50 protein-coding genes (1 of these 50 running past the window's edge) are annotated in these 57,671 nt (G+C 60.8%); 20 read left to right on the top strand and 30 right to left on the bottom strand.

The genetic code is table 11. The annotated features are described in order from the left end of the window. From IP76_RS13895 to IP76_RS13870, 6 genes are all read right to left on the bottom strand, one after another. A protein-coding gene (locus tag IP76_RS13895; RefSeq protein WP_054158831.1) for a phytoene/squalene synthase family protein crosses the window boundary here: on the bottom strand, nt 1–971 show its 5' portion. 205 nt of this gene lie to the left of the window's left edge; 971 of the gene's 1,176 nt are visible here — the first part of the coding sequence; it begins with the start codon at nt 969–971; the stop codon falls past the left edge of the window. Further along, nucleotides 968–2,527 (bottom strand): phytoene desaturase, encoded by a 1,560-nt coding sequence (locus IP76_RS13890; RefSeq protein WP_197278348.1) that lies wholly within the window; start codon nt 2,525–2,527, stop codon nt 968–970. Before IP76_RS13890 ends, IP76_RS13895 begins: the two co-directional genes overlap by 4 nt. A 2-nt stretch (nt 2,528–2,529) precedes the next feature. Continuing rightward, on the bottom strand, nt 2,530–3,450 hold the full coding sequence (gene bchO, locus IP76_RS13885) for an alpha/beta fold hydrolase BchO (RefSeq protein ID WP_054158829.1): 921 nt from the start codon (nt 3,448–3,450) through the stop codon (nt 2,530–2,532). Next, nucleotides 3,447–5,276 carry a VWA domain-containing protein gene (locus tag IP76_RS13880; protein WP_054158828.1) on the bottom strand — a complete coding sequence of 610 codons (1,830 nt, stop codon included), beginning with the start codon at nt 5,274–5,276 and terminating at the stop codon, nt 3,447–3,449. The genes bchO and IP76_RS13880 overlap by 4 nt, the downstream gene beginning before the upstream one ends. After that, nucleotides 5,269–6,321, bottom strand: coding sequence for a magnesium chelatase ATPase subunit I (gene bchI, locus IP76_RS13875; RefSeq protein WP_054158827.1), 1,053 nt, complete (start codon nt 6,319–6,321; stop codon nt 5,269–5,271). Before bchI ends, IP76_RS13880 begins: the two co-directional genes overlap by 8 nt. Nucleotides 6,322–6,424: 103 nt before the next feature. Beyond that, the gene (locus IP76_RS13870; protein WP_054158826.1) at nt 6,425–8,242 is read right to left on the bottom strand and encodes a sensor histidine kinase; all 1,818 of its coding nucleotides are present in this window, start codon (nt 8,240–8,242) and stop codon (nt 6,425–6,427) included. A gap of 245 nt (nt 8,243–8,487) precedes the next feature. Between IP76_RS13870 and IP76_RS13865 the strand changes: the two genes are divergently transcribed. Together IP76_RS13865 and IP76_RS13860 are read left to right on the top strand one after the other, a co-directional pair. Continuing rightward, nucleotides 8,488–9,606, top strand: coding sequence for a PAS domain-containing protein (locus tag IP76_RS13865; RefSeq protein ID WP_054158825.1), 1,119 nt, complete (start codon nt 8,488–8,490; stop codon nt 9,604–9,606). 5 nt (nt 9,607–9,611) lie between these two features. Then, complete coding sequence (locus tag IP76_RS13860) at nt 9,612–10,010, top strand: response regulator (protein WP_054158824.1); 399 nt, start codon at nt 9,612–9,614, stop codon at nt 10,008–10,010. A 6-nt stretch (nt 10,011–10,016) separates the two neighbouring features. Here the strand turns inward: IP76_RS13860 and IP76_RS13855 are convergent, their stop codons facing one another. The 4 genes from IP76_RS13855 to denD all read right to left on the bottom strand — a co-directional run bounded on the left by IP76_RS13855 (nt 10,017) and on the right by denD (nt 14,484). Beyond that, the gene (locus IP76_RS13855) at nt 10,017–10,697 is read right to left on the bottom strand and encodes a BA14K family protein (RefSeq protein ID WP_054158823.1); all 681 of its coding nucleotides are present in this window, start codon (nt 10,695–10,697) and stop codon (nt 10,017–10,019) included. A 126-nt stretch (nt 10,698–10,823) separates the two neighbouring features. Continuing rightward, nucleotides 10,824–12,608, bottom strand: coding sequence for an IlvD/Edd family dehydratase (locus IP76_RS13850; protein ID WP_054158822.1), 1,785 nt, complete (start codon nt 12,606–12,608; stop codon nt 10,824–10,826). Beyond that, entirely contained in the window at nt 12,605–13,504 is a 900-nt protein-coding gene (locus IP76_RS13845) for an NAD(P)-dependent oxidoreductase (RefSeq protein WP_082352539.1), read from the bottom strand. Before IP76_RS13845 ends, IP76_RS13850 begins: the two co-directional genes overlap by 4 nt. Further along, entirely contained in the window at nt 13,501–14,484 is a 984-nt protein-coding gene (gene denD / locus IP76_RS13840; protein ID WP_054158906.1) for a D-erythronate dehydrogenase, read from the bottom strand. Before denD ends, IP76_RS13845 begins: the two co-directional genes overlap by 4 nt. 187 nt (nt 14,485–14,671) lie before the next feature. Here denD and IP76_RS13835 point away from each other — a divergent pair, with 187 nt between their 5' ends. The 6 genes from IP76_RS13835 (at nt 14,672) to IP76_RS13810 (ending at nt 21,078) form a co-directional block, all read left to right on the top strand. Continuing rightward, the gene (locus IP76_RS13835; protein WP_054158821.1) at nt 14,672–16,105 is read left to right on the top strand and encodes an FAD-binding oxidoreductase; all 1,434 of its coding nucleotides are present in this window, start codon (nt 14,672–14,674) and stop codon (nt 16,103–16,105) included. Nucleotides 16,106–16,142: 37 nt separating this feature from the next. After that, nucleotides 16,143–16,865, top strand: coding sequence for a FadR/GntR family transcriptional regulator (locus IP76_RS13830; RefSeq protein ID WP_054158820.1), 723 nt, complete (start codon nt 16,143–16,145; stop codon nt 16,863–16,865). A gap of 173 nt (nt 16,866–17,038) precedes the next feature. Further along, nucleotides 17,039–18,208 (top strand): fumarylacetoacetate hydrolase family protein, encoded by a 1,170-nt coding sequence (locus IP76_RS13825; protein WP_082352538.1) that lies wholly within the window; start codon nt 17,039–17,041, stop codon nt 18,206–18,208. Between the two features lie 5 nt (nt 18,209–18,213). Then, a complete protein-coding gene (locus IP76_RS13820; protein ID WP_054158818.1) occupies nt 18,214–18,747 on the top strand; it encodes a TRAP transporter small permease in 534 nt (177 codons plus the stop codon). Beyond that, nucleotides 18,747–20,024: a TRAP transporter large permease gene (locus IP76_RS13815; protein ID WP_054158817.1), complete on the top strand. Its 1,278-nt coding sequence runs from the start codon at nt 18,747–18,749 to the stop codon at nt 20,022–20,024. The genes IP76_RS13820 and IP76_RS13815 overlap by 1 nt, the downstream gene beginning before the upstream one ends. Before the next feature lie 49 nt (nt 20,025–20,073). Continuing rightward, nucleotides 20,074–21,078, top strand: a complete 1,005-nt coding sequence (locus IP76_RS13810; RefSeq protein ID WP_054158816.1) for a TRAP transporter substrate-binding protein — start codon at nt 20,074–20,076, stop codon at nt 21,076–21,078. A gap of 109 nt (nt 21,079–21,187) precedes the next feature. Here the strand turns inward: IP76_RS13810 and IP76_RS13805 are convergent, their stop codons facing one another. Continuing rightward, the gene (locus IP76_RS13805) at nt 21,188–22,045 is read right to left on the bottom strand and encodes a DMT family transporter (protein WP_082352537.1); all 858 of its coding nucleotides are present in this window, start codon (nt 22,043–22,045) and stop codon (nt 21,188–21,190) included. A 550-nt stretch (nt 22,046–22,595) separates the two neighbouring features. On the opposite strand from IP76_RS13805, the gene IP76_RS23635 reads away from it, so the two are divergent. Then, nucleotides 22,596–22,730: a hypothetical protein gene (locus tag IP76_RS23635; protein WP_306765484.1), complete on the top strand. Its 135-nt coding sequence runs from the start codon at nt 22,596–22,598 to the stop codon at nt 22,728–22,730. A gap of 99 nt (nt 22,731–22,829) precedes the next feature. Here the strand turns inward: IP76_RS23635 and IP76_RS13800 are convergent, their stop codons facing one another. The 3 genes from IP76_RS13800 to IP76_RS13790 are packed head-to-tail and all read right to left on the bottom strand — an operon-like array spanning nt 22,830 to nt 24,881. After that, on the bottom strand, nt 22,830–23,552 hold the full coding sequence (locus IP76_RS13800) for a Bax inhibitor-1/YccA family protein (RefSeq protein WP_054158814.1): 723 nt from the start codon (nt 23,550–23,552) through the stop codon (nt 22,830–22,832). 23 nt (nt 23,553–23,575) lie between these two features. Beyond that, nucleotides 23,576–24,349, bottom strand: a complete 774-nt coding sequence (locus IP76_RS13795) for an anti-sigma factor (RefSeq protein ID WP_054158813.1) — start codon at nt 24,347–24,349, stop codon at nt 23,576–23,578. After that, on the bottom strand, nt 24,336–24,881 hold the full coding sequence (locus IP76_RS13790; RefSeq protein WP_054158812.1) for a sigma-70 family RNA polymerase sigma factor: 546 nt from the start codon (nt 24,879–24,881) through the stop codon (nt 24,336–24,338). Before IP76_RS13790 ends, IP76_RS13795 begins: the two co-directional genes overlap by 14 nt. Before the next feature lie 161 nt (nt 24,882–25,042). Between IP76_RS13790 and IP76_RS23300 the strand changes: the two genes are divergently transcribed. Further along, nucleotides 25,043–25,210: a hypothetical protein gene (locus IP76_RS23300; RefSeq protein ID WP_197278346.1), complete on the top strand. Its 168-nt coding sequence runs from the start codon at nt 25,043–25,045 to the stop codon at nt 25,208–25,210. Between the two features lie 71 nt (nt 25,211–25,281). Here the strand turns inward: IP76_RS23300 and IP76_RS13785 are convergent, their stop codons facing one another. The 6 genes from IP76_RS13785 to IP76_RS13760 form a co-directional block, all read right to left on the bottom strand. Next, the gene (locus tag IP76_RS13785) at nt 25,282–26,385 is read right to left on the bottom strand and encodes a DUF475 domain-containing protein (protein WP_054158811.1); all 1,104 of its coding nucleotides are present in this window, start codon (nt 26,383–26,385) and stop codon (nt 25,282–25,284) included. Between the two features lie 363 nt (nt 26,386–26,748). Beyond that, nucleotides 26,749–27,165, bottom strand: a complete 417-nt coding sequence (locus tag IP76_RS13780) for an OsmC family protein (RefSeq protein ID WP_054158810.1) — start codon at nt 27,163–27,165, stop codon at nt 26,749–26,751. Nucleotides 27,166–27,228: 63 nt separating this feature from the next. Beyond that, complete coding sequence (locus IP76_RS13775; RefSeq protein WP_054158809.1) at nt 27,229–27,630, bottom strand: hypothetical protein; 402 nt, start codon at nt 27,628–27,630, stop codon at nt 27,229–27,231. Between the two features lie 87 nt (nt 27,631–27,717). Further along, nucleotides 27,718–29,805: a penicillin-binding protein 1C gene (gene pbpC, locus IP76_RS13770; protein WP_054158808.1), complete on the bottom strand. Its 2,088-nt coding sequence runs from the start codon at nt 29,803–29,805 to the stop codon at nt 27,718–27,720. Continuing rightward, on the bottom strand, nt 29,805–35,249 hold the full coding sequence (locus tag IP76_RS13765) for an alpha-2-macroglobulin family protein (protein ID WP_054158807.1): 5,445 nt from the start codon (nt 35,247–35,249) through the stop codon (nt 29,805–29,807). The genes pbpC and IP76_RS13765 overlap by 1 nt, the downstream gene beginning before the upstream one ends. A 108-nt stretch (nt 35,250–35,357) precedes the next feature. Then, on the bottom strand, nt 35,358–36,278 hold the full coding sequence (locus IP76_RS13760; protein WP_054158806.1) for a LysR family transcriptional regulator: 921 nt from the start codon (nt 36,276–36,278) through the stop codon (nt 35,358–35,360). A gap of 96 nt (nt 36,279–36,374) precedes the next feature. On the opposite strand from IP76_RS13760, the gene IP76_RS13755 reads away from it, so the two are divergent. Together IP76_RS13755 and IP76_RS13750 are read left to right on the top strand one after the other, a co-directional pair. Then, nucleotides 36,375–37,562 carry an acyl-CoA dehydrogenase gene (locus IP76_RS13755; protein WP_054158805.1) on the top strand — a complete coding sequence of 396 codons (1,188 nt, stop codon included), beginning with the start codon at nt 36,375–36,377 and terminating at the stop codon, nt 37,560–37,562. Nucleotides 37,563–37,739: 177 nt separating this feature from the next. Then, nucleotides 37,740–38,747 (top strand): hypothetical protein, encoded by a 1,008-nt coding sequence (locus IP76_RS13750; protein ID WP_054158804.1) that lies wholly within the window; start codon nt 37,740–37,742, stop codon nt 38,745–38,747. Between the two features lie 15 nt (nt 38,748–38,762). Here the strand turns inward: IP76_RS13750 and glgX are convergent, their stop codons facing one another. Further along, a complete protein-coding gene (gene glgX / locus IP76_RS13745; RefSeq protein WP_245281465.1) occupies nt 38,763–40,841 on the bottom strand; it encodes a glycogen debranching protein GlgX in 2,079 nt (692 codons plus the stop codon). 128 nt (nt 40,842–40,969) lie between these two features. Between glgX and IP76_RS13740 the strand changes: the two genes are divergently transcribed. Then, nucleotides 40,970–41,167, top strand: a complete 198-nt coding sequence (locus IP76_RS13740) for a DUF3008 family protein (RefSeq protein ID WP_054158803.1) — start codon at nt 40,970–40,972, stop codon at nt 41,165–41,167. After that, the gene (locus tag IP76_RS13735) at nt 41,164–41,952 is read left to right on the top strand and encodes an SDR family NAD(P)-dependent oxidoreductase (protein WP_054158802.1); all 789 of its coding nucleotides are present in this window, start codon (nt 41,164–41,166) and stop codon (nt 41,950–41,952) included. The genes IP76_RS13740 and IP76_RS13735 overlap by 4 nt, the downstream gene beginning before the upstream one ends. Nucleotides 41,953–41,958: 6 nt before the next feature. Here IP76_RS13735 and IP76_RS13730 read toward each other — a convergent pair whose 3' ends face one another. After that, a complete protein-coding gene (locus tag IP76_RS13730) occupies nt 41,959–42,432 on the bottom strand; it encodes an MgtC/SapB family protein (RefSeq protein ID WP_245281464.1) in 474 nt (157 codons plus the stop codon). Between the two features lie 32 nt (nt 42,433–42,464). After that, nucleotides 42,465–42,821, bottom strand: a complete 357-nt coding sequence (locus IP76_RS13725) for a hypothetical protein (protein ID WP_054158800.1) — start codon at nt 42,819–42,821, stop codon at nt 42,465–42,467. A 221-nt stretch (nt 42,822–43,042) separates the two neighbouring features. Here IP76_RS13725 and IP76_RS13720 point away from each other — a divergent pair, with 221 nt between their 5' ends. After that, a complete protein-coding gene (locus tag IP76_RS13720) occupies nt 43,043–43,435 on the top strand; it encodes a response regulator (protein ID WP_054158799.1) in 393 nt (130 codons plus the stop codon). A 3-nt stretch (nt 43,436–43,438) separates the two neighbouring features. Here the strand turns inward: IP76_RS13720 and IP76_RS13715 are convergent, their stop codons facing one another. Beyond that, the gene (locus IP76_RS13715; RefSeq protein ID WP_054158798.1) at nt 43,439–44,059 is read right to left on the bottom strand and encodes a riboflavin synthase; all 621 of its coding nucleotides are present in this window, start codon (nt 44,057–44,059) and stop codon (nt 43,439–43,441) included. 218 nt (nt 44,060–44,277) lie between these two features. Here IP76_RS13715 and IP76_RS13710 point away from each other — a divergent pair, with 218 nt between their 5' ends. The 4 genes from IP76_RS13710 to IP76_RS13695 all read left to right on the top strand — a co-directional run bounded on the left by IP76_RS13710 (nt 44,278) and on the right by IP76_RS13695 (nt 47,947). After that, nucleotides 44,278–45,222 (top strand): 1-phosphofructokinase family hexose kinase, encoded by a 945-nt coding sequence (locus IP76_RS13710; protein ID WP_054158797.1) that lies wholly within the window; start codon nt 44,278–44,280, stop codon nt 45,220–45,222. 127 nt (nt 45,223–45,349) lie between these two features. Then, nucleotides 45,350–46,516 carry a tonB-system energizer ExbB gene (gene exbB / locus IP76_RS13705; RefSeq protein ID WP_054158796.1) on the top strand — a complete coding sequence of 389 codons (1,167 nt, stop codon included), beginning with the start codon at nt 45,350–45,352 and terminating at the stop codon, nt 46,514–46,516. Between the two features lie 4 nt (nt 46,517–46,520). Continuing rightward, nucleotides 46,521–46,994, top strand: coding sequence for a TonB system transport protein ExbD (gene exbD, locus IP76_RS13700; RefSeq protein ID WP_054158795.1), 474 nt, complete (start codon nt 46,521–46,523; stop codon nt 46,992–46,994). Then, complete coding sequence (locus tag IP76_RS13695; protein WP_054158794.1) at nt 46,991–47,947, top strand: energy transducer TonB; 957 nt, start codon at nt 46,991–46,993, stop codon at nt 47,945–47,947. The genes exbD and IP76_RS13695 overlap by 4 nt, the downstream gene beginning before the upstream one ends. Here the strand turns inward: IP76_RS13695 and IP76_RS13690 are convergent. From IP76_RS13690 to IP76_RS13680, 3 genes are all read right to left on the bottom strand, one after another. Next, complete coding sequence (locus IP76_RS13690; RefSeq protein ID WP_054158793.1) at nt 47,934–49,487, bottom strand: bifunctional aminoglycoside phosphotransferase/ATP-binding protein; 1,554 nt, start codon at nt 49,485–49,487, stop codon at nt 47,934–47,936. The genes IP76_RS13695 and IP76_RS13690 overlap by 14 nt on opposite strands. 125 nt (nt 49,488–49,612) lie before the next feature. Next, the gene (locus IP76_RS13685) at nt 49,613–51,154 is read right to left on the bottom strand and encodes an aldehyde dehydrogenase family protein (RefSeq protein WP_054158792.1); all 1,542 of its coding nucleotides are present in this window, start codon (nt 51,152–51,154) and stop codon (nt 49,613–49,615) included. 38 nt (nt 51,155–51,192) lie between these two features. Continuing rightward, nucleotides 51,193–52,476, bottom strand: coding sequence for an FAD-binding oxidoreductase (locus tag IP76_RS13680; protein WP_054158791.1), 1,284 nt, complete (start codon nt 52,474–52,476; stop codon nt 51,193–51,195). Between the two features lie 167 nt (nt 52,477–52,643). On the opposite strand from IP76_RS13680, the gene IP76_RS13675 reads away from it, so the two are divergent. Beyond that, nucleotides 52,644–53,546, top strand: a complete 903-nt coding sequence (locus IP76_RS13675; protein WP_197278345.1) for a LysR family transcriptional regulator — start codon at nt 52,644–52,646, stop codon at nt 53,544–53,546. Between the two features lie 2 nt (nt 53,547–53,548). Here the strand turns inward: IP76_RS13675 and IP76_RS13670 are convergent, their stop codons facing one another. From IP76_RS13670 to IP76_RS13660, 3 genes are all read right to left on the bottom strand, one after another. After that, nucleotides 53,549–53,962, bottom strand: coding sequence for a DUF3307 domain-containing protein (locus tag IP76_RS13670; RefSeq protein ID WP_054158790.1), 414 nt, complete (start codon nt 53,960–53,962; stop codon nt 53,549–53,551). A 173-nt stretch (nt 53,963–54,135) separates the two neighbouring features. Next, on the bottom strand, nt 54,136–57,063 hold the full coding sequence (locus IP76_RS13665; RefSeq protein ID WP_054158789.1) for an aminotransferase: 2,928 nt from the start codon (nt 57,061–57,063) through the stop codon (nt 54,136–54,138). 98 nt (nt 57,064–57,161) lie between these two features. Beyond that, a partial coding sequence (locus tag IP76_RS13660; RefSeq protein ID WP_156318574.1) for a formyltetrahydrofolate deformylase occupies nt 57,162–57,671 on the bottom strand: 510 nt, incomplete at its 5' end.

The raw sequence follows: 57,671 nt of genomic DNA, 5'->3' as shown, positions 1-57,671 counted from the left end.
GGGACTGTCATGTCACGAGCTGTCGTTTCCGCCCAACGGGGCTCGGCCCTGCCTGCCCTGACCAGCAAGCGCAGCTTGGTCGGCAGTGATGTCTTGGCTCTGCGGGTGACCGTGTCGAAATCAGCTGCGGCAATCTCGTGTCCGATTGCTTCATAAATCAGAGCGGCGGCGCGTATAGCGCGGCGGCACTCAGGCGGTAGCGCTGCGACACCGGCATGGCCGAGGCGGTAATGGCGTTCTGCCTCTTGCAGGAGCCTTTCGACCAGATGGCCGAGGCCAGGGCTAAAGCTAGGCCTCTTCAGGAAGATGCCGGGATCGATCCCGGCTTCTGCCAGCCAGTCAAGCGGAAGGTAGAGCCTGCCATTGCGGGCATCCTCGCCAACGTCCCGGGCAATGTTTGTCAGTTGCATGGCAATGCCGAGGTCGGCGGCGCGTGCCAGTGCCGCCTGATCTTGGACACCCATGACCATCGCCATCATCACGCCGACGCTGGACGCCACATTTGTTGCATAGACCTTTAGATCATCGATGCTGCGATAGCGGCATCCAGACAGGTCCATCTCAAAACCTTCAAGGAGCGCACTCACCACCGGTTTGGGGATGCAATGGCTCTCGACGACGCGGGCAAAAGCGCGGTCGCAGGCATAGGCTTCGGGTGTGCCGCTATAGATGCGCGCCAATCGATGGCGTAGGCGCATCAGGGCCGGCAAGCCGCTATTTGGCTCATCTATGAGGTCGTCGGAATGCCGGCAGAACGCGTAGAGCGCGCGGGCGGCGCGACGTGTTGAACGTGGCAGGAGAAGCGAGGCAAGGTGAAACGACCGGGAGCCGTGGCGAATGGCTGTGTTGCAAGCCCGTTCGTCTTCAGCCTCACCTGAAAAGCCGTGGTTGAGGGCAAGTGGCCTTGAAATCAGGGGGCGGGCCAGAAGAGGCTCGATCTCGGCAGAGGAAATGGCGGGCGGTGGGCTCATGTGACGCTCCCTGATCCTGCGTGTCCGTGTGTGGCAAACTCTCTTGGATGGGGGACGAGATCCGCCACGATACGGGCGGAACATATGACGCCGGGCAAGCCGGCACCCGGATGTGTGCCCGCGCCACAAAGGAAGAGATTGTCCAGTTCCTCGCTGCGATTGTGTGGGCGGAACCAGGCGCTCTGAAAGAGTTTGGGCTCCAGCGCAAAGGCGGCACCCTGCCAGGACAAGAGCCGATCGCGAAAATCAAGCGGGGTCGCGATGCGGGATGTAACGATATGGCGGGAGAGGTCGGGGAGAACCGTTTCCTCCAGCCGCTTTTCAATGCGGGTTCGGTAGACTTCCGCCTCGGCGAGCCAGTCTGTGCTGCTCGCTAGGTGTGGAACGGGGCTCAGCACATAAAAGCTGTCGCAGCCTTCGGGCGCAAGGGACGGATCGCTTGCGGTTGGTCGGTGCAAATAGAGGCTGAAATCATCCGCCAGTTTGCGATTGCGGAAGATGTCGTCGAGAAGTCCGCGGTAGCGCGGGCCGAAGATCATGGTGTGGTGATCGACGGTCTCGTAGCGACGGTCGGTACCGAAGTACCAGACGAAGAGGCCCATCGAATAATCACCGCGCTTTATCTTGGCATCCGTCCACCGCTTACGCGGGAAGGCACGCAGGAGTTTTCCATAAGTGGTGGCCGGATCGGCATTTGAGACGATGATATCGGCGGCGATCCGCTCTCCGGACATCAGGCGAACGCCTATTGCCCGGCGGCCTTCGGTTTCGATGGCGGCAACGGTTTCGCCAAGGCGAACCTGGCCGCCATTGCGGGTGACGAGCAATGCGATGCCTCGCACGAGCGCATGTGTGCCACCAACAGCATGATGAACGCCATATTTCCCCTCGAGATGCGCGATGAGGCAATAGAAGGATGTGGCGGAGAATGGATTGCCGCCGATCAGGAGAGGGTGAAACGAAAACAGGGTGCGAAGCTTGTCGTTGCGGAAGTGCCGCGAAACGACGGAATAGACGGAACGATAGCCGCCGAGCCGCACAAGACGGGCGAGGGTCTTTGCGGTAAAGGCCAGGCTGTGGAAGGGTTTCGCCGCCAGTTGCTCGAAGGCGACCTCATAGATGCGGCGGCTTTCGTCGAGGAAACTGCGATAACCCTTGACGTCCCGGGGTTCAATGCGAGCGATCTGGTCTTCCATAGACTGCCGGTCGCCGGAGTAGTCGAAGATGGTGCCATCGTTGAAACGCACGCGATAGAACGGTGTGTTGGGGCGAAGTTCGACGTCTTCGCGGAGTTCCCCACCGCAATCGCGCCAGAGTTCTTCGAATAGCCAGGGCGCAGTGATGATCGTTGGCCCGGCGTCGAAGGTGTAGCCATCCTGATGATAGGCGTAGGCGCGACCACCCGGCAGGTCGAGAGGGTCGATGATCGTGACGCGATACCCCTTTGCGCCTAGCAGGGCGCCAGTTGCAAGGCCACCGACGCCAGCGCCAATGATCACAGCATGCGGGCGTCCGTCGGGCGCTGCCGGGTGGGCTCGGGAGAAGCGTTCGGACATGTTCATGCAGCGTCCGCTCCCTCCGGCTGTTTGTCCTTGATCACCTCGGCAATCCAGCCGGCGACCTGTTCCGCCCGGCATTCATGCAGGAGGTGTCCGCCGGTTTCGCTGGTGATCAATCGGCTGCCAGTCGCGATCCGGGCGGCGTGATAGGCGTTCCGAGGTGGCACCATCGGATCGTCTTTGGCGACGATCAGCGTCATCGGAAAGGCTAGCCGCTGTAGCCGTGTGTCGAAACGGGCGAGATCCCAGTTTGCCATCATGCCTAGCGCGCCACGCACGTGATCCGGTGTGCCGAGCAGCAGCCGGTATACTGCCTTGCCTGCCTCGTCGATCGGCGAGCCGGTGGCCGTCAGCAGGTTTCCGCCAAGCGGTGTCGCGCGTGCCAGAAGCGAAAACAGGGCTGGGGTGAAGGGATTGACGAACATGGCCTTTGCCATGGGCGAAAACAGCGCATTGCCGCGGATTGGCAGGAAAGCGCCGTTGATGCCGACCACGTGTCGCGGCACGGTCTGGGCACTGGCGGAGGTCCGTCCGGCCGCCAGAGCAACAGCGATCGCTGCCCCGGCCGAGTGACCAATGATCATGGCTGGCGCACGGCCCAGATGGCGTTGCAATTCGGAAATGGCCTGCACCATGCCGGGCAGCGAAAGATCGGCGCGGCTGATCGCGCGGGTAAAGCCGTGACATGGCAAGTCGGGAACCACGACGCGAAAGTCCCGTGCGAGGAGTGGTGCAAGGTTGCGCCAGGAGTGTGAGGCTGCGCCGGTACCGTGCAGCAGAAGTGCCAAGGGCGCGTCGTCCCGGCCGAAGATCTGCACATGCCAGAGATGGTTTTCCGTGCGCAGGAACTGGCTGGCTTCGCGATGCGGCCAGATGGAACCGTCTCTCTGCCAGTCCAGGCGGTCGCCGATGGGTCTCATGGCCGGGCCTCCCGCAGGGAAGTGTCGACCAGCGTCGATATCCGTTCGGCATCAGCCTGACGGAGACGGTGCAGGTCGGCATTCAAGTCACGGGCGAGCACAGCAACGCTTTCGCGCGGTCGTCTTGCCACGTCGATGCAGACCGTCTTGATGCTCTCTACCCTGTAGGCCCGTGTCATTTTCACGAGGTCGTCGGCAGCCTTGGCGCGGTCCGCCGTGCCGTCCAGCGCAATATTGCCGCTGCCATCGGTCAGCAGCACAATCACCGGGGTCGTGCCCCTGCGCCTGAGCGAGAGTGCAAGTTCCAGTCCCCGTTGCAGGCCGGAGGCGAGCGGTGTTGCGCCCCCACCGGGCAGGGCGCCGAGTTTGCGCTTCGCAGCAACCAGAGAGCGGGTGGGAGGCAGTAGCGTTTCGGCCGTGGTGCCACGGAAGGCGATGAGCGCCACTTCGTCGCGACGCGCATAACACCGGGACAAAAGATGTTCGATGGCGCCCTTGGCCTCGCCCAGACGGTCGAGCGCGGTGGAACCCGAGGCGTCAACGATGAAGATTGCGGCCGAGGGTGTGGCATGGCGCAGCCGCAGATAGCGAAAGTCATCACGGATGATGAAGGCTTTTGGTTTCCAGGAAGGGGGCTGCGATCCGTCGTTTTCAACCAGTGCCGCTTCAACCTGTCCCGCATGGCTTTGTGCCAGTCGCAGTTTTTGCCAGGGCGCTGCGGCCCTGAGTGTCGCAATCACGTCCGGGCGGGCGTCTGGCTGCGGTGCAGACAGGCTTGTGCCGATGGGCCGGCCGCGCCTTGCGTGTTTCATGGCATGACCGGATTTCCCCGATCGTCTGGCTTGGTTTCGTGGTCGTGTCGATGCGTCAACAAGCAGATCGCCTGAAATGGTTGCCGCCTGGACTGCGGCCAGCATATCTTTCAGTGTGTCGGTGCCGGGTTGGCTATCATCGTGCGGGGAAAGCGGCGGATCATCGGCGCGATTGGCGCTGCTCTGCCCAGGGTGGGTACCCGGTGTCTTCTCCTCTTCGACGACCATGCACTCGGTGGATGGAGGCGATAGCCTCAGTCCGAGGCAAAGTCTAAGGGCCGTGATGGCGTCCTGATCCTCAACGCCGGTCCGAGCGTTGAGATGGGCCAGCATCCGGGCAATCCTTGCCAGATGGTGCAGGATACGGATCGACTTGTGTCCGCTCGTGAGGGCCATTGTCGCCAAAAAGCTGAGCCGCCCGTCGTCGATGGAGACCTGGTGCCATCGTCTGTCGAACGCTGGGGGCTGGTCAGTCACGATGTTCTGTGTCTGATGCCAGGCTACTGCGTGCAGATTGAGCCGAAGCCCCAGCCGATCACCGAGGGCTACCGGAAGCCCTTCGTCGTCATCGACAGATTCGTCCAGCGCGACGAGAACGGTCGGCTGTTCTTTGTCGTCGTCATTCGCTGCAGTAATCATGGCGGTGACGGTTCGGTCCATGCGCTCCGCCATCGGAAGAACGAGGACGCCACCCCTGGATGCCTCGATCAATCCGGCGCGCTCGACACGTCTTCCGCTCTCAGCCGTCGCTGCGATATCGATTGCCGCGGATAGGTGATGGGCCGTCGTTCCGGCTGGTAGGCGCAGCCAGGCAAGATCCGGGGGAGCACATTGCCGGAGATGGGCCAAATAGACATCGCGAACGCCGCTGGCTCTTGCCCGAAGCCAGATGCCTCCGGTGGCAGCGCCGCCGAGACGGAGAAGGTCGGCGACAAGAAGCGCGTCGTCCCACTGCTCGCGGCCGTGGTCCCGAAGAGCCTGCTCAAAGGCTTCATGTGGCGCCCGCTCAACCATGTCCGTAGGTGGCGCTGACGGTTGCCAGAGCCCTTTCTATCCTCGGCGCGGAGCCTGCTTCTTCCAGAGGATCGCGCCGCAGGCGGTGACACAGCACCATTGGGGCGATCTCGCCGACATCGTTCCAGGTCACTTCTGTGCGTCCGGCAAGGGCAGCTGCCGCGCGGCTTGCGCGCATCAGGGTCAGTTCGCCCCGCATGCCGTCGATGCCGAGCCGCAGGCACAGTTGCGACATGCGTGTAACCACGGTGTCGGAAATCTCGACCTGTCGCAGGATCTTTCGGGCGGCAATCACCCGCTTGCCAATGGCTGCGTCACGTTTCGCCCAGGCCGCGCAAAAGGCGTCCCGGTCCGTTTCATAGGCGTCGCGGCGGCGGATGACTTCGACACGCTCGGCGATGTCGTCGATGGTTCGGACCTCGACGGAGAGGCCGAAGCGATCAAGGAGCTGCGGCCGTAGGTCGCCTTCTTCCGGGTTACCGCTGCCAACCAGAACGAACCGGGCATCATGACGGATGCTGAGGCCCTCGCGTTCCACCAGGTTGACACCTGATGCCGCTGCATCAAGCAGGAGATCAACGAGATGGTCCTCCAAGAGGTTCACTTCGTCGATGTAGAGAAAGCCCCGGTTCGCGGCGGCGAGCAAGCCGGGTTCAAAACGCTTCTCGCCGGCAATCAGAGCTTTTTCGATGTCGAGCGCCCCGCAGACCCGATCCTCAGTCGCGCCTAAGGGCAAGTCGATCATCGGCGAGCGGATCTTCACAACCGGCGCCAAAGAACCCTGTTTTCCTTGCATTTTCGAAGCGGCATTGCAGACGGGGCAAGAGGGTTGCGGTTCTGCCGGCAGGCAGTTGTAACGACAGCCGGTCCTGACCTCGATCTTCGGCAGAAGTTCTGCCAGCGCCCGAACTGCGGTCGATTTGCCCGTTCCACGGTCCCCGAAAATCAGCACTCCACCAAGTAGCGGCTCGACAGCCGCCATCAGGAGGGCCTTCTTCATATCCTCCTGGGCAACGATTGCGGCGAATGGGAATGGATGGGCCATGGATCCCGCCTCAGCTCTACGTGTAAAATAAAGTTTACACTTTTCTGAGGTGGTTTGAAGAGGGCCCGCGTATTATTTCACGCGGGTCAGGCTGTGGGTCTTCTCACTGTTCCAAATGGGCTGCCGATAGGATCAGTGCGATCGTCAGCCCAGTCGGCTGCCAGTCAAACGCGATGCTACCACCGAGTTGGTGGGTCGCGCTCATTCTGGCAAGCTTGCTGCCGAAGCCTTCCGAGTTCGGCGCCTTCATGGCCGCATGCCCCAAATCCTCGACCCAGCTGACCCGCAGCTCCGCGCCGTCTTCTGCCCAGCGGACGTCGAGCCGGCCGTCTGGTTCGCGGAAGGCGCCATATTTCGAGGCGTTGGTTGCCAGTTCATGAAAGATGAGTGCAAGGCTCGCCGAGGCTTTCGGCCCGACAAGGATGTCTGGACCTGCCATCGAGACGCGATCCGATGCCGGGTCGATATGCGGACTGATGAGCTCCTGGAGGAGCGCTGCGAGGTGCAGTGCTTCGCGGCTCGTCGTATCGTTCGAAATGACTGGCTGAACCAGTTCGTGGGCCTTCGCCAAGGCCTGTAGTCGCCCCTGTAGAGAGGTTGCCATACCGGCGACTGTCGCGGAGTTCCTGGCGGTCATGCTGACCATGCCGGATGTCACTGCGAAAAGGTTCTTCACGCGGTGATTGAGTTCCTTGAGCAACAGCTGGCGGGCTTCCTCCGCAACCTTAAGATCGTGAATGTCGGTGCAGGTTCCGTACCAGCGCGTGATGTCACCGTCGTCATCGCGCACGCACTGGGCTCGGCCGATCACCCAACGGTAAGCGCCGGTGTGATGGCGTAGCCGATATTCGACCTCATAGGGGGCGCCCGTCTCCAGACTTTTTCGCCAGGTATTCCATGTGCGTGGCTGATCTTCCGGATGGAAGACATTGGCCCAGTCTGCACCGTCTGTGGAGCCGCGCGGAACACCGGTAAACTCATACCAACGCTCGTTGAAGTAGTCATGATAACCATTGGCGGTGGTCGACCAGATCATCTGGTCGATCGAATTGACGATCGCTTCGAAGCGTTGCTCGCTCTCCCGGAGTGCAACCAGAGCCGTCGTGGCGTCGGTGACGTCCGTCGCCTGAACGAAGATGCCGCGAGAGCCGCCTTCCGCATTGCTGATCGGCTGGTAGACAAAGTCGACATAGCGCAATTCCGGGGCCGTTCCCTCGCGGGCCAGGCGAATGGGGACAGCTCGGCCAATATGAGGTTTTCCAGTCTCGAAGACCTGATCCAGAAGCTCGATAAAGCCTTGGCCGACCAGTTCGGGGAGGGTCTCGGCCACCGTTCTCTGCAGAACCTCATCACGGCCGATGAGGTCGAGGTAGGCAGGATTGGCCAGAGTAAAGACGTGATCCTTGCCTTCCGTAATGGCAATCGCTGCCGGAGCCTCGGCGAACATGCGTCCAAGACGGGCATTTTCCTCCTGCGCTTTGCGCCTTGCGATGACGGCAGCCGTGGTTTCGTTGCCCTGGTTGAACACGCCGACGATGCGATCGCTCTCATCGCGAATGGCGGTAAAGCTATAGTTCCAGTAGGTTTCTTCCACCACACCGTTGCGCAGCATCGGCAGAAGCTCATCGAAGCGCGATACGCCCTGACCGGTTTGCTGGACCTGTTCGAATTGGGGTCCGACAACTTCCCAGATATCGAACCAGACTTCGCTTGCGGGCCGCCCAAGTGCCCAGGGGTGACGTTCGCCCGGAATGGGGGCCCAGGCATCGTTGTAGATCAGAATTAAGTCGGGGCCCCAATAGATCGCCGTCGGAAAACTTGAGCTCAGACAAATGGACAAGGCAGCCTTCAAGGCCGCCGGCCAGGCATCCGGCGGGCCGAGGGTTGTAGACCAGTCATGGCTGCGGATGAGATCAGCCATTCCGCCCCCGTGCCTCAGAAAGCCGGGCTTACTTTCGTTCGTCATGAATGGTCGGTTCTCGTGATTTTCACGCTAAAGTTACGGAGAGGGGGTAGGCGGGTCAAGTCGTTCGGGTGCCGCACAGATTGCAATTATCCTTGGCACGTTGCCTCTTGCGGATGCCACACAATTTTTTTCCGGATCGGTGGGAACCATTTCCTCACTGGCTCATTTGCTGTCCACACAAGTGTCAGGATAGTTTTTGCATGAGTGACTTAAATTCCTCGCGACGTGGTGCGCGAGATGCGGCACAGCGCCTCCTGGCGGCGCATCCTTCCGAAGATCCCTTTGCCGCGGCCTTCAAGGCGACGCGCATGCCGATGCTGATTACCGATCCTCGGCAGGACGACAATCCAATCATCTTCTGCAATCAAGCCTTCCTGAAGCTCACGGGTTACACCGAAGATGAAATGTACGGACGGAACTGCCGGCTTCTGCAGGGGCCCGAGACGGATCCTGACGCCGTGCGTCGCCTTCGCGAAGCAGTGGACAACGCGCATGACGTGTCTCTCGATATCCTCAACTATCGCAAGGACGGATCGACGTTCTGGAATGCGCTCTTTGTCAGTCCCGTGCGCGACGAGAGCGGCGAGGTCATCTATTTCTTTGCCTCCCAGCTTGATTTCACCAACATCAAGAGCAAGGAAACCGAACTGGCCGAAGCGCGCCGTTCAGCCGAGGAAGAGGTAACCAGGCGGACCAAGGATCTCAGCGATGCCTTGCAGGCCAAGACCATGCTGGTGCATGAGGTCGATCACCGGGTCAAAAATAACCTCTTGACCATCGCCTCGATCGTCAAGTTGCAGGCCCGCCTTTCGGAAGACGAAGTGGTGAAGAGGACGCTGTTTTCGGTGCTCAATCGTGTCGAGGCGCTCAGCACCGTACAGCGCAAGCTATTCACCAGCAGCGATCTCGGTCGCTTTGATGTGGCCGACTTTGCCAAGGATCTGATCCAGGATCTGGTCGGCGCCCTGCATCGTGACGATATCCGCGTGACGACAGATCTCGCGCCAGTGCTTGTGCCGTCCGTCAAGGCGTCGGCGCTGGCATTGATCGTCAACGAGCTCGTCGTTGATGCGGTGCGCCGTGGGTTGAGTGACGGTGGTGGTGAAATCCACCTGCAGGTGAAGCGCAAGAACGGCCACTTCATCATCAGGGTAACCGACACAACCACGCCCGTTTCGGTCAATCCGGAAGAAGAGGCCTTTGGCCGGCTGATGCTCGACACCTGTGCCAAGCAACTCAATGCGTCGATCGAGCGTTACGAGGACGGCCCCCGGACGGACGTGCTCGTGACCATGCCTGTCGAGATTATGAAGGACTGAGTAAAGTGAAGATCATGATTGTCGAAGACGAGGCGCTGCTTGCACTCGAGCTGGAGTTTGAGGTGGAGGCGGCCGGCCATTCAGTGGTTGGGACTGCCCCGTCGCGCAACGCGGCCTTTGATCTGATCGAGCAGGGGCAGCCGGATTTCGCTTTCGTCGACGTCCATCTGAATGATGGGCCGACAGGCATCGAAATCGGGGAGCGGCTCAGTGAGCGTGGCATTCCCTTCATCTTTGTCACGGGCAATGTGAAGCGCATTCCGGAGGGATTTGTCGGTGCGATCGGGGTGATCGAGAAGCCCTACACGATGCATGGCTTGAAGAATGCGCTGACCTATATCGGCGAACGCGTCATGTCCGGTACGGAAGTTCGGCCGCCTGCTGGGCTTATTCTGGCCGACTGAAAACTCTCAGAAGCTTCGGATTTCGCAGGCTCTCCGCGGGCCTCCGCCAAACGGCTGATACGTGTTGTCACTGGCGCTATAGGAGTGATAGCGCTCTGCGCATCGCTGGATGCCGACTGGATCGGCATGGAGCCTGGCCTCGCTGCTTTGGCTCACTGCATAGACGGCCACGGACGAACCTGTGGTGTCTGCCTGTACCTGCTCCAGTCTCACCGATGTCGATGTGCTGTGAAATTCCGCTGTCTCGAAGGGCGATGCACAGGCCCGTCTCTCGCCGCTGAAGGACAGGTAGGTGTTGTCCTCCACTCGATAGGAGCGGTATTTCCCACGGCACCAGTCAAGGTGCTCCGGCGCATAGCCGATGCTTACCTCGCCTTTCAGTGCGGACGTGACGACATAGTCGAGGCCCGGCGCTGGATTCTGTGTTGTGAGGTCAGGCTTGGTTTCAGGTGGGAGGGAGGCCACCATGATTGTGTCTGCCGGCAAGCGTGCGGCCAGGCGCTGATAATCCTGCGCATCTCGGTTGGCAATTGTGACCGGCTCGCTTGTCCAGAGCGGCTGATTGTCCAGCCCCGAAAAATGGTGCTGGGCTTCATCCGGCAAGGCGGCCTGGACAACAGCCAATCCACCGATGAGCAGCGCCACCGTTGTGCCAACGCCCGAGAGGAGCAGCAAAGCGGACTTCATGTCATTCTCCATTGATTTGACTGGAGAATGGTTACTTGGCCCCTGATGTTCCCGATGAACCCGAAAACTCTGCTTTGTCGGCGCAACCGGCCTCAGGCGAGGCCGGTTGCGGGTGTCGATTGCGCGTCAGTGGTTGTGACGCGGCGGTGTTTTTGAAATTTGGCGGAACCTGTCGGCATCATGGATGGTCGCGCCATCCGCGAGCTGCGTCACCGTCTGGCGGTACAGCATCTGCCATGGCGTGGCGTCTGCCGGTACGGCAGGAATGCCCTCAGCTTTGCGACGGGCAATCTCCGCGTCATCCACCAGCATGTTGCATTGTCCCTGATTGAGGTCGATGCGGATCGGATCGCCTGATCTGATCCATGCAAGGCCACCGCCAGCTGCACTCTCGGGCGAGGCATTGAGGATGGATGGACTGTCAGCCGTACCGGACTGGCGGCCGTCGCCGATCGTCGGAAGGCTCAGGACCCCACGCTTGATCAAGTGGTCTGGCGGCTGCATGTTGACGACCTCGGCGGAACCCGGCCAACCCAGTGGACCTGCCCCGCGAATGACGAGGATGCAGTTCTCGTCTATGTCGAGGGCGGGGTCGTTGATGCGCTTGTGATAGTCTTCCGACCCATCAAAGACGATGGCCCGGCCTTCGAACACGCCTTCTCGTCCCGGCTCCTGCAGGTATCGCTGGCGGAACCCTTCCGAGATGACGCTGGTCTTCATGATGGCGAAGTCGAAGAGATTGCCTTTCAGAACGAGGAACCCGGCGCGCTCCTTCATCGGTTCGGCATAGGATTTGATGACCTCGCGGTCGGTCGCTTCCCGCCCTTCGATGTTTTCCGCCATGGTCTTGCCGGTAACGCTCTGACAGCTGCCGTCGAGTTTGCCCGCCTGGAGCAGTTCCCACATGATCGCCGGAACGCCGCCAGCCCTGTGGAAGCGTTCGCCGAGATAGGCGCCGGCCGGCTGGACATTGGCAAGCAGCGGAATGTCGAAGCCATGGATCTGCCAGTCCTCCGGCAGCAGTTCGACCCCTGCATGCTTGGCCATGGCCATCAGGTGCGGCTGGGCATTGGTCGAGCCGCCAATTGCTGAATTGACCTTGATGGCATTGAGGAAGGCCTCCCGGGTGAGGATGTTCGAGGGGCGAATGTCTTCAAGCACCAGCTCGACCGCACGGCGCCCGGTGCGATAGGCCATCTGGCCGCGCTCGCGATAGGCGGCTGGAATGGCTGCGCAGCCGGTGAGCGACATGCCGAGGGCTTCTGCGATCGCATTCATGGTCGAGGCGGTGCCCATGGTGTTGCAGTGGCCGATCGAGGGGGCGGAATCCAGCGCGCGTTCGAGGAATTCCTCGCGGGTGATTTCGCCAGCGGCATATTTGCGTCGTGACCGCCAGATGACGGTGCCGGAGCCGACGAGTTCGCCATCGTGCCAGCCGTCAAGCATGGGGCCGCCTGACAGAACGATGGCGGGAATGTCGACGGTGGAGGCTGCCATCAGGGCCGATGGCGTGGTCTTGTCGCATCCCGTGGTCAGCACGACCCCGTCAAAGGGATAGCCATAGAGAAGTTCGACCAGACCGAGATAGGCGAGATTGCGATCAAGGGCTGCCGTTGGTCGCTTGCAGTTTTCGAACAGGGGATGTGAGGGGAATTCGATCGGAATGCCGCCGGCATCGCGAATGCCATCGCGAACGCGCTTGGCGAGATCGATGTGGTGGCGATTGCAGGGGTTGATGTCGCTGCCAGACTGGGCAATCCCGATGATCGGCTTGCCGGAGCGCAGTTCTTCCGGTGTCGTGCCGTAGTTCATGAAGCGCTCCAGATAGAGGGCCGTCATGTCAAGATGGTCGGGATTGTCGAACCAATCCTGCGAGCGCAGGCGGCGATCATTCTTTTTCGTCTCGCTCATCGGTTCTCCTCCCCGCGATGATTGATCTTTTCCAGGTGCAGTAAAAGGCCGCTATGGTCGGTTTCATCGTGGCCATCGGCAACAAAGGCCTCGAAGGCGCTTCGAACCTCTGCCGTCAGTGGCAAGTCGAGTGACAGGGCGTCTGCCATGGCGGCGACTGCGTTCAGGTCCTTCAACTGCAGTCGCGATGGGCCACCCGGTGCGAAGCTCCGGTCAACCATGCGCTGGCCATGCAGTTCAAGGATACGGCTCTCGGCAAAGCCGCCCCGGATCGCCTCGCGAAATTTTGCACGCGATGCGCCGCCGGCTTCCACCAGCATCATGGCCTCCGCCACCGCGCCAATGGTGATGGCGACAATCTGCTGGTTGGCGAGCTTGCAGATCTGGCCGGCGCCGGAAGGGCCGACATGGGTCACACGGCCGAGCGGCGCGAAGACTTCGGCAAGGCTTTCGACGATATCGGCATTGCCGCCGGCCATGATGGCAAGCGTGCCTGCCTCTGCACCGACCACGCCGCCCGAAACCGGGGCGTCGAGATGGGCAATGCCACGTTCAGCAAGGCGCGCCGCATGATCGATGGCCATTGGGGGAGCAATGGAGGAGGTGTCTACGACGATTGCCCCGTCTTTCAGCGTTTCGGCAACGCCGCCCGCAAACAGCACGTCAGCGACGGCGTTGCCATCCGATAGCATGGTGAAAACGATATCGGCGTTCTTTGCTGCGCCGGCTGCTGTTTCGCAGATCCTGGCGCCATCGGCGGACAGCACTTGGGCTTTTCGTGCGTCACGGTTCCAGACCGATACATCGAAGCCTGCCGAAAGGAGGCGCTTCGCCATGGGCGCGCCCATCAATCCCGTGCCGAGAAAAGCAATGTGTCTGGCGGCTTGGGTGGTCACAGCGAACCTCCCAGTTCGTCTTCGATATGAACGCGGATGATGTCATCGAACGAGCTTTCGGCGGTGAAGCCCAGTTCGCGGGCGCGGGTGGCTTCGAAGCCGGGTGCCCATCCGGCGCACATGCGCATGATCATTTCGTCCGGTTCACGGCGGATGAGTCTGACCGCAGCGTCACCGGCCACGCGACGCAAGGCCTCAATCTGCTCACCCACCGTGGCGCTCAGGCCCGGCATGGAAAGGTTGCGGCGGGGGCCGACCTTTTCGAGGTCGATCGTCGCGCCATGGATCATGAAGCCCACAGCAGAGCGGGGGGAGGCGTGCCAATGGCGAACGTCCTCGCTGACCGGAAGCACGGCTTCCTTGCCAACCAGCGGTTCGCGCAGGATGTTGGAGAAGAAGCCCGAAGCGGCCTTGTTCGGTTTGCCCGGGCGGATGCAGACGGTGGGGAGCCGAATGCCTATGCCGTCGAAGAACCCCTTGCGGGAATAGTCCGAGAGCAGAAGTTCTGAAATCGCCTTCTGGGTGCCGTAGCTCGTCAGCGGCGTGGTGTGGAAATCGTCCGGGATCGGATAGGGCAGGGGCGCGCCGACAACGGCAATCGAGGAGGCGAAGACGAGGCGCGGGCGATAGCCGTCTTTCTGATGGGCCATGCGAATGGCCTCGAAGAGATAGCGTGTGCCGTCGAGATTGATGCGATATCCCTTGTCGAAATCCAGCTCCGCTTCGCCCGATACAATCGCGGCCAGGTGGAAAATCACATCCGGTCGGCCGGTTATCAGGGATTCGGCGGCATCCGGAGCCGACAGGTCGATGGTACGGATGTTTGTTTTGCCCGTGAAGCCTGCCGGTTCCTCTGGAGCGACGACATCGACCAGTGTCATCGTGTCGATCGCCCGGCCATCAAGCCCACTGTCGCGCACCAGCCGTTCCGCAAGCTTGCGGCCGACCATGCCGGCTGCGCCGATAATCAAAATATGCATGCGTATCTCCTCCTCCAGAAGCATCCGACGGGGTGGTTATCCAAACAAGCCGCCGTCGACAAAAAAGCATTTGTAAGGTTGTCTGATAACCTTATATCATTCGCTTGGAAACTGAATTGTTGATCATGCCTGCGGCTCCTCCGAAGTCGGCCCCGGCCATGGTCGTAAGGCCAAAGGAAAGAGCGCTATGGTCGCTGAGGGGAAACTGGGTGGTCACGTTGAAGCATTGGAGAGCCTACTTGGAGCTGATCTGGTGCTGTCTGGCCCCGAGGTGGAGCGTTATTGCCGGGATTGGCATGGCGATGTGACGTCCAGTGCCGTCGCGGTCATCCGGCCACGCAGCACGGCTGATGTCTCTGCCGCGGTTCAGGCAATCTCCGGTCTTGGTCTTTCCATCGTGCCGCAGGGTGGCAATACGGGTCTGGTGCTCGGGGCAACGCCTGATGATCCGGCCCGGCAAGTGGTCATCAGTCTGGAGCGGATGACGGCTATCCGTCGGATCGATGCCGATGATTTTTCCGCCACCGTCGAAGCCGGGGCGATCCTTTCCGATTTCAAGGACAAGGTGGAGGCTGCCGGGCTCTATTTCCCGCTGGCGCTTGGTGCCCAAGGATCGTGCCGGATCGGCGGTAACGTCTCGACCAATGCAGGCGGTATCAATGTGCTGCGCTATGGAATGACCCGCGAACTGGTGCTGGGTCTTGAAGTGGTTTTGCCCGATGGTTCCGTCTTCGACGGTCTATCGACCCTGCGCAAGGACAATCGCGGTATCGACCTCAAGCAATTGTTCATCGGCGCCGAAGGGACGCTCGGCATTATCACGGCGGTCTCGGTCAAGCTCCTGCCGCCAGCCGAACAGGTCGCCACGGCACTTGTCGGTCTCAACGCTTTGTCGGACGCCATTGCCCTTTATCGGCGGGCAAGGCGGGATTGCTGCGATCTGATGTCGGCCTTCGAATTCATGCCGCCGGTTGCCTTCACGCTTGCCCGCGAGGCTATGCCGGATCTCCTCATGCCAATCGCGGCTGATTATCCGGCCTATGTTTTGATGGAAATTGCCGGATCCGGTCTGGTCGATATCGAGGATCTGATGCATCGCTTCCTTGAGGGCGTGATGGAGGAGGGGCTGGTGCTCGATGGTGTAGTCGCCGCATCCAAGGCCCAGTCGCGCAATCTCTGGCTCTTCCGCGAGGGCATGAACGAGGGCCAGGCGAGGCGTGGCGCGCATCTTCGCACCGATGTCTCCGTTCCCCTGTCGCGGCTTGCCGATTTCGTGCATGAGGCCGAAGCGGCTGTCATGGAGCAGTTGCCGGATGCACTCTGTGTTTCCTATGGCCATGTCGGCGACGGCAATGTGCATCTGAATGTCCTGCCGCCGAACGGGCTCACGCGGGAGGAGATCGATGCCTATCTCTACCGAGCGAAGACAGCCATCAACGAAGTGCTCTACCTCTTCGGTGGCTCGATCAGCGCCGAACATGGGGTCGGTCGGTTGAAGAAGGCTGACTTCGTCTCGCGGCTGCCGGATGCGCAGGCACGGCTTCTTGGTGCTATCAAGCGTGCGGTCGATCCGGGATTGATCATGAATCGCGGTTGCCAATTGAATTTCGATCCGGATTGATGAACAACCGGCGGCAGGGTAGGGAGATAAGGCAGACATGTCGACCGAGATCGGGCAGTTCAATATCGGGCAAATCAGGCGCAGCGAGCATTTGCCAGCGCGGATTGCTGCGCATCTTGCATCGGAGATCAGCGAATCCCGACTGAAGCCTGGCGACAAGCTGCCGACCGAGCATGTTCTGGCAAAGACGTTGGGCGTCAGCCGTTCCGTGATCCGCGAAGCCATTGCCCAATTGCGCAACGAAGGCATGGTGGAAACCCGTCAGGGTGTCGGCGCCTTTGTCAGCGAGCGCTCGGCCCGTCTCATCCGGATCAAGGATGGTGAGCTATTCGACCCGCAAAGTTTCAGGGCGCTGTTCCAGCTTCGCGTGCCGCTGGAAGTCGAGGCCGCTGGGCTGGCGGCTGTGCATCATACGCCGGACGACCTTGCGAGGATCGATGCAGCGCTTGCGCAGATGACCGGTACGGAAAAATGGACAGACCAGGGGATCGTTGCAGATCTTGCCTTCCACCGCGTTGTTGCCGAGGCAACCCATAACGAATACTTCGCGTTGTTCATCGGGTTTATCGCTGAGCGGATCAGCCTTGCCATCAATGCGGCACGGGCGCGAGCGGTGCTTGAGGAGATCGTCGAAGCGACGATTGCCGAGCATGTGGCCCTGCGTGATGCAATTGCCAGTCGCGATCCAGCGGCGGCCCGCGAGGCGATGCGGGCCCATTTGCACGGGGCGGCAAGCCGCATCGCCCTCAGTCTCGACTAGACATGAAAGGCCTGAGAGCCTGCTATCCGGGGTAAACTGCAGTCAGTGACTGGATGGGGCTAGACAGGACAGGGATCTGTCCTTAATGATTTGAATGGAGAGTTGTCAGACATCCTGACAATAGGGCGAGGTGACAGGAGGGTGTCCCTTGCCTGAGGAGGAGGAGGCCCGTCTTGGCGCCGAAGCATAACCTGAAGTCCGTCGATATCCTGCCGGAAGACGCCGCTGATGCGATCCTTGTCGGGCGCGTCTGGTCAAACGCAGCAGGTGGTCCGTGCCCGGTGCTTGTGAGCGCCGGCCGCGTGTTCGATCTCAGTAGCCTGTCGCCAACGGTCTCCGGGCTGCTCGAAATTGACGGACTATCCGACCGGCTTCTGGTGACAGCAGAATTCAGTGATCTTGGGGATCTGGATGCCTTCCTGAGTGGTGCGTCGGGCCGGTTGCTGGCGCCGATCGATCTCCAGGCCGTGAAAGCGGCCGGTGTGACCTTCGCCGACAGCATGCTGGAGCGCGTGATCGAAGAGCAGGCCAAGGGCGATGCGGCGCGTGCTCAGGATATCCGTGCCAAGCTGGCGCCGGTTCTGGGCGACAGCCTGCGCGGCCTCGTGGCGGGGTCCGAACAGGCCGCCAAGGTCAAGGCCCTGCTGCAGGACATGGGCCTCTGGTCGCAATATCTCGAAGTTGGCATCGGTCCCGATGCCGAAATCTTCACCAAGGCGCAGCCGATGTCTTCCGTCGCCTGTGGCGACCTTGTCGGCATTCATCCGATCTCCCACTGGAACAACCCTGAGCCCGAGGTCGTGCTTGCCGTACGCTCGGATGGTCGGATTGTCGGGGCTGCACTTGGCAATGACGTCAATCTGCGTGACGTCGAAGGTCGTTCGGCGCTGCTTCTCGGCAAAGCCAAGGATAACAATGCCTCCTGCTCCATCGGTCCGTTCATCCGCCTGTTTGACGGGCAATTCACGCTCGATGTCCTCAGCAAAGTGCGCGTCTCGCTTCTGGTGCATGGTGAAGACGGCTTTGAGATGACGGGCGAAAGCCCCATGCAGGCGATCAGCCGTTCGCCTGAGAATCTGGTCTCGCAACTGCGCAACCGCAATCACCAGTACCCCGATGGCGCCGTTCTGTTTCTCGGTACGATGTTTGCGCCGGTCAAGGATCGCAGGGGAGCGGGGCTCGGTTTCACCCATGAGGTTGGGGATCGCGTCGAGATCTTCACGCCGAAGCTCGGCCGGCTCGTCAACTGGGTCGATCGCACCGATGCGTGTCCCGAATGGACATTCGGCACGCGCGCTCTGTTTCGCAATCTCGCCGAACGCGGCCTTCTCAACAAGGTGTGAGACGAATGACCAAGATCATCGACCTCTTCTACCGCATTCTCGAATGGCTTCTCATCCTGCTCCTGTCGGGCATGGCCGTGATGGTCTTCGTCAATGTGATCCTGCGATACGCACTCAATTCGGGCCTCACCGTTTCCGATGAATTGGCGCGTTACTTCTTCGTCTGGCTGACCTTCATCGGGGCCGTCGTCGGTTTCCGAGAATACGGGCACCTCGGTGTCGAATCGCTGGTCGCCGTCCTCGGCCGCCGGGGGCGTGTCGTCTGCATGATCATCAGCAATCTGGTCATTCTCGGCGTGTCCCTGCTGTTCTTCTGGGGCACCTGGAAGCAGTTACCGATCAATGCCAGCATGGCTGCGCCCGTGACCGGTCTGTCGATGGGCTGGGTCTACGGCATCGGCTTCTTCACTGGTGGCGGCTGTGCGCTGATCGCGCTTGAGCGCCTGGTCCGGCTTTTGAGCGGTCGCGCGACAGATGAAGAAATCGCCGCCTTTGCCGGAGAGAACCTTAGCCTCGAAAAACTGTCGGAGCGTGCCTGATGACCCTTATCGTCTTCATCGTCTCGCTTCTCGCTGCCATGGCGGTTGGCGTGCCGGTTGCTTTCTCGCTGATGTTCTGTGGCGTCACGCTCATGTGGTACATGGGCATGTTCAACAGCCAGATCATTGCCCAGAACATGATCGCCGGCGCTGATACCTTCACGCTGCTTGCCATTCCGTTTTTTGTGCTCGCCGGCGAACTGATGAATTCCGGTGGCCTTTCCCGCCGCATCATCGATTTCGCTGTTGCCTGTGTCGGCCATGTCCGCGGCGGCCTCGGCATCGTTGCCATTGTGGCGGCCGTCATTATGGCCAGCATTTCCGGTTCGGCTGCGGCTGATACGGCAGCGCTTGCGGCGATCCTCATTCCGATGATGGCCAAGGCCGGATACAACGTGCCGCGCTCGGCGGGTCTCATTGCGTCTGGCGGCATCATTGCGCCGGTCATTCCGCCGTCCATGGCCTTTATCGTTTTCGGCGTCGCGGCCAATGTCTCGATCACGCAGCTCTTCATGGCCGGCATCGTGCCCGGTATTCTGATGGGCGTAGCGCTGGTCGTGGCCTGGCAGATCACTGTGCGCAAGGACAACATCGTGCCTTTGCCCAAGGCATCTTCGGCCGAGCGGCTTCGCGTGACAGGCCGTGCAGCCTGGGCTCTCGGCATGCCGGTGATCATTCTGGGCGGCATCAAGGCTGGTGTGGTGACGCCGACCGAGGCGGCCGTCATTGCAGCCGCCTATGCCATGTTCGTCGGTATGGTGATTTACCGCGAACTGAAGCCGAAAGACCTGCCACACGTTATCCTGCAGGCGGCAAAGACCACGTCGATCATCATGTTCCTGGTCTGCGCAGCGCTGGTTTCCGCCTGGCTGATCACGGCTGCCAACATTCCCGGTGAGATCACGGGCTATATCGAACCGTTGATCGACCGCCCGATGCTGTTGATGTTCGTCATCATGCTTCTGGTGCTCGTCGTCGGCACGGCACTCGACCTGACGCCAACGATCCTGATCCTGACGCCGGTGCTGATGCCGATCATCAAGCAGGCAGGCATCGATCCGGTCTATTTCGGCGTGATGTTCATCATGAACTGCTGCATCGGCCTGATTACGCCGCCGGTCGGCGTTGTGCTCAACGTCGTCAGCGGAGTCGGCCGCGTGCCGCTTGGCAAGGTGATTACGGGCGTTACGCCCTTCCTCCTCGCTCAGATCGCCGTGCTGATGCTGCTGGTGGTCTTTCCAGAGATCGTCATCGTTCCAGCTCAATGGCTGAGGTGACGCCCAAGCTTTTCTGCCGTCTCATCGTCAATCCAAGGGAGGATATCTTATGAGGAAGTTTCTACTCGCAACCACCGCAATTGCCTTTGCGGTTTCTGGCGCAGCCCCTGCGTTCGCAGAGTTCAATGAACGCACTATCCGCGTCTCGAACGGTATCAATGCGGACCACCCGGTCGGCAATGGCATTGACGCCATGCAGAAGTGCCTGGATGAAAAGTCCGGCGGCAAGCTGAAGCTACAGGCCTTCTGGGGTGGCGCTCTCGGCGGTGACCTTCAGGCAACCCAGGCCCTGCGCTCGGGCGTCCAGGAAGCAGTCGTCACCTCGTCCTCGCCGCTGGTCGGCATCGAGCCGGCACTCGGCGTCTTCGATCTTCCGTTCTTGTTCTCGTCGGCTGACGAAGCCTACAAGGTTCTGGACGGCGATTTCGGCACCATGATGAACGAGAAGATGGCAGCCGTCGGACTGGTCAATCTCGCATACTGGGAAAACGGCTTCCGCAACCTGTCCAACTCGGTTCGTCCGGTGACCAAGTGGGAAGACTTCGAGGGCATGAAGGTTCGCGTCATGCAGAACAACATCTTCCTCGATACCTTCCAAAACCTCGGCGCAAATGCCACTCCGATGGCGTTTGGTGAAGTGTTCTCGGCGCTGGAAACCAAGACGATCGACGCGCAGGAAAACCCCTACGTGACGATCGATACCTCGAAGTTCTTCGAAGTGCAGAAGTACATCACCGAGACGAACCACGCCTATACGCCGTTCCTCTTCCTCTTCTCCAAGGCGATTTTCGACACCTACACCCCTGAAGAGCAGACCGCTCTTCGCGAGTGCGCAGTCGTTGGCCGCGATGTCGAGCGTTCGGTCATTGCCGACCTCAACAAGAAGTCGCTGGAAAAGATCAAGGCCGCCGGTCTTGAGGTGAACGTCCTGTCCGCTGACGAGCAGGCCCGTATCCGCGAGAAGTCCAAGATTGTCTACGAGAAGCACAAGGACGCGATCGGTGCTGATGTCGTCGATCAGATTCTCGCCAAGATCGAGGAAGCTCGCAAGTAAGCCAAAGTCTCCCTGGTCGTGGTCCTGATCCACAACCAGAAGAAGCCCGCAGCGTGTCATTACGCTGCGGGCTTCTGCATTTCAGATCTATCCTCAGAGGAAGCTGGTCTTATTCCGGGATGGCAGGCAGAACTTTGTCGCGCTTCTTCAGCTGCTGTTCGCGGAAGAAGATGAAGAGCCCGGAGCCCACGATCAGTGATGCGCCAATGACCATGGTCAGGCGTGGCACTTCCCAGAAGAAGAACCAGCCGAAGACAACGGCCCAGAGCAGAAGCGTGTACTGCAAGGGGGCAACGGTCGCTGCGTCCGAGATCTTCAGGGCCCGGTTGACCAGCATATGCGCACCCATTGCGACGATACCCAGGAGACCGAGCATGAGGACCTCGGATATCGAAGTCAGCGGCGTCCAGTCCAACGGCGCCATGACCAGACCGATCAATGCGGCACCTGCGGTCTGGAAAAAGACGAGCGTTTTGTCCGGCGTGCCACGAAGACTGCGGCCGGACAGCATCATGAAGGCGAAGGCTGCTGTGCCGATGATCGAGATGACGGCTGGCATGGTGAACATCGCACTCGACGGTTCGAGTGTGATGATGACGCCGACAAAGCCGATCGCGATCGCCGTCCAGCGTCGCCATCCGACCTTTTCACCGAGCAGGAAGGGGGCGGCGGCGGCGACATAGATCGGGGCTGCGAGCCAGTAGGTCATGACGTCGGCCAAGGGCAGATACATGACCGCATAGTAGAAGCAGAAGAGTTCGAGCGTGGAGAAAACCACGCGAGCAAACTGGAGGGCGGGGCGTTCAGCCTCGACGATTGGCTTCCGACCGGCCATCCAGAGAAAGGGTGCGAGGATGATGAGGGCGGCGATGCTGCGAATGAAGATCACCTGTCCGAGGCCGTAACTGGCGACCAGCCATTTGCCCATGGCATCATTGAGCGCAAAGAGCAGCATGCCGAGAAGCATGACGGCGGGGCCCGCAAAGGCGGCCCATCCTCCGGTCGATGTCGAGGAGGGCGAAGACGAGGTGGAGGTGGTCGACATGAAGGCTCCGGATCGGAAAAGTGGTCCGCTGCGGGCAGACGAAGAACGAAGGGTGGATCGGAATGACGGGCCGGCGATCCGTGTGTGGTGATGAGAGAAGCCGCAACCGGGCCTCTGGCTGGCTTACTTGCCGCCTAAAGCGTCCTGCTGCACTCCTCCCGAAGCGATGTCTGCATCTGTGCGGATACTCTCCCGATGCTGGTGGTTTTCCGATGCTGACTTCGCTGTCACGTTGTCAGACAAACTCGGGATCTTCAACTTTTTTCGGCATAGGTGCGCACGGTCAGAACCGGGCGGTATGGCCTTTTGAAATCCGTGTGCCTGAAGGGAAGGGCTTACGGGTTACCAATTCCCTAACGGCGTAGAACTTTAGCATACTAATCTAGTCGTGATTATTGACGCGAGACCGATTTATGGCAAGAATGTGACAAAGATGGCGAGAGCCACTTGAGGTCCGATAGGGAGAATTGCCATGTCTTATGCAGATATCAAACGGGGCAACGAACATCGGAATTGGCGTGCGGTTGAGGCTTGTCAGTCGCGCATCGCCATGATCGTCGCTGCTGTCAGCATCGGCTTTCTCGCAGTCCTCATCGTCACGCTCTGATCCTTTACGCCCGCGAGGGCTTTTCATTGAAGACCAAACGAAATGCGCCCGGATTGATGGATCCGGGCGCATTTTTTGTCTGTGAATGATCTTGGGGACTTATTCTTCGCGCTGACCGGTCAGGCTCAGCAGCAGCTGGAACAGGTTGACGAAGTTCAGATAGAGCGACAGAGCACCAAACACGGCGAGCTTCTGCTGGCTCTCCTGGTCGACATTCTCCGCATACTGCTGCTTGATGTTCTGGGTATCCCATGCCGTCAGGCCGACAAAGACGAAGACGCCGATGACGGAGATGGCAAACTGCAGGGCGCTGGAGCCCATGAAGATGTTGACCACCGAGGCGATGACGACGCCGATCAGACCCATCATCAGGAAGGAGCCAAACTTCGCCAGGTCACGCTTGGTTGTGTAACCATAGAGGCTCATGGCACCGAACATGGTTGCGGTGATGAAGAAGGTCCGCGCGATGGACGTTCCCGTGAACACCAGGAAGACCGACGAGAGCGAGAGGCCCATGACGGCGCAGAAGGCCCAGAAGGTCATTTGTGCCGTAGATGCCGACATCGTCTGGATGCGGAACGAGAAGAAGAAGACAAATGCAAGCGGAGCCAGCATCACGACCCACTTCAGCGGCGACGAGAAGATCGGCACATAGAGGGCCGGTGTCTGGCTGACGAAGAATGCGACAAGGCCGGTGATGACGAGGCCAAGGCCCATATAGTTGTAAATGCGCAGCATGTGCTGGCGCAGGCCCTCGTCGAAGAGAGCGCCGGACTGTGCCTGGGCGTTGGTGTAGCCCCAGCGGTTCTGAATAGGATCCATAGTCGAGTACCTCCGTGGATGGATCAGTAAAGGGTACGGGCAAGTTTGCGGGCCTGGTCGGCCAGCCTGTCCGTGTTTTCAGTTTCGGAGATCAGCGCGTAAGCGACTTCGCCGATCTGCCAGTACGCGGCCTGGGTTTCGCCATCCTGCCGGAGCAGGACCTGCTGGACCGCAAAATTTCCGGGGCGCACGGCGAAGAGGGAAAGCCTCTCGCCCGCCTTTGGCTCAACGGCCAGTTCCACACTCGGTCCATAGGCCGAAGGAAAGACCTGCGCATCGCGCACCGCCCAGTCTCCTGGCATGGAGGGCAAGACGATTGCCGTCGCCGAGCGGATTTCAGCCGGGTCGAAGCGGCCGGCTTCGGGCTGGGATCGCATGTTCTCACGCAATTCCGCCGTCTGGTGCGCCCGCATCGCTTCCTCGACGAATTGCGGCGGCGGTACGGACGCGACTACCTCACCGATCCCTCCGGGCGCGATCCAGCCATGGGCGATCCAGCCGGCGCCGACGAGCAGCACGACGGCTGCCGCACGGCGCATTAGGTCCAAAGTCTGGCGACCGTTGAACGCACGCTCCAGCACACGGGCGGCTTCGCGGGTTTCCTGCCGCGCCACGGATGGAAGGCCGGCAAGTGCCAGACGGAGTTCGTCCCGGACCCGAAGATCAGCCATGACCTTCGCCGCAATCGAAGGATTTTCCGACAGATAGGCCTCGACCTCGATGCGACGGGCAACATCGAGCTGGTCGTCGACATAGGCATGCAGATCGGACTCGATGACAGGATCAAGGTTGGTCATCGGGATTTCCTCCAACGATTCTGAGGCGGGGCACGGCTTTTTCGTCCTCGCCGCCTTCCATGGCGCGCAGGCTGGCGCGCGCACGGGAAATGCGGGACATCAGCGTGCCCATGGGAATGTTCAAGACGGTTGCGGCTTCCTGATAGGATAGCTCCTCAATCGCAACGAGATGCAGCGCCTCGCGCTGATCGTCCGGCAAATCGAGGAAGGCTTCGCGCACCTGCGACAGGCGAACCGAATGGTCCTGGCCAGCAGGCGAAACGAGTTCGGCCATATCGCCGGCTTCACGGTGGCGCCGCTCCAGCGAGCGATTGCGCCGCAGCCTGTCGACATGTGTGTTGTGCAATATGGATAGAAGCCAGTTGCGAATGCTGCCGTCGGAGCGAAAGCTCGACTTGCGTTCAAGCGCACGCACCAGCGTGTCATGCACCAGATCCTCGGCATCTTCGGGATTGCGGACGAGCGAACGGGCATAGCGTCGCAGAGCTGCGAGCTGGCCAAGAACATTGAAGGGGTTCGTTTTCGTCGTCATGACCCAGTATACGGTGCCGATGCCGCATTTATTCCAGCTGCGCTCAAAAAAACTTTGCGACCAAAGTCCGGGCGGGGCTGCATGTGTCGTTACGGCGTTTCCGCTCGAAGGGAACCGGCAGGGGGTTCCGGCTGTTACCACTTCCCCAACGGAGGTGAGACATGGACACGCCCACGCACAAGAATGATCAGAGCGAAGGTTCCAAGGCGAAGGATTTGCCGGCGGCCGGACCGCATGACAAGAAGGAGCTTCAGGATGAGATGAAGACTCCCGGGACAGGTGCACTCAACAAGCCTGGCTCCCAGACTGCGGATGTCGGCTCTGACTGATATGAGCCTTGGCCAGAATGACAAAGGCCGGCGGTAAACCGCCGGCCTTTTTGTGTAGATTGAGTTCAGTCTCAGATATTGTCCGCGACGTTCTCGCGGGCGAGGCGCTCTTCTTCCTCACGCTCCTTGCGATTGTACTTGATCGACGACCAGAGGGAGATACCGATCAATGCCGCGCCGCCAAGGCCGGTAATGACTTCGGGGATGTGGACAAGCGTCTGGACATACATGATCACCGAAAGGATCAGGATGGCGTAGAAGGCGCCGTGTTCCAGGTAGCGGTATTCGGCAAGCGTGCCCTTTTCAACCAGCATGATCGTCATCGAGCGAACATACATCGCACCGATGCCGAGGCCGATTGCAATGATGAACAGGTTCTGCGTCAAGGCGAAGGCGCCGATGACGCCATCGAAGGAGAAACTGGCATCGAGCACTTCGAGATAGATGAAAGCGCCGAGGCCGCCCTTGGCCGCTTCGCTCATCGCCTTCTGCGAGGCGTCGAGCAGACCGCCCAGCACTTCGACAGCCAGGAAGGTTACCAGGCCGTAGATCGCCGAATAGACGAAGGTCGTGGCTTCCGCGCCTTCCAGCAGGCTGGAGAAGACCAGGATCAGAATCAGGACGAAGGCGATCTCGATGCCCTTGATGGAGGCCGAGCGCGCCATGTGCTTTTCGATCACCTCGATCCAGTGAACATCCTTCTCATGGTTGAAGAAGTAGGTCAGTCCGACCATCATCAGGAAGGTGCCGCCGAAGGCTGCGATCGGCAGATGAGCCTCGTTCATGATGCGGGCATATTCCGCCGGCTCGCGCGCGGCCAGCACGATGGCTTCGATCGGCCCGATCTTCGCTGCGATCACAACGATCAAAAGCGGGAAGACGATACGCATGCCGAAGACGGCGATGACGATGCCCCAGGTCAAGAAGCGATGCTGCCAGAGCGGCGTCATGTCCTTCAGCTTGTTGGCATTGACGATGGCGTTGTCGAAGGAGAGAGAAATCTCAAGGACTGCCAGGACGCAGCAGATGAAGAAGACGGTCGCCATGCCGCCAAGCGTTCCCGACGACTGCCAGCCGAGCGCTGCGCCGAGAACGAGGCCGATGGCCGTAACGATGAAGGCCCAACGGAAGTAACCGAGGGTGGACTGACCACCCGATGTTGCTGGAGTGCTCACGCCTGCACCTCCGAGACAAAGAAGAGGCAGGGATTTGCGAGGCGGTGCGCGACGCGCGCCTTCGCCCGAAGCAGGATCAAAGTGTTCATTGTATTGAATCCGCCGGCTGATTTGCTGGCGGTACCGACATCACGAGAGCGCCGTAAAACTCTCGCCAGAGGGGCCCGGCACCAGGTTTCGATCGCGTGATTGCTGCAATCACGACATCTCACGAACTAGTTAAACGACACGGGTTGAAGGTCAAGATCTACCGGGCAAAAGGGTCCCGTTTCAAACGATTTCACAAGGAATTTCGTTGTTCTGCGGCGCTGTCGTCTTGAGCGGCTGACGGCTGGGACCGAAGAACGCAGGCCCGGCGAAAATCTAGGTCGTCGTGACGATCAGTGTCGGACGCAGGGCAAGGCTGTTGCTGACTGTGCAGATCGTTTCAGCCTTGTGGGCGACGGCGCTCTGTTCGTCTGCAGTGAGGTCGCCCTCGAAGCGCATTGTCACAGTCAGGCTGCCAAACCGGGAAGGCTCATCGGCGGCCTTTTCCCCCTCCACGTTGACGGCGATGCCATCGAACCTGTCGGTGAGGCCCAGTTCACGGGCGGCAATGCGGGCACTCATGCTCATGCAGGCAGCAAGCGACGCCAAGAGAAGATCCAGCGGGTTGAAGCCAGGCTGCGTGGGCCCGGTGACGATATCAAGTTCGCCGCCTGTTGCCGAACGGATGGCTGGATAGCCGGCTCTTGCGAGCGTGGCGGTTGCCCCAATCGGGCGGTATATCAAATCGGCCATGGTGGCTCCCGGTGGTGAAAGGCTCTCAGCCTAGGAGAGCCCTTCACGCGGTGCAAGCCACCGTCAGATACTGCTGCCGATGCGTGCGGTGCCGGTCTCGCCATTGTCGCGGATCCATTTGAGCCGCTTGTCACCGGTCCGGATGAGTTCGAAACACATGGGGGCACCCTTGTACCAGCTGGTAAACTGCTGGCAGAGTTGGTCGCCCTTGATCCACCACCGCCCCTTGTCGTTCGGCTTGGCAAAACGACCGAGGCCGAGGGCCTCGCCAGAGCCATCCACCTGTCCATTGGTCCGGTAATTCAGTGGAAACTCGCCCCCGAGCGGTACGGCAAGGTAGATCCGCTTGCCGATGATCTCGCCCTTGATGTCATTGGCGGTGAAGCGCTCGTTCGCCATTGCGGACGTCGTTGCGACTGCGAGGGTCGAAAGGACGATTAGTCCTGTGCGCAAACTGTTGGTCATTTCGAAGGTCTCCCGTCGGAAAATGGTCACAGGCAGAATACGCGTGGAAGGCGTTTTCGGATCATGACGACCCCTGCGAGCTTCAAGTCAATCGCGGACAAAGACGCTGACAGAAGCCGCCCGACCATCGGCGTCGATGACGGTGAGGGTTGACTGGCCCGTGCCAGCCGGGTGCCATTCTCCTGTTCGCCGACGGGTGATGTCGGCAAAGGGTTTCCCGTCGATCAGCCAGCGGAACGGCGCGCGCCCGGCCTGCATCTTCATCACCACCGGCAGTCGTGCGCCATCCGGCCCCTTACCGAGCTCTAGTACGGAGCCTTCCGGCGGATAGATGATGTGCGGTGGTTGTTCGCGGGCGCTGGTGGAAGCCAGGCCATTGCCGGCGGTCGAAAAGCGGCGCAGGCCAATCGGCAGATCGGAGGCTGCCAGCCTCATGGCGCCGGCGGGTGCGCGGGGCAGGGGTGTTCCGGACAGGCCGGATTTCGCGAAGGCCTCGAACAGGACGGGAGCTGCCGTCTTGTAACCCGAGATGCCGGGCACGGCGGCATTGTCGGGCCGGCCAATCCAGACCCCCAGCACGTAGCGGCCATCATAGCCGACCGACCAGGCGTCGCGATAGCCGTAGCTGGTGCCGGTCTTGTAAGCGATGCCCGAAGGTGGACTGCCGGTCGGGGGAAGGACTGCGCCCAGTACATCCGCAACAGTCCAGGCCGCTGTCGGCTCGAACAACGGCTGGTCATCGATAAGCTCTGCCTGATCGCGAATACCGTCCCCCAGGCGGACTGGTTGCTCGCGATTGACGAGGCCAGCATAGAGCTGGACCAGATCCTTGAGGGTGATGCCCGCACCTCCAAGTGCAATTGCCAGACCCGGCGCCTCAGTTGGCGGCAGCTTCAACGTCACATCGGCGCGCCGTAGCCGGACCATCAGGCGGGCTGGGCCGACAGCATCGAGCAGGCGGACGGCGGGCACGTTCAGCGACAACTGCAGCGCCTGACGGATGCTGACGTCACCCTGATACTGCATGTCGAAATTCTTTGGGCGATAGCCGTAGAAATCGGCCGGACGGTCTTCGACAATGGTTTCCTGGGCAACGAGTCCCTGTTCGAAGGCGAGACCGTAGATAAAGGGTTTCAGCGCCGATCCGGGGGAGCGTTCCGCCCGCGTCATGTCGATCCAGCCGGAGCGGCTGGTGTTGAAATAATCGGCTGCACCGACTTCAGCGACGATCTCGCCAGTCTTCGCATCCGCCATCAGGAGGGCGAGCGAGACCTTCGGGTCGAGTTTGCGTCCCGTTTCCAGCGCCAGCTTTTCCAGTCTCTCCTGCACGCTGCGCAGGATGGTCGTCTGGTGTCGTGTTGCCTGCGGCGCTTTCCGCCTGGCGGCTTCCGCCAGATGCGGTGCGAAAGCCGGCAGTTGGCGGCGAAGGTTCGGCAGCTCGGCTGTGACTGCCAGTGCCACTTCGCCCGGTTCGACAACACCGGCTTCACCTGCTCGGTCGAGGACGCGCTGCCTCGCCTTCAAGGCGTTGTCGCGAAACCGGTCCGGCCTGCGCTTCTCCGGCAGTTGCGGCAGCGCGACGAGGAGGGCAGCTTCCGCTGTCGTCAACCGTTTCGGCTCCTTGCCGAACCAGGCGAGGCTTGCTGCCCGTACACCTTCCAGATTTCCGCCATAGGGTGCATGCGTCAGGTAAAGGTCGAGGATCTCGCGTTTCGAAAGCCTGCGCTCGATCTGCAGGGCCCTCGCGATCTGGATCAGTTTTGCCGTCAGCGATCGTTCGCGGCGCGGTTCGATGAGGCGCGCGACCTGCATTGAAAGCGTCGATGCGCCGGAGACGATTTGACCATTGGTGACGAGTTGCCAGGCTGCGCGACCGAGCGCCAGCGGATCGACGCCCGAATGGCTCTCAAAGCGCCGGTCTTCATAGGCGACCAGCATGCGAACAAGGGCCGGATCGACGTCATCGGCCGTGGTCTTCAAACGCCAGAGACCGTCGCCGGTTGAAAAGGCACGAAGCAACTGCCCGTCCCGGTCAAGGATTTCCGTCGAGACTTGCCGGGCTGCATCGAGCGGCGGGGGGAAGCGCTTGTCTGCATAATCAAGCGATGCAACGATGCCGGCGGCGATCAGGACGACCACCGCCGAAACTGCTGCAATCCGCCGGCCCTTTTTCATCAGGGGGCTGCCGAGACCGTCATGGCACCCGCGGCCGTTCGGGCCGAAAGCTGCGGACGGTACATGTCCTCGACGCTTGCTGCCGGAAGATCGTAGGTGCCGGGCGTGACCGCGCGGACCACATAGGCCAGCGTGATTGGACTGTTGTCGCCCTCGGCGCGATCAATCGCGGCGACAAAACGGTCGCTGCGGAACTCGAGATGTGCGGTGTCCGTCTGCGCCAGCCAATCGAAATTGGTCAGCGCCGCACTGTCAACCAGGCTTGGATTGTCGATCTCCAGACCCGCCGGCAGAAGGTCCGTGATCAGGATCTGGGCCGGCCACTCGGCTTCTTCGGTCACTTCGATCAGAACGACGTAACGCTCGTTCTGCGTGGCTTCGGTGATGTTGGCCTCTTCACCATCCAGACTGTAGTAGGTCCGGGTGATGCCAAAGCCTTCACCCCCTGCAGCCGGTGGTTCGACCGGTGCTGCAACTGTGGTGACGGCTGCACTGATCGGCTCGAGGCCCTTGTTGGTCAGGGTGACCGGCGACTGCAGGAGTGCCTCTCCTGGAATGGTCGCGGCATAGGCACCTGTCCGTTCCGCACCATTGACCTCAACCTTCAGCGCCTTGTCATCCTGCTGCATAGCGCGGGCGGCAAGCAGCATCCAGGTTTGTTCCTGGGTGCTGAGTGTCTGTTTCGCGTTCCACTCTTCCGCCACGACCTTGGAAAGGATCGGCACGACCGGCGGAACCGGTCGGCTTTCGGCGGCGAGTGCAAGCACGCCGGCTGCATCGCGCAGGGACGAGCCGTAGTCGTTGCGCGAGAAGCTGACGGGTGTCAGGCGCGCCTGCTCACTCATCCCGGCCGCTTCGAGGAAGACCGCATTGGCCCGTTCGCTATCACCGTAGAGCGAAAGGGAGGCTGCCAGATGCGCCTTGGACAGAGGTGTCGGGAAGTCTGCAAGCATCGTATCGGCATAGTAGCGCAGGTCGCTCAGTGAGGCTTTGCGGCTGCGGGCCAGGACATAGAGCGCATAGGCGATCTCGTTGCCATTGGTCTTGATATCGTTGTTGTAGGCGAGGCGGTTCTGTAGGTTCTGCAGCGCCAGAACGAGGGCCTCTTCCGGCACATCGAACTTCTGTTCGCGGGCGCGGGTGAGGAAGTCGCTGACATAGGCATCGAGCCACAGGCTTTCCGACCCCGGAGCCCAGAGGCCGAAGGAGCCGCTCGACGACTGGTAGGAAAGCACGCGCAGGATGCCATCCTGCACCCGCTTGTTGATCGCCTCGTCTTCCGGCAAGCCGGAGAGTTTGGCGAGTTCACCGAAATAGAGGAGCGGCAGGGCGCGGCTCGTCGTCTGTTCGGCACAGCCATAAGGGTAACGGTCTAGCGCCATCAGCAGGCCGGGGATATCCAGACCATCTGCACGTGCGACGTTGAGGCTGACCGATGCGCCCTGCAAGAGGCTATCGGCCAGAAGTTCGCCATCGACCGTCAGGCTCTTGCCGGGAGCAAGCGCAATGACCTGTCGCTGGGTGATCGGCAGTGTTGCAGGGCGAACCGGCACGTCCAGCGACTGGCTGATGGCGACACCGTCACCGCCTGCAAGCGCGATATCGATCGTGCCCGCGCCCGGCGTGACACCCTGGATGGGCAGCGTGACCGTAACGGTCTTGCCCGGAACAAGGTCGACCGACTGGCTGTCGGCACCGCCGACAGTGACCGGGCCGTTGCCGGTGGCGGTCACCGTGTAGCTGCCGGCGGGTGCATCGGTCGCGGCGATATCAAGCCGTAGGTTGCTTTGGTCCTCCGGAGCGAGGAACTTCGGCAGGCTCGCAGTGACCACAACAGGGTCGCGGATCACGACGTCGGCCTCGCCATGGCCGAGACCATTCTTCGACCATGCCCAGGCCATCACGCGGGCCGTGCCGTTGAATTGCGGAACATCGAAGGAAACCGTTGCCTTGCCATCGGCATCCAGCTTGATCGGGCCGGAGAAGAAGGCGACGAGTTTCTCCTTTGGCGGATTGCCTTGCAGGGCGAGTTCCCCGCCGTCGCCACCGGTGCGCAGTTTGCCAGTGGCACCGAGCGAGCCGTCAATCAGCCGGCCATAGAGGTCGCGCAGTTCCAGGCCCAGGCGCCTCTGACCGAAATAGTAGGTTTCCGGCGCCGGTGTCTCGTAGCGGGTGAGGTTGAGGATGCCGACGTCAACGGCGGCAACCATAACATAGGCTTCTTCATCCACGCCGGCTCCGCTCACTTCGATCGGGATTTCCAGCGCCTGGCGGGGCAGGGTCTTTTCCGGCGGGGACAGCTTGACTGCCAGCTTGTCTGTGCCGGGATCGACGGCCAGCCATGCGATGCCAATCGCACGTGCGGGCATCCGGCTTTCCACGCCGTCGCCCGGCCTGAACAGCGTCGCGGTAATGTAAGTGCCAGCACCGAATTCGGCAGTGACAGGTATGTCGATTTCCGTTCCTTCCGGCGGCACGTCAGCGACCTCTGTGGCGATCAGCGTGTCCGTGCCCGCAGCCACGATGACCTGCCCGGCGAAGCGTGGCGAGATCTTCAGCTTTGCGGTTTCACCGATCGTGTAGGACGCCTTGTCGAGGCCGATTTCAAGCGCATCCGGCGTTTCCGTCGAGTTTGCCGAAACGAACCAGCCGGCGTCGAAATCGACGCTCGAAACCGAGCCGCCTGCCTCGACTTCCAATCGGTGGCTGCCCCAGGTGACGGGGACGGAGAGTGGTGTGCCGTCTGCGTCGATGTCGAGCGTGCCATCCGCCACCAGCTTGGTGGTGGTGATCGGCTCATAGCGCCAAGACGAGCCTTCCCGATACCATTGGTAATTCCGCTCGAGCTTGATCAGTTTCCAGCGTGCTCCGGGCAGGGGCTGCCGGGCGCTGTCCGTGCCTATGGCGATCAGGTTGAAGCTTGCATTGGTGTTTTCGGCAAGTTCGCCTTCAAATTCCGGCTTGATGCCGATGACAGGGCCTTCCGGCATGACGGGGAGCGTCAAGGTGCGTTCCACCGCTCGCCCGCCGCCTTCGCGCAACCGCAGCACCACATCGGCATTCAGAAGACGGGTCGTCGACGGCAGCTCAGTCAGCGAAACGTCGATCGAGCCTTTGCCGTCCTCGTCGAGCGGCGCTAGCTCTTCGAAGGAAACGCGGACGTCTTCAATGCCTTCTTCGTCGGCCAAACCGAAGCTGTAGCGCGCGTAGTCCGGGTGGCTCGTTGTCGGCTTGACCACAAGCTCGCCTTCCAGCGCGAGGCCTGCGGCCGGTGCGCCATAGAGGTAGTTGCCATCGGCAGAGATCGTGACTGCTTCGTCCACGGCAATCGTTTTCGCCTCGGTCGACAGTTTCAAGTCGAGCCGGTCCGGTACGAAGTCGTCGACGAGGAAGGTGGTCTGGGCAATGGCCTGCTTCTTCGGGTCGGTGTGGATAGAGACCGTCCAGCTGCCGCGCATCGCATTGGCGAGAATGGGCAGATCGACGGCGTAGCCGCCAAGCGCCTCGCCACTCACGGCCATGCGGCGGGATTCGACGCCGTCTGGGCGGCTGAAAACGAAGGTGAGGGGCAGGTCTCCAATCGCATCCGCCTCGCTATCGCGTGCGAGTGCCGCGACATGAACAGTCTCGCCGGGGCGGTAGATGCCACGTTCCGTCCAGGCCATGATGTCAACGGGGCCGGGTGCCGGGCGTCCCGTCACGCCGCGGTCCGACAGGTCGAAGCCGGCGCGGGTCATGTCGAGGAAGACATTGTCGTCGTCGCCGCTTCTGGCCGCAATCACGGCAGGGGCCAATGCTGCGCCGCCGCGCAGGAGCCCAGCGTCAAAGCGCGCGCGCCCATCGGCGTCGGTGGTGGCGGTTGCGAGGATTTCGTTGTTCTTCGCAATCAGCTGCAGGCTGATGCCCGAGAGAGGCTCGGCTGCCGCCAGCGAACGAGCAAAGACATGCAGGCCATCGGTTCCGGCGAAAGTCGACAGGCCGATGTCGGAGACGACGAACCACTGGGTGGCTCGGTTGTCCCAGCTCTCTGTCGTCCCTGTGGGCGGAACTGCCGTCATGACATAGATGCCAGGTTTGCGGGTCGGAAGCGCCTCGGCCAGGGGAATGCTGGTGACGACTTCCTTGTTCAGCTCGTTGGCAATGTCGAGCGAACCTTCCCATACCAGTTCACCGATTTCATCGCGCACCCGTGTTGCGGTGTAGCCGTCGAGTTGGGTGAGGAACTGAGAGGCTGAGAGGAGCGGCGCGATGTTGCGGTCGCCGATGCGGTAAAGTTCGAGCTTGGCGCTGTCGGCGTTGATCGAGACGAGCGGGATGCCCTGACGCGCAGAGGAGGGCAGGACAAAGCTATCGCCGGTAAAGCGGACGGTCGAACTGCGGTCGCGGATATAGATGTCAACTTCGGCTGGCGCCTCCAGGTTTTCACCTACGGAGGATGGCAGGCCAGCGCGCACCGCCAGCCGGTAACGGCCACCATGCTCCAGGCCCTCGACGCAAATCTGGTTGTTCTTCGCCTCGATTGCCTTTGGTGCCTTGCCGTCGAGCGTGACGAAGGGGGCATAATCGACGCCGCGTTTGACCAGTTCTTCGGAGAACACAACGCAGGCGCGGGGCGACGCGCTGTCTGAATCGATGGTGTTGGACACGATGCGGAAGCCTTGGCGCGACCGGAGGTCGACAAAGGCGGCCTGGACCTCGGCATTGGAGGCCAGCTCAAGGCTTGCCTTATAAGAATTCAGGGCGGCGCGCCAGTTCTCGCCATTCTCCAGCGAGCGAGCAAGGGTCGCGAGTGCCTCGGCGCGCGTCGCCGTTCCCCGTGTCAGCAGGTAGCCATTGACGGCGGCCATCGCGCCTTCGCCTGCCATGCTGTAGTTCCCGGTTACCGTATTGGCCATGCGGGCCATTTCGAGCCAGAGGGCCGCGTCATCGGCATCGATGGACAGTGCGCCCTTCATCGAGGCGAGAGCCAGATCGATATTGCCTCCGGTAAAGGCAGCGCGACCGGCTTCGATCAAGGCATCACGACCAAGCCCCTGCTGCTCTGCTGCGACTGCGAGACTGGACCGCTGGTTGCGGGCGTCGATCTTGAGCTGCTCGGTGATGAAGGAAAGCGCCGGCGGCGCGCCGATGTCTTCCTCCGCCGTGGTCATAACGATCCGGCCGGCGACGGCGCCTGGAAAACTGTTGAGCGTGTCGAAGTCAGACTTCAGAAAACACCAGCTGACCTTCGGATTGTAAGTGAAGGCGCGGCAGGAATTGTCGGCGATGCAGCTGGCTTCGCATTCTTCGAGCGACACGTTCTTCTCGGTCCTGAGGTCAAAACCAAAGTAGTCGCCATTGCTCACGCGCTCGATCGTTCTGACGTCTTGTGCGGATGCCGGGAGCGCGATCGAACCGAGAGTGAGGGCGAGTGTTAGTAATTTTAAGATGTGACTTGTCGACATGTTTCTCTCCCGAGCCCGATCACGGCATTTTCATTTTAGTCTTTGCGCATGACACAGGGTTGTCAATCGGCATGCAGCACAGCCCGGTGTGCTATCACAACCGCTTTTTTAGGGACTGATCGCGTTCCTGTCGCTGAAAGCTCTTGCCGTATCGATGATCCAGTTGGCGAAGAGGCTTGCGGGACCATAGGCCATCTTCGACAGGGGGCGCACAAGGTAGTAGGCGCTCGCGCTTTTTACTTCGTGGTCCCAGGCGCGCACGAGTTGTCCGCTGGACAGTTCCGGTTCGATCAGGAATGTTGGCACGAGTGCGATGCCGAGGCCGGCAAGGCAGGCCTGTACAACGTTGGAAAACTGCTCGAACCGCATACCGCCACCACGGCCTTCTACGATGCCGAGGCTTGCAAACCACTGTTCCCAGGCGCGAGGTCTCGAGGCCATGTCGAAGAGCGGCTTTGACAGGAGGTCCTGGGGCCGGTTCACCGGGTTCGCGGCAAGAAAGCTTGGACTGCAGACCGGCACGACCATTTCCTGCATCAGAAACTGGCAATCGGTGCCGGGCCAGTTCGGCTCGCCGATATGGATCGCGGCATCGATGCCAGAACCCTCGAATTCGAACTGGCCGATGCGGGTGGCAAAATCGATGATGATCGCCGGGTTGCGGGCCAGGAAATCGGGGATGCGCGGCATGAGCCAGCGGGTGCCGAAGGTTGGCAGGATGGCCAGGCGCAGATGCGTGTCGTCGCGGGTCGCCATGGCTTCCAGCGAGAGCGTCCGGATTGTCGCCAGTGCATCACCGATCCCCTTGGCATAGGTCTTGCCGATCGCGGTCAGTTCCACGCCGCGATTGGTTCGGTCGAACAGTCTGACGCCGAGCTGCTCCTCAAGAAGGCCGATCTGACGGCTGATGGCGCCTTGGGTCAGGGCCAGCTCGTTGGCGGCAGCCGAGAAGCTGCCGAGCTTGGCCACGGAATCAAAAGCGGCGAGCGCACTGGTTGAAGGCAGGAAGCGGCGTTGATGTGTGAGCATGTGTTATGACTAGACCTAATAGCAGCATGAGTAAACATGGCTTGAATTGCGGGTCGATATGAGCAATCTGGGCATACGAAACAAAGGATGAGACCGATGAGCGAGATGCGACCCTTTTCCTGGAGTGATCCTTTCCTGATGTCCGAGGCTCTCAGCGAAGACGAGCGGATGATCCAGGATGCGGCCGCCGCCTTTGCAAGGACTGAACTCGCGCCACGTATCAGCGACGCCTATCTCGGCGAAACGGTCGAGCCTGAACTGTTCCGATTGATGGGGCAGGCCGGTCTTCTCGGTGTGACCCTGCCAGAGAAGTATGGCGCGGCCGGTGCCAACTATGTGTCCTACGGACTTGTGGCGCGAGAGATTGAACGGGTCGATTCCGGTTATCGCTCGATGATGAGCGTCCAGTCGTCGCTGGTGATCTATCCGATCTATGCCTACGGCTCTGAAGAGCAGAAGGATAAGTATCTGCCAGGGCTCGTTTCCGGGGAGCTGATCGGCTGCTTCGGGCTGACCGAGCCTGATGCGGGTTCCGATCCGGGTGGCATGAAGACGCGTGCGGAAAAGATCGAGGGCGGTTACCGCCTGAAGGGATCCAAGATGTGGATCTCGAATGCGCCGATCGCTGACGTCTTTGTCGTCTGGGCAAAGTCGGAAGCGCATGGCGGCGAGATCCGGGGCTTCGTGCTGGAAAAGGGCATGAAGGGTCTGTCCGCTCCCAAGATTGGCGGGAAGCTTTCTCTGCGTGCGTCTGTCACCGGCGAGATTGTCATGGATGGCGTCGAGGTCGGGGAGGACGCGCTGCTTCCGAATGTCTCGGGTCTTAAGGGACCGTTCGGCTGCCTCAATCGTGCGCGCTACGGCATTTCATGGGGTGTTATGGGTGCGGCGGAAGACTGCTGGCACCGTGCGCGCCAGTATGGTCTTGACCGCAAGCAGTTCGGCAAGCCGCTGGCGGGCACGCAGCTTTTCCAGAAGAAGCTCGCCGACATGCAGACGGACATCGCTCTCGGCCTCCTTGGCTCTTTGCGGGTCGGTCGTCTGATGGATGAACATCAGTTCGCGCCGGAAATGATCTCGCTGGTCAAGCGCAACAATTGCGGAAAAGCGCTAGATGTCGCCCGGATGTCGCGTGACATGCATGGCGGCAACGGCATCCAAATCGAGTATCATGTGATGCGGCACGCGCAGAATCTTGAGACGGTTAACACCTATGAGGGTACTCATGATGTTCACGCCCTCATCCTCGGGCGTGCCCAGACTGGTATTCAGGCGTTCTTTTAAAGCCCTGTGCTGACTTTTTTCGTCCGAACTGTCGCAAGTTTGCGATAGGTCTGGATAGTTGATGCTATATCGGCAAGGCTTGGCTTGCGCCGTCGAGAGATTGGCAGCACAACCACTCCGTTTGGCCGTAGAAAGGCGTGTGCCCTCTCCGGTGTCGCGGATTCCGGGAGAGCAAGCATGCATGACGTCATCGTTCTAGATCAATCTACGTTGTCGGCCTTCCGAACTGAGCATCCGTGGCTTGTCTTTCCCGATGCGATTCACGAGGTCACGATCCATTTCAACGAGGACGGTGGTCCGCGCAAGATGACCGCGGCACGGCGCGGATCCGATGGGCAGATTGAGGCCGCGGATGTGGATGCCTTGGGTTCGGATGTTATTCTTGCGCTGCTCGCCTATGGCCCTCGCGGCGCCGCTTCGGTCGAGGCGCGGCCGGAGCTCGAGAAGGTTTGGCAAATCATTGAAAATCTGCCGCGCCTGGGAGGCTCATCGAATACTGACGATGTCGTTGCGATCGAGGCAGAAAGGCGTGCAACGCTTGAGGAGGCGTTTTCCATCGTCCGCGGGCTTGCTCTCTCGATCATCGGTGAGATGGAACTCTCATCCACTGGCGAGGGCGGTGCTTGTGGCCGCGAGGCGCTGGCGAAAAGCCTGCCTCTGACCCTGGATGCTGTCCGCACCGAGCAAAAGCCCGTCTGGTCACGGCTTGATCTATGGGGTGTCGTTTCAGTTCTACGCGACGAGTTGGCTTTGCCTGCCGACCATGAGCTCAGCTCTTCCGAGGATAACAGCTATTTTTCGCGGGAAAGTCTCGATCAGGCAGTTGTTGCCGCCATGTCCGGTCCCATTGTGCAGGCCATGTTTGATTTATCCGTGGGTGCACTCTGCGTCTCGACCCTCGGAGGAACGCGGTCGCGCTATATTCGTGTCAATCAGGCCTACCTCGACCTCGTCGGCAGGACCTGGGAGGAAATCCAGGGAAGTGAAATGCTGTCAACGGGCATCGTCACGGACGGCGAGGCGCGCGGGCGGCGGCTTGATCTCCTGGATCGGGAAGGTGGCTATGTCGGCGAGCATGCCGATGTTATCACGGCGAGCGGGGACAGAATTCGCGTAACGATATCTGCCCGCCGCATTTCCATCGCCGGACAGTTGTTTGATTTCGAGATCATGATGCCTGTTTAGGAGTGCTGAATAAGGTCAGCGCCGCCTGAACAGGGCAAGCGAGCGTGCCTGCATGTGGAAAGGTGCGGCCTCGCTCACGGTGTCTCCGGCGCGCTCTACGTCCGACGTCGTGAGTTCCAGGATCCAATCACCGCTGCCTGTCTTGGGCATGACGAAGTCGATGTCTTCATCGACAGGATTGAACATCAGCATGACTTCCGGCCACACACCGTCGGTGCCTTCAAGATCCTCGCGCCTAAGCTTCAGGGCTAGCGGATTACCATCCAGCCAATGTTCGGGGCGCTGCGCTCCACCATGCAGATTGTACCAATCGATGATCGTGCCGTCGCGCCAGCTGGAGCGGCGCAGCAAGGGTTGGTCCCGCCGGAGGGTGATCAGTCGCGTGGTGAATGCCCGCAGATCCTCGCAGGTGGCGGGGAGGTTTTCCCAGTGCAGCCAGCTGATCTCGCTGTCCTGGCAATAGCCGTTATTGTTGCCCATCTGCGAGCGACCAAATTCGTCCCCCGCCAAAAGCATCGGCGTGCCATGCGAGAAGAACAGCGTGGCGAGGAAGTTGCGCTTTTGGCGTTCGCGCAGCGCGTTGATGCCTTCGTCGTCTGTTGGTCCTTCGTGGCCGTAGTTATGGCTGCGATTGTCGTTGTGACCATCGTTGTTGTCTTCGCCATTGGCGTCATTGTGCTTCTGGTCGTAGCTGACGAGGTCGTTCAGCGTGAAGCCGTCATGAGCAGTGATGAAGTTGACGCTGGCCCAGGGGCGGCGTCCCCGCTGGTCGTAAATGTCGCCAGAGCCGAGCAGGCGGGCGGCAAAATCCGGCGCGCAATTGTCACCGTTCAACCAATAGTCACGGGTGGAATCCCGATATTTGTCATTCCATTCTGCCCAACCCGGCGGGAAGCCGCCGACCTGATACCCGCCGGGGCCGATATCCCAGGGTTCGCCGATCAGCTTGACCTTGGACAGGACCGGGTCCTGGGTGACGGCATCGAAAAAGCCGCCGCGCTGGTCGAAGCCTTCCGGCTCGCGCCCGAGGATCGTGCCAAGGTCAAAGCGGAAGCCGTCGACGTCCATCTCCTCGGCCCAGTAGCGCAGACTGTCCATGACCATTTGCAGCACGCGCGGATGAGAGGTGTTCACCGTGTTCCCGGTGCCGGTGTCGTTGATGTAATAGCGGTGATTGTCGGGAAGGGTCCGGTAGTAGGAAAAGTTATCGATGCCCTTTAGAGACAGCGTCGGCCCCAGTTCGTTTCCTTCGGCGGTGTGATTGTAGACCACATCCAGGATCACCTCGATGCCTGCATCATGAAAGGCGCGTACCATATCGCGGAAACCGGTCAGTCCCTTGGGGCCGTAATAGCGGCTTGCCGGGGCGAAGAAGCCAATCGAATTGTAGCCCCAGTAATTCTTCAGCCCCTTGTCGACGAGATGGCTATCATCGGGAAAGGCATGGACGGGGAGAAGTTCGATTGAGGTGATGCCCAGGCTTTTGACGTAGTCGACGGCGGCCTTGTGTCCCAGGCCCTCGAACGTGCCGCGCAGATCCTCGGGGATCGCGGGATTGAGCTTGGTAAAGCCCTTTACATGCGTTTCGTAGACGATCGCATCCGGCCAGGCAGTACCCTTAAAGCGGTTGGTCTGCCGGTTTATGGCTGTGTCGACGACGCGGCATTTCGGCGTGACGGGCGCACTGTCGAGATCGTTGAAGGAAAGATCCTTCTCCTCGCTGTCGAGGTCGTAGCCGAAATGGGCGTTCGACCACTGGAAATCTCCGAGGATTTCGCGCGCGTAAGGGTCGAGAAGGAGTTTGTTCGGGTTAAAGCGATGGCCGTTGGCGGGGTCATAGGGACCGTGAACCCTATAGCCGTAGAGCTGGCCCGGGCCGATGCCGGGGAGGTAGGCGTGCCAGACTTCATTGGTGAATTCGGGAAGTTCGATGCGGGCGGTCTCGATCGTGCCGGTGTCGTCAAACAGGCATAGTTCCACTCGTTCGGCATGGGCCGAGAAGAGCGCGAAATTGGTGCCTTCACCATCATAGTGCGCGCCAAGCTTATGCCATTGCCCTGCCTCGACCGGGTGGAGCTTAAGGGTCATGTCCATGGATACCTCTGGAGATGGAGTTGCGCTGTGTAATCCATGGTTGCCTGCTTTGTTCCATATCGGCGCCCGGAACTTTCCTGGGCATGCCCGGTTTTCGTCTGATCATCAGACCAGACAGGAGGGCTGTCATGCCGGCAAAGGCGAAGTCAAAGGCGCAACAAAAGGCGGCGGGGGCGGCTCTGTCCGCCAAGCGCGGCGAGGTTCCGAAAGGAAAGCTCAAAGGAGCGTCGCGGAGCATGGAGAAAACCATGAGCGAGGCAGAGCTGGAGGCGCTTGCTTCGACCAAGCGCAAGGGCAAGCCTGAGCATGTTGGAGACAGGGCATGACGCGATCCGACTTTGACGGTCGAAAGGCCTTGGTTACCGGGGCAGGCTCCGGGATCGGCAAGGGTGCCGCTCTCCGCTTGGCAGCGGAGGGAGCCTTTGTCGGCTTGCTTGGGCGGACGGAAAGCGAACTTCAGGAGACATTGGAAGAGATCCGGGCCCTGGGTGGTGACGGCATGGTTCTGATTGCCGATGTCAGCCGCGCAGACGAAATGCAGGCTGCTTTCGAAGGCTTCGTCGCGCAGACAGGTGGCCTTGATATCCTTGTTGCCAATGCGGGGATCAATGGAACATGGGCTCCGATCGATGAATTGATGCCGGACGAATTCGATCAGACCGTCGCGATCAATTTACGTGGCACTTATCTGACCCTGCATTTCGGCGTTGGGCAGATGAAAGAGAACGGAGGCGCTATCGTCGTCGTCTCCTCGATCAATGGGACCCGGACATTCACGACGCCGGGAGCATCTGCCTATTCGGCCACGAAAGCAGCGCAGCTTGCCATGGTGCAGCAACTGGCTGTGGAGCTTGCCAAGCATCGGATCCGGATCAATGCAGTGTGCCCGGGTGCGATCCAAACGAAGATCGAAGACAATACGGCGGTGCGAAACCGTGCCGGCGCCGAAGAGCCGGTGGAGTTCCCGCATGGCGATATCCCTCTGACAGACGGCGAGCCGGGTTCCGTCGAAGCGGTCGCCGAGGCTATCGCGTTTCTGGCTTCCGATGCAGCGAGCCATGTGACTGGCAGCCCACTGTGGATCGACGGAGGACAGAGCTTATTGCGGTGAGGGCTTTCAGCCCTCATCATTCCCCGAGAGCTTGCCTTCCAGTCCCCGTAGGATCCAGAGAACCGTCAACGCGAATCCGGTCGCGATAAGCGCGATTGTCCAAAATCCGAGGCCGCAGGCAAGGCCAATGGATCCGGCAAACCAAAGGCCCGCTCCAGTTGTCAGGCCGCGGACCTGTCCTTTCGTGAAGACGATCATGCCGGCCGCCAGGAAGGCAACGCCAGCAGTGACCGCTTCGATCAGGCGAATGGGGTCGAGGCGTACTTCGCTGCGGGTGAAGGCTTCGTGATGGGCGATCTCGATGGTGAGAATGGCGACGATCGCAGCCGACAGACACACGAGGATATGCGTCCGCAGCCCTGCCGCGTGGCTACGCCACTCTCGTTCGAAACCGATTGCGCTGCCGCAAGCCATGGCAAGCAGAAGCCGCAACACGATGGATGTCAGCGCCAGATGGGTTCCGGCGCTGAAGTGGGACATTTCCTCGCTCATTTTCCTCCCGATCGTCCTAGTTAGTGGCGCTGATCAGAGCCAGGCGTCGAGGTGTAGGTTGCAGAGACCGGGTCGCTGGCCGGGAAGGTGTCTTCGAGGCCTTCCTGCAGATCGCTTTTCCTGCTGTCCTGATCCGCTTGCTCCTGACGCAGGCTGTCGACGGCATCGCTAGACTCCGTATTGGTCGGATCTGCCGAGGTACCAAAGCTCGCGGCCTGGAGGAGCATCACCTGCGCTTTCGCCACGGCGTCCTCACTGGCAAGCCGATCTTCGCCCTGCGCCATGGTGACGGCGATGCGTTCACCGCCATCCCCGCGAAATTCCACGATGGTTGCTGTGCCCGACGTCTCGGTCACTTCTGTCCCGATGATTTGCATGGTGGCCTCCTTGGCTGTTGGTGTGCACGAAACGCTACGGATGGCGGGTTGTTCCATCGTGTGCATTGTGCGGGAGAGGCATTCCGGGGCATGCGGGTCGCATGGGGCGCAATGTTCCATCTCTCATACGGTTAACGCACTGTTTACCATGATATTTTGTATTTTAGGCAAAGTCGAACTAAGTCCGCTCTCGGGCGTTGAGCAGCCAAAGGAGATTTGTCATGCGGACTGAGAAAGCACTTGCGATCGACACGATCCTCATCGTTGAGGACGATCTTTTCATCTCGATGGATGCAGCCGATGCCGCTGAACGAGCCGGCGTGAATGTCATTACCGCAGAGAGCGTCGAGGAAGCGCTGATTATCCTCGACACCGAACATGTCTCGGCTGCCATTCTTGATTTTCAGGTGCGGGACGGCATGATCACGCCTGTTGTTCAGAAACTTCGTGTCCGTGGAATTCCCTTCCGCGTCGTTTCGGGGTCCACGTTCCAGGAGATCGCCGACAACGGCATTCCGCGCGAATTGTGCACGGCGAAACCCGCCGATTACAGCAAGGTCGTCAACGCTCTATCGCCCGGTCAGAATGGCTTTGGCAGTGCAAGGCATCACTAAGGGTCAGCTGCGTTTCGCCATCAGGCGCTCGAGTGTGCGTTCAACCACGTCGACCATCACCATGGTCTGGTGATCGACCTCAATGTTGATTGCGTCGCCGACCGCATAGTCGGCAAACGTCGTCTGGCGCAAAGTTTCCGGAATGAGGTTGATGGTGAACTCGTCCCCTTCCGCTTCTGCCACGGTGAGGCTCGCACCGTTCACGGCCAGATATCCACGCTTGAACACGTATTTCGACCATTCTTCCGGCATCTTGAACCGGATGAAGGCGCCCGGCATTTCGAACTTGGCTGCAACGATCTCTGCCGTCGTTGCGATGTGGCCCGCAATGTTATGGCCGCCGTTTTCATCCGTCGGCTTGGCCGAGCGCTCGATGTTGACAGTGCTGCCGCCCTTGAGACGTCCCAGGTTTGTGCGATCAAGCGTGGCGTCCATGGCGTCAAAGGTGACCGTCGAGCCAGCCATCGATGTCACGGACAGGCAGACACCCTCGACCGAAACGCTGGCACCGAGCTTCAGATCATCGAGCAGGGTTTCCGGCAGATCGATAGCAAAGGTGGTGTAGCCGTCATGGCGGGCAACTTCGGTGACGGGCGCGACGGTCTGGACGATGCCGGTATACATGTTGGTCTTTCCTCGAACTGTTCAGCGAAAAATAGTGTCTCTTTGTCGAAACACAATGCCGTTAGACCATCTCTGGCATAGGTTGGTTTCAGGGACAGGTGGGCATCTTTCAGGGTCGGATCAGCCACGCCCTTTCGGTTCCGAGCCTGTTTGATACGCTTGTTCCACTGGCTTTAGCTCTCAATACGTTTGTCGCTGTCTAGCAGAATGGTCGTTTGATGAAGAAAATTCTCACCATCGCTCTCAATCCCGCCATCGATATTTCCAGTGAAGCCGAGGTGGTGCGTCATACGCACAAGACCCGGACCCATAACCAGCAACAGTTTCCCGGGGGAGGTGGCGTCAATGTCGCGCGCGTGCTGGCGGAGCTTGGGGCTGAGTGCGAGTTGATGTTCATGTCCGGTGGTGCCACCGGCGAGTTGCTTCAGGCCATGCTGCGGCCCTTGCCGATTGTCGAGCGTCCCTTTCCAATCCATGATCCGGTCCGCGTTGCCTATGCGGTTCGCGAGAGCTCGACCGGGCTCGAATATCGCTTCGTACCCGAGGGACCGCTCGTTACAGATGTGGAACTGGAGCCGCTGATGGAGGCCGTGCGGAGGAGCGATGCGGATTATGTCGTGGCCAGCGGCAGCCTGCCACGCGGGGTATCCAGCGATACCTATGTCCGGCTCGCTGCATTCGCGGAAGCGAGAGGCGCGAAGTTTATTCTCGACACGTCTGGCGACGCGCTCACGGAAGTTCTGACCAAGGCGAGGGTGTTTCTAGTCAAGCCCAGTCTTGGCGAATTTGAGAGTTTTGTTGGCCGCAAACTGGGGCATGATGTGGTTGGTCCTGTTGCTCAGGATTATGTGCGGCAGGGAATTGCCGAGCATATCGCGGTCACGCTTGGTGCCGATGGTGCAATCCTCGTTTCGGCTGATCGCATTGTCCGGCTTGCGGCGATCGACGTGCCGGTTAATTCGGCAACCGGTGCTGGAGACAGTTTCGTTGCCGGCATGGTCTGGTCACTTGCCGAAGGACATAGCGTGGCAGACGCCTTCCGTTTCGGACAGGCTGCTGGCGCTGCAACTGTGATGACTGCGGGCACGGAGCTTTGCCGACGGGCGGACGTGTTGCGTCTCTACGAGAGCTCCAAAGTGGCGTCCGAAGGGGCGCGCGGTTGAAAGCTTCGTGAAAATGTCTGGTTAGATTCGGATATTACTTGTCACTCTGGGTCAAGTTTATTAAGGGAGATGCAAGGCCAGCAAGGCTGGCGGTTTACTCTCAGCACGAATTTATAAGGAGCTCCCAATGTCGCTCATCCATTCGGGACCTTCATCGAAACGCATCGGTTTTACGCTTATTGCGGTTCTGCTTGCAGCATCTGTACAGGCGCAAGACGCGTCCAGCACGCCGGCTGCGCCACAGCCCGTTGTGCCTCAGGCCAGCACTTTCCCCGCTGACGCACCGACGCCGTCTGCCGCGACGCAGGCAGCACCTGCGGTGACCCAGCCGTCTCCGGTTCTGTCGCCTGCAACGGTAGAGGCTGCTCCGCTAGCGGCCGCACCTCAGGCGTCTGCGAACACGACCAGCACACCTGCTCCGTCTTCTTCGGTCGCGCCTGCGGGCACTGTTCCTGCTGAGGTTCAGGTCGCGCCGGCCGAGCCCTTGTCGCCGACATCGAACCTGGAATCGGCAGCACCCGCGACACCGGCGCCGCCTATCACCGCACCCGCAACGGATGCCGCAGACACCATCCCGCATGACCTGTCGCCTGAAGGCATGTTCATGGCCGCCGACTGGATCGTGAAGTCGGTCATGCTCTCGCTCGCTTTCGCCTCCCTCGTGACCTGGACCGTCTGGGTCGCCAAATCGCTGCAGCTTTTCGGCGCACGGGCTCGCGCCAATCGCGGACTGAAGGCGATCCTCAAGGCGCGCCATTTGAAGGATGCGCTGTCTGTGCTGGAGAACCGGCCGGGCGTGGTTGGCTCCATGGTCCGTGCCGCACAGCATGAAATGCTGTCTTCCGATGCCGCGATCGATCGCGTCGGTGGTGACGGTGTCAAGGAGCGCGTCGCCTCGGCACTTGGCAGGATCGAGGCTCGTGCCGGCCGCCAGATGTCCAAGGGCACCGGAGTCCTGGCCAGCATTGGCTCCACTGCGCCCTTCGTTGGCCTGTTCGGCACGGTCTGGGGCATCATGAATTCGTTCATCGGCATTGCCGAAACGCAGACGACCAACCTTGCTGTCGTTGCGCCCGGTATTGCGGAAGCGCTGCTGGCGACGGCAATTGGTCTCGTCGCGGCCATTCCGGCCGTCATCATCTACAACGTTTTTGCGCGGTCTGTGACCGGCTACCGGCAGCTACTCGCCGATGCCGGTGCGGGGATCGAACGGCTGGTGAGCCGCGATCTGGACTATCGCAAGAGCGCCTTGCTCGCCACGGGCGGCAAGGATGTCAGACAAGCGGCGGAGTGAGACCATGGCCGGCGGCATTCGCGAAAACGGTTCTGGCGACGATCTATCCGAGAACCACGAAATCAATGTGACGCCATTCATCGACGTCATGCTGGTGCTCTTGATCATCTTCATGGTGGCAGCGCCGTTGTCGACTGTGGATGTCAATATCGATCTGCCCGCCTCGACCGCGCAGCCGGCCAAGCGTCCGGATGAGCCGGTTTATGTTTCGCTCAAGGGCGATATGAGCCTTGCACTTGGCAATGACACCGTCGCGCGCGAGGAGCTTGGTGCGTCGCTGGATCGCTTGACCCAGGCCAACAAGGAGACCCGGATCTTCCTGCGCGCCGACAAGGCGGTCGACTATGGCAGCTTCATGGAGATCATGAACCTGCTGCGCGATGCCGGCTATCTCAAGATCGCCCTTGTGGGCCTGGAACAACTTCCCATGCCGCAGAGTGCGGCGGAGCCTGCTTCTGCCACGGAGCCCACCCCATGACCATGCTCGACGAGCGCCGCTCGACAGGCCGTGTGATCGGTGAGTGGGCCTTGTGGACTTCGGCCTTCGTGATCATCGGTGCCCTTCATGCCGGTGCTGTGGCGCTGCTGTTGCAGGAACCTGACGTCGCCATCGCCGATGGTGGACCGCCGCCGGCGATCATGATCGAACTCGCGCCTGAGCCTGAGGCCGTCAATACCGAGGAAACGGAGTTGACGACCGAGGAGGTCGATGCTGAGGAGGTCAAGACCGCAACCGCCGAGCCGATCATCGAGCCGGTTGTCGAACCTCCGCCGGAACCCATGCCGGAACCGCTGCCACCAGAGCCGTTACCCGAACCGGAACCCGAAGTCGTCCAGCCGGTTGTGGAACCCGTCGTCGAGCCGTTGCCGATCGAGCCTGAGCCGCTTCCCGAGCCGGTCGAGACCATGGATCCGATCGAGGAACTGGTGATGGCGCAGCTCGAAAATGTCGAGGTGCCCGTGCCGATGATGCGGCCGAAGCCGGCGCCGGAAAAGAAGCCCGATCCGGTAAAAAAGCAGGTGGTGAAGAAGCAGAAGCCGCAGGCGCAGGTGCAAGCTTCGCAGGCGGCTCGCAAGGCCGAAGCCCAGGTCGCGCAGTCCAACCGGAATGCCGCTGCTGCGACCAGCAACAGCACAGGCCGAAGCAGCGTATCGCCGGCAAAATGGCAGTCGCGGCTGGCATCGCATCTGGAGCGGCGGAAGAAGTACCCGCCAGAGGCGCGTCGTAACCGCGAAGAGGGCACTGTCTATGTTCGTTTCAAGATCGACGATTCCGGCAATGTCTTGACGGTATCCCTGTCGCGCTCGTCGGGATCGACGGCCCTCGACAATGCGGTTCTCGATATGGTGCGTCGGGCATCGCCGGTTCCGGCACCCCCTGCAGGTGTCAATAAGACCATCACCACGCCGGTTCGCTTCAATATCCGTTGAGGCGGATCGAGGCGGGCACCATAGTGAGGACCCGGGCGAGCAATTCGGCCGGTGTCGCATCGTTGCGCACATGGGTCCAGTCGAGGGGCCCCAGATCCCGCCGCATCTGCATGTCGAGGATCTCGACGGTTGCATCCGAATCCGCTTTTGGACGGGCTGCGAGGCGGTTCCGGAGGACCTGCGTATCGACATCCAGCCACAGACCCACAAATGGAACGGCGTTGCGCTTCGCCACGTCTTCGATGGCGTGCCTGTCGCTTTCCCGATCGAACACCGCATTGACCACAGCGCAAGCGCCGGTACTCACGATGGCGTCCGCCTTGTTACAGAGGCTTTGATAGACGCGGGCGGACATATCAGGGTGATAGGCCTCCGGCGGCATGTCGATACCGCGTGGGATCGCGAGGAGGGATCGACGGATCCTGTCGCTTTCGAGCAGTCTGGCGCCCGGAGCCTGGCCGATCCGCGGAGCCATGGTTTCGGCAAGCGTTGACTTGCCCGACCCACTCAAGCCGCCGATTGCAATAAGAATCGATGTCTGGGGCCGCAATAGGCGTTCTGCGAGATCGACATAGGCTTCTGCCTCCGTCAGCAATGCTACCGTCTGGTCGTTCGCCTGTGAAATCCGGGTGGCCGAGACATGTGCGCGGATGGCGGCACGCACGGCCATGAACAGCGGCAGGGCGGCAAATCCGCTCTCGTCATTCATGCGGTCCAGGTAACGGTTGACGACGATGTTGGCAAAATCCGGGAGATCGCGGTGCCAGAGATCCATCAGCAGAAAAGCGAGATCATACAAAACATCGGAGACTGCGAGCTTTTCGTTGAAATCGATACAGTCGAACATGCGGGGACCGTGGGGGCCGAGGAACAGGTTCCTCAGATGAAGGTCGCCGTGGCAGAGCCGGACGGCGTCTTCCATTTCGCGACGGTCGAGGCGATCACTCTCGGCGCTCCAGGCGGCGCGGAAAGCTGCGTTCAGTGACGCGATACGTCTCGCTGGAAAGATGGTAGCCGATGCGAAGGCCGCTTCATTGATGTCGAGCACCGCGCCGAGATTGGCGCTGCCGCTTCCCTCGTGGCGGATTTCGGCGGAGCGGTGAAAGTCGGCAATCCGTTCGGCCGTCTCTTCCATGAGCGGCTTGCTCAACTGCCCCTGCTCGGCGAGCCTGTCAAACAGCTTGGCTTGCGAAAAGCGAGACATCTCGACGACATAGTCGATGACATCGGCATCCGCGTTATCGGCAGCGAAGGCCAGCGTCCCGTCCTTGCTCCGGATCACGGAGCGCACGCCAAGATAGATTTCCGGCGCGGTCCGGCCGTTTAACTCGACCTCAGCGCGGCAATATTTCAGGCGCAGGGCAAGGGTCGAAAAATCGGCGTAGGGCAGCTTTACCGCACGCTTGAGCTTGTAGGCGCGATCCCCGGCGAGCGCGATGATCGAGATATGAGTCTCGATAACCTGGACGTCCTCTGCATCCGTATAAGAGGCAGGGTCCGATAGGAAGGCAATCGTGGCGGACTGGTCGTCGAACTGCATGTCGCTTTCCGCAAATTGGACTGGTCAGGCCAGTGTCGCGGAAACGGGCGTCGATGAACAGTCGATCCGTGCCCGACCTTTGTCGAAGAAAAAAGGGCCGGTGGAAAACACCGGCCCTTGGCAGTTTATTCGATGTCGAACTTCACGCCCTGCGCCAGTGGCAGGGTGCGGCCGTAGTTCACTGTATTGGTCTGGCGGCGCATATAGGCCTTCCAGCTGTCGGAACCCGATTCACGGCCACCACCAGTTTCCTTTTCGCCGCCGAAGGCCCCACCGATTTCAGCACCCGAGGGGCCGATATTGACATTGGCGATGCCGCAGTCGGAACCGCGATCGGATACGAAGGCTTCGGCCTCGCGGATGTCATTGGTGAAAATCGACGAGGACAGCCCCTGCGGGACGTCGTTATTCATGGCAAGTGCGGCATCGAAGTCGCTGTATTTGATGACGTAGAGGATCGGCGCGAAGGTCTCGTCAACGACCGGGCCGGACTGCGCGGGCATCTCCACGAGTGCTGGACGCACGTAAAATGCCTCAGCTGCATCGCTGGCATGGACGCGGTCGCCGCCATGGACGGTGCCGCCCATAGACTTGGCCGCAGTCAGGGCCGATTGCATGCGCTCATAAGAGCCTTTGTCGATCAGGGGACCAATGAGAGTGCCGTTTTGCAGCGGATTGCCGATGGTGACCGAGGCGTAAGCCTTGATCAGGCGCGGCACCAGCGTATCGTAGACGCTTTCGTGCACGAAGAGGCGGCGCAAGGTCGTGCAGCGCTGGCCGGCCGTGCCCATGGCGGAGAAGGCAACACCGCGAAGGGTGAGGTCAAGGTCGGCCGACGGGCAGACGATGGCGGCGTTGTTGCCGCCGAGTTCGAGAATCGAACGGCCGAAGCGGGCAGCGACACGCGGACCGACAGCGCGACCCATGGCCGTCGAGCCGGTTGCCGAAACCAGCGGCACCTTCGGGTGATCAACCATGATCTCGCCAATGTCGCGGCCGCCAATCAAGAGCGTAGAGAGGTTTGCCGGGGCTTTGCCGCCCGCCGCGTTGTAGCGCTTCAGCGCCTTCTCGAAGATGGCCTGGGTGGCGATCGCGGTCAGCGGGGTCTTTTCCGAAGGCTTCCAGACAGTTGGATTGCCGCAGACCATGGCAAGTGCTGCATTCCACGACCAAACGGCGACGGGGAAGTTGAAGGCCGAGATGATGCCGGTAACGCCAAGCGGGTGCCAGGTCTCCATCATCCGGTGTTCGGCGCGTTCGGTGGCGATGGTGAGACCGTAAAGCTGGCGCGACAGGCCGACAGCGAAGTCGCAGATGTCGATCATTTCCTGAACTTCCCCGAGCCCCTCGGAGGTGATCTTGCCGACTTCGATCGACACGAGACGGCCGAGTTCGGTTTTTGCGGCGCGCAGTTCCTCGCCGAGAAGGCGGATCAGTTCGCCGCGCTGCGGGGCAGGTACGAGGCGCCATTCGAGGAATGCCTGATGCGCTGCCTCAATTGCCTTTGTAGTGTCCCCGGCGGATATCTCCGTGACAGCTGCGATGGTTTCGCCATTGATGGGCGAACGGACCGACAGCGTGCCGCCTACAAGCGTCGTTGCATCGACGCCGAAGCTTGCCATCAGTTTTGCTGTTTCCGCCGAAAAATTGAGATTGGCGAGGGTCATGATGGTCCTTCCGTCAGGTGTTCCTGGTTTTGGTCTGTTTAAAACCGGGCGCCGGCCAGATGTGCCAGCTGGGCGCCCGTCTCGTACCATGCTTCCTTGAGCGTGCGGAAGGGCGGGGCTTCCGGTGCGGTCAACGGTAGCGGCAGCGCGTCCTCGGCAATCTGGCCCAGAATATGCGCGGCGAGCGTTTTGCCGAAGACAGTGCCGGGGGCAATGCCACGCCCGTTATAACCGGAGAAACCGATGACGCCGGGCGCGAACTTATGGAAGCGCGGCAGGTTGTTGGTGGTCATGCCGATCTTGCCGTACCATTCGCATTCGAATGGTATATCGCCGATCTGCGGGAAAACCGATTTCAGGGCGCGGCGCGCCCAGGCCCGATGAATGGGAAGGCCCGTGCCGCGCAGGGCGCCGACGCTGCCGAAGACCATGCGTCCGGCCTTGTCCATGCGGAAGGAGGTCAGCACTTCCTTCGTGTCCCAGCAGCCCTGCCGTTCGGCAAGGATCGACTTCTGCAAGTTGTCGCTCAAAGGTGCCGTGGCGAAATTGAAATAGGGAAGGTGGACCTGTTCCTCGCGGACGGTCTTGAACGGGCCTTCGCTGTATGCGTCCGTGGCAACGACGATCCACTGTGCCGTGACGCTGCCCTCTGGCGTCGTCACGCGCCAGCCGGCCGCCGTCTTCCCATAGGCGTCGACTGGGCTCGAAGTGTGCAGGGTGACGCCGGCTTTCGCCGCCGCATGGGCAAGGCCACGGACATAGGCGAGCGGTTGGAGCGTGCCGGCGCGACGATCGAGCAGGCTGCCCCCATAGGTGCGCGTCCCGATCTTGGCCTCGGTCTCCGCTGCATCGAGCAGGTCCACTGGTGCTCCGCGACGCTGCCACTGTTCGGCACGTGCCTCGATTTCCTTCTGGCCGGACGTGCCGACGGCGCAATGCAGTGTGCCGGCCCGTTCCAGTTCGCATTCAATGCCGTGGCGGTCGATGAGATCCTTAACGGTTTGCGGCCCGTTGCCGAGCAGATCCAGCAGGCGCTCGCCGTAAACCGGACCAAGTTCGCCGGGCAGGTCGTCGGGCATGACCCACATGCCGGCGTTGATCAGCCCGACATTGCGGCCCGCTCCGCCAAAGCCGATTTCCTTCGCTTCAAGCAGGATCACGCGTGTACCGGCTTCCGCGAGATGCAGGGCGGCGGACAGACCCGTATAGCCACCACCGACAATTACGACGTCTGTCGCATGGTCGCCCTGCAGAGCCGCTGTTACCGGAGCCGCGGGTGCTGTCTTTTCCCAAAGGCCGTGAGAGCGTGGATCATCGAGCATGGTGTGTTCCGCAGGTTAAAGGGCCATTGCGGAGCACATCCGCGACGGTGCGGTTCGATCTGCGGCATGTCCGCATGTCATTCCGCTTGGGTACAGTCTTGCGATTCCTAGAAGAGCATTCTACGCCATTCCAGCGATAAATTCTCAAGAGATCATTCCGTGAGGGTATGACCATGTTGCCCGCCCGCCGCTTCCTGCCCTCGCTTTCATTGCTGGCTGCCTTCGAGGCTGCGGCACGCACCGGCAGCATTACGGCGGCCGCGCGCGAACTTGATTTGACCCAGAGTGCGGTCAGCCGTCAGATCAAGGCGCTGGAGAGCCAGCTGGGTGTCGAACTCTTCCTTCGGGAGCGGCAGACCATCCGCCTGACTGTCGCCGGTGATGGCTATGCGCGGGAGATCCGGGAGGCGCTTCGGCGAATTTCGAGCGCATCGCTTAATCTGCGTGCCAATCCCCATGGTGGCACACTCAATCTTGCCATCCTGCCAACTTTCGGTGCGCGCTGGCTCGCACCGCGGCTGGGACATTTCCTTGCTCTCAATCCCGGTATCACCATCAATCTCGTGACCCGGATCGCGCCATTTGATTTCCGGCTGGATTCCATTGATGCGGCCATTCATTTCGGCGATGCCGTCTGGCCCGGTGCGGAGCTAATGTTCCTGATGCAGGAGGAGACGGTTCCGGCCTGCAGCCCAGCCTTCAAGGCAGCCCACCGAATCGCAGAACCTGGCGATCTCCTGTCGGTGCCACTCCTGCATCTGACCACACGCCCAGATGCGTGGGAGCGCTGGTTCACTCATGCCGAAGTGCCATTCGGCAGTGTCCATGGAATGTTGTTCGACCAGTTTGCGACCGTATCACAAGCGGCGATCGGAGGGCTCGGGGTCGCGCTGTTGCCGACTTTTCTGTTCAGGGACGAACTGGAGCGGGGAAATCTCGTGGCGGCAATAGATCAGCCAATGGCGAGCCAGCAGCGTTACTATCTGGCGTGTCCCAAGGAGCGGGCGTCATATCCGCCGCTGGTCGCTTTTCGTGACTGGATCCTCGGCGAAGTTACCAAAACCTCTTAAATTCAAAGGGCTGGTGTCATGACGCTTGAGGCAATCGCGACGGCGAAGGCCAGATGCGTGAGGTGATGCAGTGTCTGGTCGGATCCCAGCAGCCACCAGTATTTGCCCTGATTAGGCGACAGCTGCAGCCTCAATTGCATCAATGACTTGCTGCGGTCGATGGTGCCGTGGATAACAAAATCGACGAGGGCGAGCCAGAACAGGGCGGGGCTCAGTGTCAGGCAGATCGTCAGTGTGCAAGCCGCATGCACGCTCACATGCGCGACAAGCGGCGGAAGCCACCCCTTGGGCTTTTCCTTGCCCAGGGCCATCCAAGTGGTCTGAAGGAAATAGTCCGCGACCAGTTGTTTGAAAATGAAGAGCGCGGTTGCCAAAATCAGGGCGTTGGCGGAGATCGAACCCGAGGCAATGGGCATGCATATGTCCTTAAGGCTTTGATCCCCGACGCATGAAGGGGAGCAACTTTCTGCAAAGCGCAGTCTCAATACACCCAAACTTGATCTTTGCCATATCGCGCAAAGACGTTCTTTAAGTCATCGGTGGCGTGGGGTGACACATCTCACGCCACTTTCCAAGCTGCGAGAAGTGGTCACCATCCTTCAGTCAGTATTTTTTCGAGCATATCGACGAAGAAGTCCGCACTGTCACGCGACAGGCAGAGCGGCGGCTTGATTTTCAACACATTCAGGTGATCGCCAGTCGGCTGCATGACCACGCCAAGCTCCAGGAGCCGGTCACAGATGGAAGCCGTTTCCCGGGTTGCGGGTTCGAGTGTGTTGCGGTCGAGGACAAATTCGAGGCCGAGATAGAGACCCATGCCATGAACTGCGCCCACCAGGGGAAAACGCTCGCCGAGTGCTTCGAGCCGGGCTTTCAAATGATCGCCGACTGCGCGCGCATTGTCCTGCAAACCCTCTTCCTGCATGATGTCGAGGACCGTCATTCCAACGACACAACTGACCGGGCTACCGCCGGAAGAAGAGAAGAAGTATCCTTCCCTCTCCAGATTGTCAGCGATCTCGCGTCGCGTGATCACAGCGCCGAGGGGCTGGCCATTGCCCATGCCCTTGGCGACCGTGATAATGTCAGGCACGACGCCCTGCTGCTCGAAACCCCAGAAATGATGGCCAAGGCGACCATAGCCTACCTGCACTTCGTCCGCGATGCAGAGCCCGCCGCGTTCGCGCACCATGGCGTAGACCTGATAGAGGTAGCCTGACGGCAGCGGGATGCCGCCGGCATTGCCATAGACGCTTTCGGCAATGAAGCCCGCGAGCCCGGCGCCGCTCTCCTCGATGGTTGCGAGCTTCTCGGCCGCGGCCGCGACATAGGCGTCTGTGGTGTCGTCCCCGCGGAAGCGACCACGATAGGTGTTGGGTGAAAGGACAGGGTGGACCCAGTCAGGCCTCGTTTCCAGTGCGCGAGGATTGTCGGCGATCGAGGTGGAGACGGCGTCGCTGGCCACCGTCCAGCCGTGATAGGCCTCAAGCAGGCTGAGCATATGACGCGAGCCGGTATGAGCCCAAGCCAGACGAATGGCGAGGTCGACGGCTTCAGAACCGGAATTGACCAGGAATACGGTGTCGAGACCTTCGGGTGCGAGGGCTGCGAGGCGATCGGAAAATTCGGCGACGGCTGCATAGTGGAAGCGTGAATTGGTGTTCAAGAGCGCCCATTGGCGGCCAACGGCTTCTGCAAGCTTCGGATTGCCGTGACCGAGGATGGTGACGTTATTGACCATGTCGAGATAGGCGCGACCCTCGACGTCGAACAGATGCTCGCGCCAGCCGCGCTCGATTTGTGGCGGGTTTGCATAATAATTCTTCTGAGCACCAGCGAATGTTGCCTTACGGCGCGCAAGCAACGTTCCGCTTGCCGATGCGGGCGCATCGACATCAATGCCAAGGAGCTGGGACGGGGAGGGGCATATCCGCCGCCAAACCTCGCTTTGCCGCGGTTTGGCAAAGAGCGGTGGGACAAGGTCAGGGTCGCGGCAGAGCTGGATGCGCAGGCCGCCCACGCCCCCGGGTGCACCGCCGACATGGCCGATCGGATCGCCGGCTGCAATTTTCGCACCGTTTTCGAGGGTCGTTTCGATGCCGTCGAGATGCAGGGACAGGTCCGGTGAGGACAGAATCAGATGGTGACCGTCTCGCAGGACCGTCGCGTCGAACGGGGCGGCCGCTTGCGTGCCGCCCGGGAGGCAGACATCGACATGAAGGGCAAAGGTCGCTGGCGGCTGTGCGGATCTGGTCTTGGTGTAAGACAGTCGGCATTCGCCATATCGGGTGGACGCGACGCCGGTCTCGATCGCTGCGCGGGCGAGAAGCTTCCAGTCGATCTCAGGGTCGGCCCAGTTGTCGGCCACGAGTGCGGGGCTGAGCACGCTGAGATCGGTGAAGCGAAGCCGTTCCGGCGCGATCTCCGGCAGCAGGGCCGATGCTTGGCTCAGGTCCGGTTCTGGCAGTGCGTGGCCGGCTGCATCGAGGATCGCGGCCTCCATCAACGAGAAGGGGACGGACGTCGCCAGCTCGAAGATTTCGCGTTCGTGGCCGATATTGCCGAGCACGTAGTCATTGTCCGGATCGATCGAGAGCTGTTGTTCGCTGCTCGCCACGAGGATGCCGGCGCGGGCGACGACCAGCGGCCAAAGGGCCTTCAGTTCTGCCTCTTCAAGGGGGTAACGTGCATGGAAGGCGCGGATCGCAGGCAGGATGAAAAAGGGATCGCCGTCGGCGTGGTGCAGCAGGGAGGCACAGGTCACGGCCAGATCTGCGACCAGCCAGCCGTTCATCACGTCACCGAAGTCGATCACGCCATCCGGCATCAGTCGACCCTTGGCATCCGGTCTTGCAACGATGTTGTCATCGGTGATGTCATGGTGGATTGGCTGGACCCGCAAGGCGGCGGCGAGCGGCTGGATTCGTTTGACTGCGACGATCATCGCCTTTGCGATGCGGTCCCGCTGCTTCTGATCCTTCACCGATTTCAGGAGGTGAAGGGCGACCGGGCCTGCGCGGCGAAGATCCCACTGCAGCGTGCGATCAAGACCGTGATGACGGAATTCCTTCAAGCCAATCGCAATCTTCGCACCGACGTCGCCAAAAGCAGCGACGACTTCGGGTGACAGGTATTTCTGGCGGGTCAGGGGGTCGCCATCAAGGAAGGTCAGAACCCGCAGCCAGTAGTGCTCGCCGTCGATTTCGAAGCGCAAAACATATTCGCCGGTCAGCGCGGCGATCGGTTCGGGGACGCGAAGTCCGAGGTCCATGGAGAACAGATGATCCATGGCCTGGTTCTGCGCTTCCAGTTCGTGACGCGGATATTCGGCTCGCGTCACCTTGAGCACGAAGCGCTCGTTGCCCGCATCGATCAGGAAGTTGCGGTCCTGTTGGCTTCCCAGTTCCCGCAGGCTGCCGTTCAAGCCGAAATAGTCGCTGAGGATACCCTTGGCATCCTCAATCGTCACATTTGGTCGTGCCAGTTCCGTGCGCTGGAGAAGAGCCGAATCGGCCATGATCGTTCCCCCAAGAAAATCATGGATGAACCTTATCAGAGCCGAGAGGCGCGTCTATCCCAACGTAAGGCTGCAATCGCCCTATGCTGGGAGCATGCTCACCCCATGCGCTCGGAGGCGTAAGAGCCCGGGCTTGCGGGGAAGACCACCGTGCGGTTGCCGTTGATGAAGGTGCGATGGTGGATGTGGGCGTGGATTGCACGGGCCAGCACCTGGCTTTCAACATCGCGGCCGATCGAGACGTAGTCTTCCGCCGACTGGGCATGAGTGATGCGGGCGACGTCCTGCTCGATGATCGGACCTTCGTCAAGATCGGCGGTGACGTAGTGGGCGGTCGCACCGATCAGCTTCACGCCACGCTCGAAGGCCTGCTTGTAGGGGTTTGCACCCTTGAAGGACGGCAGGAAGGAGTGGTGGATGTTGATGATCTTGCCGGACATCTTCTGGCACATCTGATCCGACAGGATCTGCATGTAGCGGGCAAGCACGATGAGTTCGGTGCCGGTCTGCTCGACGAGATCCATGATCCGGGCTTCGGCTTCCGGCTTGTTAGCCTTGGTGACCGGGATGTGGTGGAAGGGAATGTCGTGGTTCACGACGACCTTCTG

It is taken from the genome of Rhizobium sp. AAP43, from assembly GCF_001296045.1.
Classification (GTDB): Bacteria; Pseudomonadota; Alphaproteobacteria; order Rhizobiales; family Rhizobiaceae; genus Allorhizobium.
This window is presented reverse-complemented; position numbering and strand designations above follow the sequence as displayed.

Coding starts and splice junctions, on each gene's coding strand:
- IP76_RS13730 (WP_245281464.1), bottom strand. CDS start 42,432: ATGTCCCACTTCAGCGCCGGAACCCATCTGGCGCTGACATCCATCGTG.
- IP76_RS13775 (WP_054158809.1), bottom strand. CDS start 27,630: ATGACCAACAGTTTGCGCACAGGACTAATCGTCCTTTCGACCCTCGCA.
- IP76_RS13805 (WP_082352537.1), bottom strand. CDS start 22,045: ATGCTTCTCGGCATGCTGCTCTTTGCGCTCAATGATGCCATGGGCAAA.
- IP76_RS13865 (WP_054158825.1), top strand. CDS start 8,488: ATGAGTGACTTAAATTCCTCGCGACGTGGTGCGCGAGATGCGGCACAG.
- IP76_RS13880 (WP_054158828.1), bottom strand. CDS start 5,276: ATGGTTGAGCGGGCGCCACATGAAGCCTTTGAGCAGGCTCTTCGGGAC.
- IP76_RS13750 (WP_054158804.1), top strand. CDS start 37,740: ATGCATGACGTCATCGTTCTAGATCAATCTACGTTGTCGGCCTTCCGA.
- IP76_RS13800 (WP_054158814.1), bottom strand. CDS start 23,552: ATGGATCCTATTCAGAACCGCTGGGGCTACACCAACGCCCAGGCACAG.
- IP76_RS23635 (WP_306765484.1), top strand. CDS start 22,596: ATGTCTTATGCAGATATCAAACGGGGCAACGAACATCGGAATTGGCGT.
- IP76_RS13695 (WP_054158794.1), top strand. CDS start 46,991: ATGACCATGCTCGACGAGCGCCGCTCGACAGGCCGTGTGATCGGTGAG.
- IP76_RS13855 (WP_054158823.1), bottom strand. CDS start 10,697: ATGAAGTCCGCTTTGCTGCTCCTCTCGGGCGTTGGCACAACGGTGGCG.
- IP76_RS13715 (WP_054158798.1), bottom strand. CDS start 44,059: ATGTATACCGGCATCGTCCAGACCGTCGCGCCCGTCACCGAAGTTGCC.
- IP76_RS13735 (WP_054158802.1), top strand. CDS start 41,164: ATGACGCGATCCGACTTTGACGGTCGAAAGGCCTTGGTTACCGGGGCA.
- IP76_RS13685 (WP_054158792.1), bottom strand. CDS start 51,154: ATGACCCTCGCCAATCTCAATTTTTCGGCGGAAACAGCAAAACTGATG.
- IP76_RS13780 (WP_054158810.1), bottom strand. CDS start 27,165: ATGGCCGATTTGATATACCGCCCGATTGGGGCAACCGCCACGCTCGCA.
- IP76_RS13690 (WP_054158793.1), bottom strand. CDS start 49,487: ATGCAGTTCGACGACCAGTCCGCCACGATTGCCTTCCTATCGGACCCT.
- IP76_RS13670 (WP_054158790.1), bottom strand. CDS start 53,962: ATGCCCATTGCCTCGGGTTCGATCTCCGCCAACGCCCTGATTTTGGCA.
- IP76_RS13830 (WP_054158820.1), top strand. CDS start 16,143: ATGTCGACCGAGATCGGGCAGTTCAATATCGGGCAAATCAGGCGCAGC.
- IP76_RS13795 (WP_054158813.1), bottom strand. CDS start 24,349: ATGACCAACCTTGATCCTGTCATCGAGTCCGATCTGCATGCCTATGTC.
- bchI (WP_054158827.1), bottom strand. CDS start 6,321: ATGGCCCATCCATTCCCATTCGCCGCAATCGTTGCCCAGGAGGATATG.
- IP76_RS13790 (WP_054158812.1), bottom strand. CDS start 24,881: ATGACGACGAAAACGAACCCCTTCAATGTTCTTGGCCAGCTCGCAGCT.
- IP76_RS23300 (WP_197278346.1), top strand. CDS start 25,043: ATGGACACGCCCACGCACAAGAATGATCAGAGCGAAGGTTCCAAGGCG.
- IP76_RS13765 (WP_054158807.1), bottom strand. CDS start 35,249: ATGTCGACAAGTCACATCTTAAAATTACTAACACTCGCCCTCACTCTC.
- glgX (WP_245281465.1), bottom strand. CDS start 40,841: ATGGACATGACCCTTAAGCTCCACCCGGTCGAGGCAGGGCAATGGCAT.
- IP76_RS13740 (WP_054158803.1), top strand. CDS start 40,970: ATGCCGGCAAAGGCGAAGTCAAAGGCGCAACAAAAGGCGGCGGGGGCG.
- IP76_RS13725 (WP_054158800.1), bottom strand. CDS start 42,821: ATGCAAATCATCGGGACAGAAGTGACCGAGACGTCGGGCACAGCAACC.
- pbpC (WP_054158808.1), bottom strand. CDS start 29,805: ATGAAAAAGGGCCGGCGGATTGCAGCAGTTTCGGCGGTGGTCGTCCTG.
- denD (WP_054158906.1), bottom strand. CDS start 14,484: ATGCATATTTTGATTATCGGCGCAGCCGGCATGGTCGGCCGCAAGCTT.
- IP76_RS13870 (WP_054158826.1), bottom strand. CDS start 8,242: ATGGCTGATCTCATCCGCAGCCATGACTGGTCTACAACCCTCGGCCCG.
- IP76_RS13835 (WP_054158821.1), top strand. CDS start 14,672: ATGGTCGCTGAGGGGAAACTGGGTGGTCACGTTGAAGCATTGGAGAGC.
- IP76_RS13675 (WP_197278345.1), top strand. CDS start 52,644: ATGACCATGTTGCCCGCCCGCCGCTTCCTGCCCTCGCTTTCATTGCTG.
- IP76_RS13665 (WP_054158789.1), bottom strand. CDS start 57,063: ATGGCCGATTCGGCTCTTCTCCAGCGCACGGAACTGGCACGACCAAAT.
- IP76_RS13820 (WP_054158818.1), top strand. CDS start 18,214: ATGACCAAGATCATCGACCTCTTCTACCGCATTCTCGAATGGCTTCTC.
- IP76_RS13680 (WP_054158791.1), bottom strand. CDS start 52,476: ATGCTCGATGATCCACGCTCTCACGGCCTTTGGGAAAAGACAGCACCC.
- IP76_RS13890 (WP_197278348.1), bottom strand. CDS start 2,527: ATGTCCGAACGCTTCTCCCGAGCCCACCCGGCAGCGCCCGACGGACGC.
- IP76_RS13755 (WP_054158805.1), top strand. CDS start 36,375: ATGAGCGAGATGCGACCCTTTTCCTGGAGTGATCCTTTCCTGATGTCC.
- exbB (WP_054158796.1), top strand. CDS start 45,350: ATGTCGCTCATCCATTCGGGACCTTCATCGAAACGCATCGGTTTTACG.
- IP76_RS13760 (WP_054158806.1), bottom strand. CDS start 36,278: ATGCTCACACATCAACGCCGCTTCCTGCCTTCAACCAGTGCGCTCGCC.
- IP76_RS13710 (WP_054158797.1), top strand. CDS start 44,278: ATGAAGAAAATTCTCACCATCGCTCTCAATCCCGCCATCGATATTTCC.
- IP76_RS13720 (WP_054158799.1), top strand. CDS start 43,043: ATGCGGACTGAGAAAGCACTTGCGATCGACACGATCCTCATCGTTGAG.
- IP76_RS13850 (WP_054158822.1), bottom strand. CDS start 12,608: ATGAGCGAGACGAAAAAGAATGATCGCCGCCTGCGCTCGCAGGATTGG.
- IP76_RS13810 (WP_054158816.1), top strand. CDS start 20,074: ATGAGGAAGTTTCTACTCGCAACCACCGCAATTGCCTTTGCGGTTTCT.
- IP76_RS13815 (WP_054158817.1), top strand. CDS start 18,747: ATGACCCTTATCGTCTTCATCGTCTCGCTTCTCGCTGCCATGGCGGTT.
- exbD (WP_054158795.1), top strand. CDS start 46,521: ATGGCCGGCGGCATTCGCGAAAACGGTTCTGGCGACGATCTATCCGAG.
- bchO (WP_054158829.1), bottom strand. CDS start 3,450: ATGAGACCCATCGGCGACCGCCTGGACTGGCAGAGAGACGGTTCCATC.